A 44,487-nucleotide genomic window follows, 5' to 3' on the forward strand; every position below is an offset into this window, starting at 1 on the left:
GAATGTTAACTTCTCCATATACTTTGTAATTCCATTTGTATATACATTCCATACTGCTATAGATAGTAATACTATACATATATACCACTTAAACCTCCGTATCACTCTCACGCCCTTTTTAGTTCGTTAAATAAGAATAAAACGCGTCAGCATCCGTTCGAATCACCGGTATAAAATTTAGTTCTTTTCCTTTTTCAGGCTGATTCTTTTTTATTTTTTCTGCTAATTCTTGAACGTTCATATTCATTTTGTCCATATTAAGCTCATCCGCCATTTGTAGCACTTTTTGTTCATTAATTTCGCTTAATACTTGATATATATCTTTACCATACAAATCAATATGATAATTTTTTGCTTCTTCCTGCACTTTTTTTTCGTACACTTCTTGCGCTAACGCTTCTATCTCTTTTCCTTTTTGTGAAATACCTAACTTCCCTGCTTCCTCTCTTACTTTCGTTCCGTAGATTTCTTCCGCAATGTCCTCTATTTCTTTTCCATTTGTCGAAATACCTAATTTACCCGCTTCATCATTAATTTTAATCGTATTAATTTGAGTAATTAAATTTACAATCGATGTATTTTCTATAGATATGCCTAACTTTAACGCTTCTTGCTTCACTTTTGTTTCATAGATTTCTTCTGTAAGAGTTCCAACATCTTTTCCTTCAATTGAAATGCCTAACTGTTCTGCTTCCCTTCCTACTTCTGTTTCATGGATTTCTTTTTCTAGCGTAATTTGTTCTTTTCCTTCCGTTTCAATACCTAGATTCTCCGCCTTTTCTTCTGTATGCACCGCATGTATCTTTCCATTATTTAATTGCTCTTTACTGCGTTGCGTGTAATCTGTCTTTCCTTTTGATGTTTCAGAAGGAGAGGCACCCCCTAGTATGCTTAAGCTCATTACTCCAATAGTGAATACCGTCATCATTTTCTTTTTCAAAATTAATTCCTCCCTCTTACACTTTCTTTTTCATCATTCCCTATACATAATTGAAATAACATTTTGATCGATATAATCTGCTCAAATACATTTCTATAATCGCTTCTTTATGCGACGAACTTTCTGTATATAATACATGTTATAAATAGTTTCTTAACTTTCCCTTAAAAAAGACGACCTTGTAAAAAACAAGATCGCCTTCTAACTCATATTCTTTGATTTTTAGGTAGGTTCACTTCAAAACAAGTCCCCTCTCCCCATTTGCTCTCTACTGATATTTTCCCGTAATGCTTTTCTACAATCCAATTCGCGATTGAAAGGCCTAATCCCGCTCCTTCTGACGCACTTCTCGCTTTATCTCCTTGATAAAAACGATTAAATAATTTTGGGATGTCCTCATCTTCCACTCCTATCCCGTCATCTTTCACTCGTATACGAATCGAGCTATTCGTTTGCGTACAATCGATTTGTATATGCCCACCTTCATTCGTATACTTCATCGCATTATCTAACAATATGACCATCATTTGATGGATTCTCTCTCTATCACCCATAAATGATACGTCATGCTCCACTTTCAATATCATCTCTTTTTCTTGATAGGAAGCAATTTCCTTATATGGATCTACTATCTCTTCTAACAATTTATCCATTTCAAATATTTTCTTATCCATCTCAATTTGATTAGAATCAGAACGTGCTAGCAATAATAAATTACTAACGAGTTTCGATAACCGCCTACATTCTTTTGAAATTGTAGAGATATCCATTGCTTTTTCTTCTATCGTAGCGGATGGGGATTGGAATAACACATCCGTTTTTGATTGAATGACTGCAAGTGGCGTTCTTAATTCATGTGATGCATCAGAAACAAACTGTTGCTGTTTTTCCCATGAATTTTGAATGGGTACGAGTGCTCTACCAGCTAAGAAAAAGCCAATTCCTATTGCACATAGACTTCCTATGCTACAGCCAATAACGAGAATTAAAAATAAAGTATTTAGCATCTCTTCTTCAGCTGTTATATCGCGTACGATTTGAACTATTTTTCCATCTTGTTGAAATGCAAACGTTCTAAAATATAGCCCTTGCACTTCTATATCTTGCAAAGAACCTGACTTTTTTGGAGCAAACATTTCTAAGTTTTCTTCAAAAATAAGACGGAATTTTGGATTTCCCGTACCTATCTCCACAGTTTTTCCACTCCAAGTTAACTTCATTATCCTAGGATCCCCAATTGGAGGATATCCCCTAATTTTTTTAGTTATTTTTTTATCATCTGAATTTTCTCTATGCTGAACGGCTTTGTCTATCGATGTATCTACTTCACTATAAATACGATTATACGTGTACGAATAAATAATACTACCTAATACGCCTATCAAAATGATAAATACTAATGAGTTCAATATAGTCAATCGAATACGCGTCTTCTGAAACATGCTTCCCTTTTTCATTGTTCTTTTAATATATATCCAATACCTCGAACAGTTTGAATATCTTTCTGATAACCGAATGGCTCTAATTTTTTACGTAAATGATGTACATACACTTCTACAATTGCTACTGTCGTATCTGAATCAAATCCCCAAACACGATCAAAAATTTGTTCACGCATTAAAATCTTTCCGCTATTTTGAACAAGGTACTCTAGAAGCTCATATTGTTTTAATGTTAACTTCATACTTTGTCCATCTACTTGAACGTCTTTATCTTTTCCGAACAGTTCAATCCCTTTATAACGAATAGTCTGCTTTGTTGTTAAACTACCGCTTCGTCGTAATAAAGCACGAATTCTCGCTTTTAACTCTGGAGCCTGAAATGGCTTAACGATATAGTCATCCCCACCAAAGTCCAAGCCTTTCACGCGATCTTCTAAAGAATCTCTCGCTGTCAAAAATAGGACTGGTGTTTCAATCTTTTCATCACGTATTTTTTGAATTACTTCAAAACCGTCCATTTCTGGCATCATCACATCAAGCAAAATGGCGTCATATATATTTTGTAATGCTAGAAATAATCCATCTTCTCCATTCAATGTTGTATCTACTTCAAATTCATCGCGTAATATTTGGACAATAGACTCTAATAAAGAAGCATTATCTTCTACTACGAGTAAGCGCATATTCTCACCTTCCACCATAATGTTCAATCCTATTTATAATTATATTTTAACGTTTTTCTCAATATAAAATTTGAAAGATTTATTATAAAAATTCTTTCTTAAATTTTTCTTAATAAAAAATTGAAAGAAATAAGACTCCCCTTATCTCTTTCAACTTTTTACTACGTATACCTTTTTACTCGGCAATTCTAAACAATTTAGCTGGCCACCATATACAGCACCGCCATCAATCCCTATAATACGATTACTACCAAAATACACACCGCAATTCTCACTACCATGAAGTGTTTTTGTTTCCGTATGGCCGAATACAACAACCTTTTCGCCACTATATCCATTATGAAACTCATTACGAATCCACATTAACGTATATGGTTCACATTCCGAAACTCTCTTCAATGGCTCAACACCAGCATGTACAAATATATACTCTTCTATTTCAACGTAATGATCTAATTCTTGAATAAACTTTACATGTTCCTTTAAAACATTCGATTGTAAAATTGGTTTTTGGAAGGCTTCTTCATTAACCACAATATCTTTTTCTGCAAATCCATAGCTGTATAAAGTCTTATCTCCACCATTCCTTTTTACCCAATGGTTCCATGGACGTTCCTCATCAGTCGTTAACGCTTTAATCATCATATCTTCATGATTGCCCTTTAGGACGAGGGCTCCCTCTTCTTTTAACTCTTTTACCTTTTCAATTACAGCACGCGCATTGGGACCACGATCTACATAATCACCTAATAAAATTAATTGATCCTTTCTTGCATCGTATTGAGCTTCTTCCAATAACTGTTCGAACTTTTCTATTTCTCCATGAATATCACTAATAACAAGAATCCTTTTCATATTATCCCCTTCTTTCTAAACCACTCTCTTTCTAATTATAGTTCAAAACAACAGAAATTTCTGAATCCATATTCAAAATCACGTTTCTTACAAATAAAACGATTATCCTTACAACAATGTAAGTCTCTTGTCATCCAATTCGATAGTTACAATTGCTATATTTCCTTATACTAAAAGTAAGAAATGAGACAAAAAACAAGGAGAGATGAGAAATGAAAAAAGTGATGGAAGTTGTAGTAGCAGTGGCAGAGGTTTTCGTAAATGGCAAACAAGTTGCAATGGAGTTAAACAAATAATGAAAAGGACAAGATTCATTCTAGACCCTTTACTCATATAAAAGAGATAAGACTTCTTCATTTTTTTGATCCCTTATCTCCTTGTAAAGAAAACCGTATCCTGAAAAAGGATGCGGTTTTCTTATTGCCATATTCATTTACTTATTTATTATTCCTAGTTGATTATAAATAAGTAAAATCTCTGCTTAAATTGCTTTTAACTCAAGTTCTGAAAATCTCATTTTTCTCTTCCTTAGTTACTATGTATCTATCCCTCCCCTCAAATAATTTTTTCAAAACAAAAATCCCATTTAAATACACATTACTGAATCTATCATACTAAATGACTTCTTCATTCTGTCTATCTAAATGGGATTATTTCACACTTGTTATTCCACTGGTTGTGGTTGTGGCTGTGGCTGTACTACTTCATTCGCTCCAGCTACCCTCAACATATTTGCAATATCTTTAAAACCTCTTTTTTCAGCATATTGCAGTGGCGTAATATTTTCCTTATTGGCCATATTTACATCTGCCCCGTGGTCAATAAGCATTTGAATTACTTTCTTATGATTTTCACTACCATTTCCTAATACGATTGCTTCTACTAAAGCTGTTCCACCACGAGCATTTCTATAATTCACATCAATATCTGTATGCTCTAATAATTCTTTTACAACCTCTACATGGCCACGTTCAGATGCAGAAATGAGTGCTGTTCCACCTGATTTAGTAATTTCATTCGTATTAACCCCTGCATTAATTAGTAGCTTTACAATGTCTGTATATCCTTCTCTACTTGCATAAAGAAATGGATTACTTTGTTTCTCATCTTTACTTTCAATATTAGCACCTGCACCAATTAATGCCTTAACTGTCTCTACATGATTTTGATACGTTGCTGCAAGGATAGGCGTTTCTCCGTTGTCACCTTCTACGTTTATATTGGCTCCATCTTGAATCAGCTTCATAGCTGTTTCTGTGTCTCCAAGAGTCGCAGAAAGTAGCAACTGTTTGTCCATTAAATTTATACTTTTTTCTTCTTTAGATTCTTCCTGTTCTTTATGCTTTTCTTTTTTCTTTTCGTTTTTCACATGAACCGGTTTCGATTCTGGCTCCTCTTGCTTATCGCAAGCCACTACCGTCATTAAAAGTCCTAATAACATACATAATAAAATTTTTTGTTTTCTCACAACTACAGCTCCTATGAAAGATAATGTTTTCTTAACCATTCCTCCATCACATACAATAACTCTTCTTGAGTACATTTATCCATAAGTTCTTTATATTCCTTCTTTAATCGGATTATCTAAACTTATACCTATGTTTCTCAACCTATATTAGCGAAGCAATTAGTTTAGCACGATTTTACCGCATTTGTATACATTTCTAAAAAGTGCATAAATGATTGCTTTAGGTTACTATATTCCATTGTAACCGTTCTTCTAAAAATTTTACACCTTTTCTATATTTGCACCTGAGTAATAATAAAAAAAGGACAACTATATAGTTATCCTTTTCTATTATTAATGATGTCCACCGTGATTTCCCTTTTTCGGGTTCCCCATCATTTCTTTATTCATTTCCCATTTATGCTCTGCTAGCTCTTTATATGAAAGAACTTTCCCTTTGTAGTTAGACACAAAGCTCTCTGCATCCTTTTTATTTTCAAATGAAATAACATTATAAGCCATCGGTGTTGTTATTGTTTTATCATATACGTAAGTCGCATCTTCTAATGAGATCCACTCTTTCGAATCATAATCCCGAACAAATTTCTCTTTCGTCTTTTCACCTGGATTAATCTCCATCCATTTATACATACAACCAATATCATCAAATTTTAATGCTTTTCCATTTTCTAAAATGATTTCTGTTGCAAATTGATTATCTATTACCCCAATTTGGCAAATATCACATTTATCATGTTTCTCATCGATTGCCACAGCCTCTGCTTGTTTTTTACCACATCCTACTACTGTAAAGACAAAGAATAAGCATATAGCAAGCATGACATACTTTGTTCTCATTTTATTTCCTCCCTAACCGTATCTTCCACAAGGAGCATATCAAAAAGTTGTGTGAGATTTGTGAAAAAATAATGTGCTTTTTGTAATATAAGGAACAAAAAAGATGTGTAGCCATTTCTACACATCTCTCATCATTCACAACCTGTAATTAATAAATCGTCTTCTAACGTAACTAATAATGTATTTGTATTAATTTGCTGCCCAGCAACTACATTTACTAATCTTATATTTCCACTGATACCGACTGCAACTTTTTCAAGCTCACCATTATTTTTTCGAATCATCATTAATTTTTCCCACTCATATACGTAAGAAGATTCATTAACAAAAATCTCTTCTACTTTTCCCTCATAAGAACTATAAATTTCTTCCATTCTCGTTTTCATATAAAATCTACTCCCTATTTCACACTTCAATATTTTCATCTTATTCTACCATTCTTACGGAGAGCTGCTTACCTTTTTAAAAATTCAAATTAACTACCGTGAACAAAATGACCAAAATAAAAATTATGCTTCTAATGATGTTATTTTTCAAATTATTTACCCTTTGAATAAATGCTTTTATGATAAACAAAAAACATTTTTTCTGAATTTTCATTACATTTTGAAAGCGCAATCATTTTGAGGGGGAGATTACATGTTAGCACTACTTGGATTTGCGATGGTATTTGTCTTTATGTTTTTAATTATGACGAGACGTATGTCTGCACTAGTAGCATTAATATTAATTCCAATTACTTTCGCATTAATTGGTGGTTTTTATGCAAATATGGGACCTATGATGTTAGAAGGCATTCAAAAACTAGCACCTACTGGTATTATGCTTATGTTTGCTATTTTGTATTTTGGAATTATGATTGATAGCGGTTTATTCGATCCTGTCATTAGTAGGATTTTAAAATTTGTAAAAGGAGATCCTTTAAAAATTGTTGTTGGTACAGCAATTCTTACTATTATCGTTTCATTAGATGGTGACGGAACAACAACGTATATGATTACTGTTTCCGCAATGTACCCTCTATATAAACGCCTTGGAATGAATCCACTTATATTAGCTGGGGTTGTTATGTTAGGGGCAGGAGTGACAAATCTTACACCATGGGGCGGACCGACAGCTCGGGTTATGAGTGCTCTTGGACTAGACGCATCAGAGCTCTTTACACCACTTATACCAGGAATGATCGCTGGTGCAATTTGGGTAGTTTTCGTTGCTTACTATCTTGGAAAAAAAGAAAGAAAACGATTAGGAATTATGGATGTACAATATTTAAAACAAATGCAAACGATGGATGAGCAAGCTGCAACAGTGGAAGCTGCCGTTCATAAACGTCCTAAGCTTCTATGGATTAACTTTTTATTAACTGTTACCTTACTTGTCTGTCTCATACTAGAAATTATGCCGTTACCTGTTTTATTTACAATTGCTTTCGCTATTGCTGTTATGCTTAACTATCCGAACTTAGAACAACAGAAAGAACGTATTGCTTCTCACGCTGGAAACGTATTAGCGGTTGTTTCTCTCGTATTTGCCGCTGGAATTTTCACTGGTATTCTATCAGGAACAAAAATGGTAGATGCAATGGCTCAAAGTGTAGTCACTCTTATACCAGACGCGCTTGGGCCACAACTGCCAATTATTACAGCTCTTCTTAGTATGCCGTTCACATTTTTCATGTCCAATGATGCATTTTACTTCGGAGTATTACCTATTTTAACGAAAGCTGCTGCTGCTTACGGAATTAGTGCAGCTGAAATGGGACGTGCTTCCTTACTTGGGCAACCTGTTCACTTATTAAGCCCTCTTGTCGCTTCTACTTATTTATTAGTCGGAATGGCCAAAGTTGATTTTGGTGAACATCAACGCTTTACGTTACTTTGGGCAATTGGAACGACAATGGTGATGTTGATTACTGGAATTGTAATTGGGATTATTCCAATATAAGATAAAAACAGTAGAGGACATAATATCCTCTACTGTTTTTTATTATGAAGAAACAAGAAAATACCTTCTTTCTGGTCTCCCTACACTCCCATATGTAAGCTCCGCATGTACTTTCTTTCCAGATATTAAATACTCTAAATAGCGCCTCGCTGTTGATCGGCTTACCCCAACCATCGAGCTTAACACTTCTGCTGTAATTCCTTCTTCATTCACTGTTAACATATGCTTTTTTATTTTTGCTAAAGTTAAAGGATCTATCCCTTTCGGAGCATATTCCATTTCATTTCCCTTTACGCCTCTTTGAGACCATAAATGTTCTATTTGTTCTATAGATAATTGATTAGTTTTCTTTAACTGCACAATCTTTTTTTGGTAACTTTCCAAACTCGCTTTAAATCGGTCAAACATAAGTGGCTTTACGATATAGTCTGTTACTCCGCCTCGTAGAGCATGCCGCACTACATCTGTTTCCGATGCAGCTGTAATCATAATAATATCTGTATCATGTAAATTATTCCTAATATATGTGACAAGTTCCGTTCCTTGCATATCAGGTAAGTACACGTCTAATAAAACGAGCTGTGGCTTCACAAGATCTAGCCATTCTTTCGCTTGTTCTCCAGTCGTTGCTGTTCCAATTACTTTAAATCCCTCAATCTTTTCAGTAAAACGACGATGAATGTCCGCAATTCGAATATCATCTTCTACAATCAATACTTCAATCTCCTCACCCATTACAATTCGCCTCTCTCTTTTGGTAATGCAATAATAAACAATGCACCACCTAAATCCCCTTTTTCGATTGCAATACTTCCATTTAAATCTTCTACTAACTCTTTTACTTTTGCTAATCCATATCCTCGCTTCCCGCCTTCTTTCGTCGAGAAGCCTTTATAGAATATGCTAGTAATGACTTCATCATGAATCCCTTGTCCTGAATCTTCCACTTCAATTACAATTTCTTCTCCGATATCAGTTACAAACATTCTGACCTTCTTATCATTCTCTTCATTTCTTTCAATCGCTTCAAATGCATTCGTAATTAAATTTCCTAAAATAGAAACGACATAATTGCTCTCAATGTGCGGGCTTAATTTGTCTAAACTACTTTCTCGATCTAGCATAAAATCAATCTTCAACTCTCTTGCTCTATTATAAAATCCAATTAAAATCCCACCTAACCATGGATTTTGAATTCGCTTCATAATAAATTGAACAAAATCTTGATATACCGCTGTTTCCTTATGAATAAGCTCTAAAGCATCTTCATATGATTCTAACTGGATAAGTCCTGAAAGCGTATACAATAAATTGTTATATTCATGCGTTTGCGCTCGCAATGCCTCTGTATATTGCTTCGTCTGAGACAATTCTGCTGTTAACTGATCCATTTCAGATTTCAAACGTAAGCTCGATACAACGCCAGTTACTTTATTCTTTACTTTAATAGGTAGACGGTTCGCAATCACAGCCTGCCCTTTTATATTTAATTGACGATCAAACTGTTCTTCACCAGTTTGAAGTACATCTAGTATCGTTGAATTAGGAATTACATTTAAAATAAATTCTCCAATAATATTTCGTTGTTCATCTAGCGAAAGAATATCATAAGCTGCTTGATTGACTAAGCTAATCATGCCCTTTTGATCAATGACAATAATCCCTTCACGTACAGATTGAATCACTGTACTATGCTCTTCATATAAAGAGGAAATTTCTTCTGGCTCCATCCCAAACATCATTCTTTTTATACTTCCTGCTAAATATATAGAACCAATTACCCCGATTAAAAGACCTATTATCGTAATCCAAAATACACGCTTTCCATACACTTCTACCGCTCCATGAATATCATCCATTGAAAATCCAACAGACACCACGCCAATAATTTCATTTTCCTGATTACGGATTGGAACTTTGCCGCGTAATGAAGGGCCTAATGATCCAGTCGCTTTCGAAATATAAGATTTTCCTTCTAATAGAACTCCTTTGTTATCTCCACCAACCATTGCTTCTCCTATTTTATCTCGCTCAGGATGTGCATAACGAATCCCTTCCTTATTTCCAACTACAATAAAATCAGCATCCGTATCAATTCGAATTTTTTCTGCAATTGGCTGAATAATAGAAGCTGGGTTTTCTCTTTGAAAAGCTTCTTGAATTTCTGGTATCACAGCAACTGTTTTTGCAACATGCAAAGCCCTTTTACCAATTTGCTCTTCTACCGTTTCAGATAATATGTAATAAAATAAATAACTCGTTAACAGAAGTACAACTAGAATAAGTGTACTAATCGTTAATGTAATTCTCGGTTGTAGTTTTAATTTTTTAAATTTCAAAACCATTCCCCTAACATGATTAAAGATGGAATTAAAAGAAAATACAGTCTTTTATAGTTACACTTAATCATAACACGGTTACTCTATATTTCTTTATTTTTATCTTCATAAAAAAAGAAACGAAGTACAATTACTACCTCGTTTCTTAACATTTCTTATTACACTTTAAATTTCCCAATCATCTCCTGCAATTCTTCTGCCATTTGCGATAAATGAACTGCTGCTGCATTGATTTCATCTACTGAAGCTAATTGTTCTTCTGAAGAACCAGCAATATTTTGAACGCTTGCTGCATTTTCTTCAATCGTAGCTGCAATTTCATTGATAGATGCACTAACTTGTTTTGCATCTACTGTCATTTGTTTCGCTACTTCTACCATGCTATCAATTTGTACAACAGTATCATCTGTAGACTTCAATATTTCAGCAAAGCTTTGCTTCGTTTCATTTGCAACTACAAGCCCTGATTGTACTTCTGTCCCAACCTGCTTCATAGAGCTTACTGTTTCTTTTATATCAAATTGTATCTCTTTCACTAGTTTTCCAATTTCCGTAGAAGACTGTCCTGATTGTTCTGCTAACTTTCGCACTTCATCTGCTACAATTGCAAATCCTCTACCTTGCTCTCCAGCTCTCGCAGCCTCAATCGCAGCATTTAAAGCTAATAAATTTGTCTGCTCTGCAATATGTTGAATTACCTCAAGGATTGCTCCAATTTGTTTCGACTTATCATCTAACAAAACAATAACTTTATCTGATTGTGAAACAGACTCATGGATTAATTGCATTTGATTCACAGTTTGTTCAACTAACTTTCCACCATCTTCAGCCTTTTTCTTCGTATACATAGATGCTGTGGATACTAATGAAGAACTATCTGCAACACGCTGAATTCCTTCTGTAACTTCTTCTAATAACGTTGCGCCTTCTTCAACTTCTTTCGTTTGTATTTCAGCCCCGCTCGACACTTGCTCTATTGCTTGTGTAATTTGTTCCGTCGCTTCACTTGTCTGCTTCATGCTAGCTGTTAATTCTTCTGAAGATGCTGCTACATGACTTGCCGAAGTATTTATATTAGAAATGACATTCTGTAATGATGCCGCCATCTCGTTAAAGCTTTCTCCTAGCTGCCCAATTTCATCTTTAGAATGAACTGTAATTGATTCTGTTAAATCACCTTCACTAATTTTTTTAGATGATATAACAAGTTGTTTTAATGGTTTAATAATAGAAGCAATTATGAAGTAAATTAAAATACCACCGATTATTAATGAAATAACAATAACAGTTAGCGTCTTATAAAAAATAGGTTCAGCTGCTTCAATAATTTCTTTTGAAGGCATAATTCCTGCTATTTTCCATCCAGTTTTCTTATTCGTTTTAAAAGTAACATTACGATCTTCACCATCTAATGAATAATGAAAATCACCAGCTTCCTGTTTATAAAATTCCTTACTAAGTTTCTCTTCTAATTTCTCTCCTGGCTTCATTTTCGGATGTGCTACTACATTTTTATCTTGATCAAATATTGCTACATACCCTTTCTTACCGATATTAACCATCTTGGAAGTAGTAACAATATCATTAATTATTAAGTCAATCCCAAGGACGCCACTTTTATCCTCATTTTGTTTCGCTAATGTAATAACAATATTTCCTGTCGTTTGTGACTTATATGGAGCAGTTACAATTACCTCTCCGCTTTTCTTCACTGCCTCTTTATACCACTCTCTTTCTGTAGGATTATATCCGTCTGGCATCTGAATAGCTGGCGATTGAATAAATTGTCCATTACTAGATCCTGTATAGATTGCTTCCATTTCTGGATGTAATTTGTTGTATTCTTCTAGCTTATTTTGGATGTTTTGAATTTGGTCTGCTTGGTAACTTGATTGTGTGAATAATTTCGTAAAATAAGTTGCATCTACTTTTTTACTATCCAATTCCTTATTAATTACATTATCCAAAATTTTTATATTATCTTTCGCTGAGTTTACAATCGTTTCATTAAAATTCGTTTTTGCCTGCTGATAAGACGTCAAACCAATTACAATACTTGGAAGAATTAAAATGATGATAAATGATACAAGTAACTTTGTTTTTAAACTACTACGCCTTAATTTCCCTTGAAACATATTTCTACCCCTCCATACCGTTTTACACTTAATTCCTTTATATAAATCATACGATTCAAATGTATCAATGAGACTCTCTATCTCTTTTTTTCATCTCTTTCTACATTTAAAGGATTGATATATACCTTTTTCATTCTATATAAATTAAATAATTAAAACAATGTATAAAAATGTATATTATTCGAAATATTATAATTCACAGAAGAACCTCTAGTATTTCACCTACTAGAGGTTCTTCCCACTTTACTATTCTTTTTCTACTTCTTTTTTCTCATCTTCTACTACAGATACAACAGGCTTATCATTTGATAATTGTTGTACCGCTCCTTTTCCTGCAAATCCTTCTAATAACTCTTTTAAGTCAATGCCAGAAGAAGCTTTTAATGTTTCTTGCATCGTCGCCATTAAATCAGTCGCATAACCTGCAACTTTTCCAGCGCCGCTATTTTTACCACTGCCGCCTGTATCAACAACTGTAATTTTATCAATGTTGCTAAGTGGGCTTGCAATTTCTTTCGCATAACTTGGAAGCATTTTAAGTACCATATCCATAATTGCCGCTTGGCCATATAGCTCGAATGCCTCTGCAATTTTTTGTTTCGCTTCTGCTTCTGCTAAACCTTTTAACCTGATAACATCGGCTTCTGCTGTACCTTGTGCTTTTTGTACTTCCGCTTTCGCTTGACCTTGCGCTTTCTCAATTTCCGCCTTCGCTAAACCTTCTACACGTACTTCTTCCGCACGAGCTCTCGCTTCAGCTTCAATCTTATATTGATCCGCATCTGCCTTTTTAATTTGTTTTACTTTTTCTGCTTCTGCTGATTGCTCAACAGCGTAGCGATCTGCATCTGCTTTTTTCTTTACTTCTGCATCGTATTGCTTTTCACGACGCGCAATCTCTTTTTCTTCTAATTCAATTTGTTTCTCACGCTCAATGATTTTAACGCGCATTTGCTCTTCTGTAACACCTTGTTGCGCTTTCGCTTGTTGTAATTCGTAAGAAAGATCCGCATCTGCGCGCGCTTGTTCTTGCTCTCTCTTATAAGATTGTACTTTTAATTCTTTATGCTTTTCAGCTTCAGCAATCTGTGCATCACGTTGATACTCAGCTTCTTTCGCTTCTTTCTCTGCACGTGCTTTTTCAATACGTGCTTCTTTTTCACGCTCTGCATTCGCAACTGTTGCATCACGTTTAACCATTGCAATTTGTGGCTGACCAAGTGCATCTAAATAGCCATTCTTATCCATTATTTCTTTAATTGTAAAGGAAACGATGCGAAGACCCATCTTCTTTAAATCTGTAGAAGCCACTTCATGCACCTTTTGAGCAAATTGCTCTCTATTACTATACGCATCTTCTACTGTCATAGAAGATAAAATCGCACGTAAATGACCTTCTAAAACCTCTTTTGCTTCTATTTTTAACTCTTCTGTTTCTTTTCCTAAATATTGTTCAGCTGCTGTAGATACTTCTTCAATTGTTGATCCTACTTTAATAATAGAAACACCGTTTACTGTAATCGGTACACCTTGCTTCGTATACGTATCACGTGTACCAACTTCTAATTTGTAATTTAATAGGCTTAAAAGCTCTGCTCTTTGCATAATCGGAACCACGAAAGTACCGCCACCACGAATAATCTTAATCTTTTTCCCATCATCTGTGGTAACAACATTTTTCCCGCCACCAAGCCAGTTCCCTGTAACAATTAACGCTTCATCCGGACCAACTGTACGATACTTCGTAATGAATACTAAAATGAGTAGAAGTAAAATTGCGAGTAAAACTCCACCGATAATTAATGGAATCGTCATGTAAATTCCCCCTTATAATTTTGGTTTCTTTAAAGAATAAGCGATGTTCTGTACAAGCAAAACACCATCTTGGACTCCCTCAATAATAACTTCAGTTCCTTGTGAAATATCTTTTTTTCCAATTGTTTTAGCTAGGATTGCATTACTTCCAAATTGAGAGGAGATTAATACTTCACCAAATCCTTCTGTAGGAATTGTTGTAATGACTTCTCCCTTGCAACCAATGAATTCATCCATACGTTGCACAGTGTTTTGTTCAGCTTCTGCAATCGGCTTTAAAATTAATATTTTCATTATGAATACACCAATAAAGGATATAGCAAATGCAGCCCCAAAAATAAGAATGCTATTAAAGGAAAATAAATATTCTCCTATATAACTAAGTCCACATAACATGGCGAAAAAACTAAGTAATAACGTAACAACGGATACCGATCCGCCTCCAAAACTAAATATGGATTCAAATATATCTCCAAAAAAGATATAAATAACAGTGAGTATAGTAGCAATAATAAATCCGTATAAATAAATTGTTTCAAGTGGATAACCAAACAAGACCATTTCTTATCCCCCTTTCTTAAACAATCCTTTTTTTGTTATGTGTATGCCTCACCTCTTTCAAAGATTATCATTCTAAATTTTCAGTTATTTAACCTTTAAAGAAAAACCTGTAAGACAGGTACCTAAAAAAGAACAGGAGGAACCTATTGTGACAGGCTCCTCCTAGAAAATAACCGATATATTATATATCTATATAATATACTATTTTCCACAAAAAGTAAAGTTAAACATACATTGGAAAAGCGCTTATTTTACTGATAATTCGTATGTTCCATCGCCATTATCATATTTATATACATACAAGTAATACTTACCTGGTTTTGCATTAAAGTTTGCCTCTATATGATTTCCATTTGCTTGACCGTAAGCAGCATAATTTTGCATATCTGATTCATGGTGAAGTACCCATGTCATCCCGATTCCATACTCATTTAAAACGGAAATATCGATATCTTTGGCTGATGCTACATTAAATGTATAAACATCAGTGTGATCCCTGCCGATAAGGCTACCTTTTATAGTAGAATTTAGCCCAATACGATTTGCTTCCTCTGGACGATTATTTGGTTCTGATTCTGTTAAATTTCCATCTTTAACCGTAACAGTTGTTTCGCTTCTGCTCTCTTTTCCTTTATCATCTTTTACTATTAACGCTACTTTATAAAAACCTTCTCTTTCATATGCATGTACTGGATTAACCTCTGCACTTGTTCTTCCATCTCCAAAGTCCCATAAATATGAAACGATTTTTCCGTCTTCATCTTTTGAACCATCACTTTTAAATTGAATTCCTTCTTCTACAAGCCCATTATAAGGACCGTTTATATTAACTGTCGGAGCTTTATTTTCTCCGTCATCTTTTGCGATACCATGGAAAACTACATCATATTCAAATTGATTGGAACTATTCACACGGTAATTGACGAAATATGCTGTAACTGTTTTGTAGCCACTCCATTCTTTTTGTGCCAATTTTTCTAAAGCTTCATTGACTCTTTTACCCATTGCGTTCCAGTCTTCTGATTCACCTTTTGTTACACTACCTGTAAACGTGCCTTCTAATGTAAATGTATTAAAGAATTGAGACTCATGTTTTGTCATTTTTGCATCTTTCATAAGCAACGTATCACTAATTTCTTTTTTCACTTCTGTTAATGATTTCGGTGCATGTTCAGCTAAATAATCATCTGTTACTTCCGGTACATTATACTTATCTTGATTATCAATTAGCTGCTGCATATACTCTTGATACTCTTTATTTAGTTTAGGATCTTTACTTAAAGTTTCACGATAGGCATCATAATTTTTCACGTCATTCGCACGAATTAAATCTTGAATTTTATCAAACGTTTCAAATTGATGTGTATATAAATAGGACTGCAGCGCAAATGAGTAGTTATAGAAATCCCAAGAACCATATTTAGCAAATAATGTGCGCTCTGCTGTATAACGGCTTGCAGGATCAGATGATAATCCACTAATGATGCTCTTTCTCGGTACTACATTATTCGTACGAGTAGATCCTGCGAAAAATTCTGCATTCCCTTCTTGGAACCAAGTTAACCTTTCATTTTGATACATATCTCCTCTTCCAAATAAACCTGGCACTTCATATCTCCCTTGAAGATAATGAGTAAATTCATGACGGAATAGCTCTTCTAAACTATAAATACTTTGCTCTGGCGTACGCTCATATGTAAAGAATGTTCCTGTTTCTTCAATATAAATTCCACCGTTATTTGTTTCATACCCATACAATTGTCTGTTTAACTGATATTCGTCTGGGGTATTATAGATTACTATCGTTAATACGTCGTCTGCATTGCCTGGCTCTAAAGCTTTGTCATTCCCAATTACACGATGATACTGCGCTTTTACTTCCTTTGCAGCCCAATATAGTTTCTTAATTTTTTCTTCTGATACTTTATCTCCTGCTTTAAACACAATAGATCCATCGTCGAATGTGTACGTTTTTGGTAAGTACTGTTCTTGTCCTTCTTTACGTATTTTCTCTAAATCTATTGTATTCCCGCTATAATCTTTCCCATTATAATTTGTTGTAATTTGTTCTACTGCAACAAAATACGGCTCACTTAAACGCGGGTACATATGCATTGCTTGTGTAACAACCTCTAAACCTTTATTTGGATTACTATGAAACTTCCCTAAACGACTAGCAAAATAAATTCCATTATTAACGAGCCACTTATTTTCTGGTGTTACTTCATTTAGAAGAGCAATACGATTTATTTCATTAATAAACCCATCTACTTTTCCGTACCACATTGTATCTTTTGCTTCTTTACGAGTTTCAAATAAATACGACTGCATATCATAATCAATACCTTGCATCATATCGTATACAGCTTGTCCTTTCATACGATCGTCTACGTATGTATGAAAATTATCATTATATTGTTTTAAAATATTCGATGCATATTGAACCGTTTCCACATCACTTGAAGCATTACTAATTAATTTACCATATGCAGATACGACTGCATCTTGCTCATCTGTACCGAGCTTAAAGTTTGGATTTGCTGCGATTGCCTTTAGAGCAGGTAAACATTTATCCTGGAAGCTTCTCTCATTTAAATCGCTTAATTCACTATTGTAAAATGCAAGATAAAAAGCTGAACGTAACACTTCCGTAAACGTTTGAATTCCTTTTGAATCATCTTTCGTAAATGTACTACCTCGATGAGCTAATTCATCTATAACTGCTTGTATTTTCCCTTTGTCTTTATAAAAAGCCTTTGCATCTTCATTGAACTGGAATAAGTCTGTAATTTGGTTCCACTTAATACTTCCTAACGTTTCAACTAATTCTTGATCATTCATTTTGTTTAAATCAGCCATTGAATAGCTTTCTTTAATTTGCTTAACTTCTGAGCTCTTCATAATAGATGCTGGTCGCTGTGAAAAGTCTCCTACTTTTAAACGTTCTTGAAACGATAATGTTTCCTCGGCTTTAGAAACGTGTCCAATCTCATCTACTGGTTTTTCAATTCCAACCGGTTTCGTTTTCAACACATTATATGGTACTTTTTCTTCTGCTGATACAGAAGCTTGAAGCGCCCCTAACGATAGAGCCATTGTACTAATACTAAGCATAACTTTATTGATCTTTGATTTCTTGTTCATATCCTTGCCCCCTATTTAAATATTCCATTCAAGAATTTAACATAAAATCTGGATACAACAATATAAAATGCAATATTTCATATTATTTCTCCCCATATTTTGTACATATCGTGAACAGCCTTACTTTTATCTAACCTCCAATAATTATGAATCTATAGCGATTAAACTGTCCTTTTACACACAATAAAAATCGAATTTTTTGACAATTAATCTTTTAATTGTTATGGTTAATATAATTGTTAACTTTATTAAACAAGGGTGGGATTCTATGATAAAAAAAGAAAACAGTGTATTTTATATCTCCATCTTGCTAACAACATTATTCATCATATGGGGAATTACCCCGGCAAGTTGGATACAAGGCTATGATTTACAAAGTGTTACATCTTCCTTAAACTCATTTATCCTCAATAAATTTGGATGGTTTTACTCTCTACTTATGACCGCAATGATTATTTTAGCCACTTATTTAGCATTTTCTAAGTACGGTTCTATTCGTCTTGGTAAAGATGGAGAAAAACCACAGTATAGTTATCCATCTTGGCTATCCATGTTGTTTGGAGCAGGAATGGGAATTGGACTCCTCTTTTATGGAATCACTGAACCGATTTCACATTTTACAGATCCATTAACAGGAAAAGCAGGTACAGAAGAAAGCGCCAAGCTCGCTATGCAATATTCATTTTTCCACTGGGGCCTCTTTCCATGGGCACTATACGCAATGGTTGCTTTAACAATTGCATATTTCACATTCCGCAAACAAAAAGGTAGCACAATTGGTGCTACAGTTACTCCATTATTTAATCGATCGAAAAATTCTCCTATCGGAAAAACAGTCGATATTTTAGCTGTTTTAGCCACAGTATTCGGTATTGTGCCATCTGTTGGGATTGGTGCTCAACAAATCGCCGGAGGATTAAGCTATTTATTCCCTTCTATTCATAACACTTTACTTACACAGCTCGTACTTATCGCCATCTTCGCTGTTTTATATTTAACGAGTGCACAAACTGGCTTAGATCGTGGGATTAAATATTTGAGTAACTTGAATTTCTCTCTTGCAGGTATTTTACTCGTCTCCTTTTTACTTTTAGGACCAACTGTATTTATTATGAAATATTTCACATCTACACTCGGTTCTTATATTGGAGCTTTACCTAGTATGGGATTAAATTTAGGAGCATTTAATGAAAAATCTTCTTCTTGGATTGAAAACTGGACTATTTTCTATTGGGGATGGTGGATCTCTTGGTCTCCATTCGTCGGTACATTCATCGCCCGTATTTCTAAAGGGCGTACAATAAAAGAATTTATTTTTGGAGTTGTATTAGTCCCAACTCTTATCTGTACATTTTGGTTTGCAGTATTTGGCGGCACCGCTATCCATATGGAAATGTTCCAATCGCTTGGAATAGCTGATGAAATTGCAAAAAATGGTACAGAGATTGGATTATTTGCTGTTATTTCACACCTACCATTCTCTACATTTTTAACAATTATCGGGTTAATTTTAGTAGCCACATTTTTTGTTACTTCTGCCGACTCGGCAACATTTGTTGTTTCAATGCAAACGAGTAACGGAAGTTTATCACCGAAAAATAGTTTAAAACTTATATGGGGATTAACAATCGCGATAATTGCAGCCATTTTATTACAAGCTGGAGGACTAAATGCACTACAAATAGCAGCTATAATTGCTGCGCTACCATTTTCTATCGTAGTCGTTCTTATGGTCATTTCGCTCTTTAAGGAGCTTCAAAAAGAAGATGTTAATTTACAAGCAAAAGAAGTTCCGCAAAAAATAAAGAAGGTTATGTAACGATTAGCACCTCTCCTAAAGAAGAATTCGGTCCTCAAATTAGTCCTGAATCCGTTATTACGGAAGGCGGCAAAGTAAACTAAATAAAACCCATTCGTATGAAATATACTTTTCATACGAATGGGTTTTTTACTCTATTATATAGTGTTGTAAACATGCTTTCTCCTCAAAACCTACTTTCTTGTACAACTTCATAGCACCATCATTATTCGTATTCAAACATAGTTCTATCTCTCTCATCCCTTGGAAAGAAAAAACATGCTGAATTGCAGCTCGTAATAAACACTCACCAATACCTTTTCCTCTACTCTCTTCAGCTGTTGCAATAAATTCGATATCCGCTTCTTGAAACTCCGGATTTACTTCAACGTATACGTAACCTTCTAGCCTATCATTCTCCACACTTACAAATAATTTATTCGTATTATTTACACGTTCGATAATTTCATTTCCTTCGTAATATGTATTAGGAAAAACGTTATTGTGTAAAGCGATAAACTGCTCAAATACTTGTGGTAAAGCTTCTTCCACATTACATATAGTATGTTGTTTCACACCACTATTACTTAACCTGAAAATACTATGTCGATCTTGTTCTTTAGCATGTAAAACCTTCATCAAATGGGCGCAATTATTATTTTCTACATGATAAAATCCATAAAATTTCTCAATATGAAAGGGCACATTTTCTATAAGCTCCTTCCACATATGTAAAGCAACTTCTCCCCAATTCTCCGTAATAATAAACGGTCCCCATATTTCTGCACATTTCTTTACTTCATCCACATCAAATCCTAATACACCAATTATTTTATTGTCCTCATAAGTAACAACAAAAGATTTCTCCCAACCTATATCAGAAAAATCATGAAGAATTGTATGTAACACCTCCTCTTTCTCATCTCCACAATAACCAACATGATGAGTAGCATCTTTATTCATACTTGCCATAAATGATGCAACCTCTTCAATCTTTAAAGTAGAACTAATATACATACCCTCTCCTCCTTCTCTAATATATTTACACTTTTTCTACCCATATCCTTTCTAATATAAAAAAGACGTTATCATAAGCACATTTCAAAATGAAATTGCTATGATAACGTCTTTTGAATAATCTTATAATAAGATAAAAAGTTGTTTATTTTTTAAATATATTTCTTCTAAATACAAACATACTAAGTGCAGATAAAACTAATGCTAGGCCACCAAATAAAGATATATTATTTTCTTGTCCGCCTGTTGCTACTAAAGATTTTTTACTTTCTTCTTTCTTCTTGCTAACTTGTTTACCTGATACATTTTCTTTCGCTGCTTGATCCACTACTTTCTTTGCTTGTACAGGTACTTGTACCGCTTCATTTTTCTGAACAGTAGCTGTTCCTAGTTCATTTGAGCCTTCTGTTTGTTTCTCAACGTTTGCTCCTGACTCGTTTACATTTTCACCTTTTGTTACAGGTTCACTTGCTTCTACTTCCGCCTCTGGCTTACCTGTCTCTTCTTTCGACTTTTCTATTTCCGCCTCTGGCTTACTCGTCTCTTCTTTTGGCTTTTCTACTTCTGCCTCTGGTTTACTTGTCTCTTCTTTTGGCTTTTCTACTTCTGCCTCTGGTTTACTTCCTTCTTCTTTCGGCTTTTCTACTTCTGTTTCTGGTTTACTTGTTTCTTCCTTCGGCTTTTCTACTTCTGCCTCTGGTTTATTTCCTTCTTCTTTCGGCTTTTCTACTTCTGCCTCTGGTTTACTTTCTTCTTCTTTTGGCTTTTCTACTTCTACCTCTGGTTTACTTGTTTCTTCCTTCGGCTTTTCTACTTCTGTTTCTGGTTTACTTCCTTCTTCTTTTTCCGGCGACTCAATTTTTTCTACAATATTTTGAGTTACTTCACCGCTGAACCGTATGCCAAGCCCATAATAACTCGTTCCATCAAAAGCAAACTCATATTTTTTCTCTCCTGGAGTACTCCACACAATTGTCCCCTCTTCTTCATTGAATGTTCCGCCTTCACTTTTCAGTGTAATATCCTCAAGAGGATTATCTTCCACATCATGAACAGGAATTTTCACTTCTTGATTCACTTGAGCATCTTCTAGCATAATTTTTTGTCTGCTAAGATCAATTGTAACCCACTGAGATAATTGAATAATTGGTTTTATATCACGAATTTCATTTCCAGCCAGTTTTAATTTAAAAAGATCTAACATAGAACTAAAAACTGTTATATCTTTAATTTTATTATCTGATAAGTCTAAAAATCTTAATTCTTTAGCTTTAGTTAATGGCGTTACATCCACTATTTTATTACCTTTAATTTCTAATTCATCCATTTTAGTTATTCCACTAATTTCTTCCAAGCTACTAATGTCATTATTGTTTATTATTAGTATCCCTAAATTTTTGAATTCCTGTATTCCTTGAAGAGATTCATTATTAATTTTATTGGCTGAAACATTTAACTTCTTCAATGAATTTAATGTAAATAATGGTTTTATATTTTGGTTGTTATTGTTGCTTATATTTAATACTGCAAGCTTTTCTAACTTAGCTAACGGCTCTAAATTTTCTATTTTATTATTCGCTAAATTCACTGACTTCAAGTTTTTCAAATTCGAGATAAAATCTATGTTTTTCAACTCAAACTTTTCTAATGTCAGATCTTCTAAATTTGCCATATACTCTAATCCAGATAAATCTGTTATTCCATTATTCTGTCCATCAATTATTTTTAATGTTTTAACCTTTAATAAATCTTCTTTCGTGATAGGAGTACTCAAGTCTGTTCTATCTAAACTATGTTTATTAATATACTCTCTTAGTTTTTTATCTGGAATAACACTTAAATCTGCTTGCTTAGCAACTATTTTTTGAATGACTGTTCCATTGAAATGTACTTTATTCTTTGAAGAACCTGTTTCTAAATTGAACTCGTATGCTTTCTCTCCAAGACTGTTCCATTTTACAAAACCATTATTATGTGTTCCACCCTCACTTATCCATCTAATATTTTGAAGAGATTCGCCACTTAAATCGTATACAGGAATCTTGATATCTTCATTTATTACTCCTTCATTTAAAAAGACTTTTTGTCTATGAACTTGAACTACAAAACGCTTTCCAAGCTCTTGAATAGGTCTTACATCAGAAATTTCATTTGCACTTAAATTAAGTTCATATAAATGAGTTAGTTCACTAAGTGGTGATACATCAGAAATATAATTCTCTTCTAAATCAAGTGATTGTAAGTTTTTCAGTTTAGCTAACGGTGTAATGTCCCTAATTTCTGCATCTCTCACTGCAAGCTGAGTAAGGCTCTCCATTTTACTAATGGATTCAAGATTAGTAATGTTATTATTTCCAATCCATAATTCCTTTACATGATTTAACTGTTCAATTCCTGTTAAATCACTAATATTATTATTAGCTAAATACAACTTACCTAGAGACCCCATTGTAAATAACGGTTTAATATCTTCAATCTTATTACCGACTAAATCTAATGTTCTAACTTTTTTCAAGTTACTTAATGGATTTAAATCAATAATGTTATTATCTCTTAAAGAAAGAGATTGAATTTTATTCAGCCCAGCAATTGGCTCAATATTTCCAATTCGATTAGAGAAAAGATCTAAAGACTTCAAGTTATTCAAATTAGCAATTGGAGATAAATCACTCACTTCAGATTCATGCAATCTAAAGGTTTCTAAATTTACCATATGCTCTAAACCAGCTAAATTATTAATACCCTTCCCAACATATACCTCTAGTTCTTTAATTTGTAGTGCATCGGCTTTCGTTATTGGTGCATTTATATCTTTTCGACCTAAAGCATTTTGATTAATGTATTGTTGTAATTTTTTATCCACTACTATATTTTTTGTCTCTTCTTTTTGTTCTTCTTTATTTTCTTTTTGTTCTTCCTGAACATGATTTTCTATGTTTGTAGTATTTACTTCAAATTGCACTTGATATTTCTCATTATATCCCATTGTCGGAATATAAATATGCATTTGCATATTATATCTTTTTCCTAATTCTCCAACTTCAAATTGAATAACCTTCGTCCCATTTTTCTTTTTATCCTCTGCTATTACTTTTACATCATGAAACACACCAGAAGTATGAATATCTTCTGTTTTCAAGTATTGGAAGAAATCACTATCACTTAACGTTGCTGTTACAATTTTCTTCCCATTCTTGATTGTTAATTTAGGATCTTTTATATAAACAGCTGCCATAGACTCTTCATTGGTTTTATCTTTATATGCTTTAATAACAGCATCATATGTACCATCTTCTAAAGCCTGTCCAGTTTTATTCGCCTTAATTGCTACAGCTGCTAACGCAGGTGTCGAATACACCGCAAACGGTAACGATAGCGTCGCCGCTATAATCATGGCATTTATATGTTTTCTTTTATTTTTTCTCAACCTTACATCTCCTCCAAAATATATAAATCAAAATGTAATCATATCTCGAATAAATGATAATGATTTTCATTTTCAATGTCAACTAGAAAAATAAAAAGTTTACAAAAAAATAACCCCCTTTTAAAGGGGTTATGCCATTTTCTCTCCTGATTCTTCTTTAAAAAAGCTTTTCATTGCATGGAATACATCTGCTTTTTGCTTTAAAATATAATATCTGAAATTCTCATCTTTAATATTTTTATAGGCTGACATGAGGGTACTATGGCGGTTGTACTGGTTCACTTCCCCATACCCAAACATGTTACACTTCTTCATTAACTCTTCAACAAGTTTTACACATCTAGCATTATCTGATGTTAAATTATCACCGTCTGAAAAATGGAATGGATAAATATTATAGCGGTCTGGTGAGTATTTATTATCAATTAGCTCGAGTGCTTTTTTGTATACAGAAGAACATATCGTTCCGCCACTTTCTCCTTTTGAGAAAAACTCTTCCTCTGTAACTACTTTTGCCTCCGTATGATGGGCAATAAACTCAATATCTACTGTTTCATACTTCGTTCGTAGAAATCTCGTCATCCAGAAAAAGAAGCTACGTGCCATATATTTCTCCCATATCCCCATCGATCCACTCGTATCCATCATCGCTAATACAACAGCTTTTGAATCTGGCTTTAACACTTCATTCCAAGTGCGGAACTTTAAGTCTTCTTGGTGAATCGGATGAAAAGATGCTTTACCACGCATCGCATTTCGTTTATATGCGGAAATCATCGTTCGTTTCTTATCAATGTTTCCCCATAATCCGGTTTTTCTAATATCATTAAATTCAATATGTTCAATCCTGTTTTCATCCATCTCTTTTCTCTTTAAATTAGGCAGCTCTAACTCTTTAAAAAACGCTTGCTCTAATTCTAGAATAGAGACTTCAGCTTCATAATAATCTTCTCCAGCCGCATCCCCTGCTCCTTGCCCTTTTCCTGGTCCTTTTTGCTTTTGACCACCTGATCCATCTCTCGCAACGACATCACCAACTTTGCTATCACCATTTCCTTGCCCAACATGTTTATTTTTATCATAATTGTATCTAATCTTATACTCATCTAAAGAACGAATCGGTATTTTTACAACATCCTTGCCATTAGACATAACTATACTTTCCTCTGTTACAAGGTCTGGTAAATTATTTTTAATTGCCTCTTGTACTTTTTCTTGATGGCGTTGTTGGTCGTCATATCCTTTGCGATGGAGGGACCAGTTTTCCTGTGAAATCGTATAATTTGGTTGGTTTTCTTCACCCATTTCTTTCCCTCCTTACTGTAATTGTCTTCCTATATGAACAGCAAGCTAGAAATTTTGTTTTATACTGTGCAAGCTAGAATGAAAGGTAACTGCTCATCGAAAATCATCCCATAAACATATATAACGTTTTCATACAATACTCCGAGCATCCTAAACAAAATTTTGCCACTCACATACTAGAAAAACATTCAGTCGTTGATAAGAAAGAAACACAATGCATAGTTGCACACATTTTCACTTTGCAACATATTGTATTGTGTTGGCTTTTTTCGTATGAATGGTTGGTTACTCTATCATATGCATATTGTAAAAATAATTGACAATAAATTCATGAAATTGCATCTTAATTTATTACATTTGGACAAGGTATGACAGTTTACACATATGAACGGATAATAAAACGCTGTCCCGCAAAATACAAGAGACAGCGTTTTGTTATCAAACTATCGGTTTAACAGACTACCTACATAACGTAATAATTCATTTGCTGAAGAAGAATTATAGCCATGCTCATCAATTAAGCGTGCAACAACATCATTGATTTTCTTAAGCTGATTTTCGTCTGGCGTTTTCGTTGATGTTGTAATTTTCACTATGTCTTTTAAATCAGCAAATAGTTTTTTCTGAATCGCTTCGCGAAGACGCTCATGTGAATTATAATCAAAGCGTTTTCCTTTACGCGCATAAGCAGAAATGCGAATTAAAATTTCTTCACGGAATGCTTTCTTCGCATTTTCTGAAATTCCAATTTGCTCCTCAATTGAGCGCATTAGCTTTTCATCTGGACTCATTTCTTCACCTGTTAATGGATCACGTAATTTCGATTTATTGCAATATGCTTCAACGTTATCTAAGTAATTATCCATAAGTGTCTTCGCTGATTCTTCATATGAATACACGAATGCTTTTTGTACTTCTTTCTTCGCAATTTCATCATATTCTTTTCTCGCTAATGAGATGAAATTCATATAACGCTCTCGATCTTCATTACTAATTGACGGATGCTGATCCAACCCGTCTTTTAGCGATCTAAGTACATCTAATGCGTTAATAGATGGTACCTCTTTTCGAATAATTGTAGAAGAAATTCGGTTAATAACATAACGAGGATCAATACCTTTCATACCTTCATCTTGATATTCACGTTGCAGCTCCTCTACATCAATCGCATTATAACCTTCTACCGTTTCTCCATCATATAAACGCATCTTTTTAATTAAATCAATATCCGGACGCTTCGGATCTTTTAAACGAGTTAAAATCGTAAACATTGCTGCCACTCGAAGCGTGTGCGGTGCAATATGCACATTGGACACATCACTTTCACGAATCATTTTTTCATAAATATGTTCTTCTTCACTCACTCGTAAATTGTAGGGAACTGGCATTACAATGATTCTTGAGTGCAATGCTTCATTTTTCTTGTTTGCTATGAAGGAACGATACTCAGTTTCATTCGTATGCGCTACAATTAATTCATCTGCTGAAATAAGCGCAAATCTGCCCGCTTTGAAATTCCCTTCTTGCGTAAGCGATAATAAGTGCCATAAAAACTTCTCGTCACATTTTAACATCTCTTGGAATTCCATCATCCCACGGTTTGCCTTATTCAATTCTCCATCAAAGCGATACGCTCGTGGATCTGATTCTGAACCATATTCTGCGATTGTTGAAAAATCTAGACTACCTGTTAAATCGGCGATATCTTGTGATTTAGGATCAGACGGGCTAAATGTACCAATCCCTGTACGGCGATCTTCCGAGAAGAAAATACGCTCTACAACTACATCCTCAATTCTTGAACCATATTCTTGCTCTAGACGCATTACGTTTAGTGGCGATAAATTCCCTTCAATTCTAACTCCATACTCATCAAAGAAATCATCCCGTAAATGATGCGGAATTAAATGAAGTGGATCTTCATGCATTGGGCAGCCTTTAATTGCAAAAATTGCTCCTCGATCTGTTCGTGAATATGTTTCTAATCCTCGTTTCAACATCGTAACTAATGTTGATTTCCCTCCACTAACAGGACCCATTAATAATAAAATACGTTTTCTAACATCTAATCGTTTTGCAGATGGATGAAAATATTCCTCTACAAGACGTTCTAAAGCCTCCTCTAATCCAAATAGCTGATTACTAAAGAAGTTATACTTTCTTCTACCATCTACTTCTTCGATTCCAGCATCTTTGATCATATTGTAAATGCGAGAGTGTGCTGTTTGAGCCACCCATGGTCTTTCCTTCACAAGCTCCAAATACTCCGCAAACGTACCTTCCCATTGTAAGCGTTCTTCTGCTTCTCGATGCTGTTCAATTTTTTTTAGAATATCCATTATAGCTCCTCCCCCATCTCCTTGTTCAATCGGATTATTATAAAAGGTATGCTAGGATGTCCTTAAACATTCTTTAAATCAAAATGAAATATACAGTAGTGCTATAAAATTCTCTCCAAAATTCAAAGAAAATTCTGTATAATATAGGTATTAAAGTTTTTACACCGCTATTCATTTTAAATAAATTCTTTTCTTCTGAGAACCTTACATACATTTCGATTCATATTTAAGATTCGTAAACTGAAAAAACAGGAGGGATATTAGTATGAAATTATTATTAATTTTAGGTGTATCACTCACATTTCTTACAGCTATTTTTACATCTGGTTACAACGATAAACCTGGTACACATAAAGTGAAACTTTAATGAGTGGGGGTTTTCTTCCCCCACTCATTATTAGTTGAACCAATCGGGCTTTTACGGGCAGTTAATCTCCCACCTAACCTCCTTGTCCTAGCCGAGTTTTGAGGTGGGAATTTTACTGCCCGTTAATGCGGGAAAAAAGTGATGTGCTTCTTAGCACATCACTTTTTTTATCAATTATTTATAATACACATTTTCCACATCATATTTTGATAAAGGTCGGCTATAATAATAACCTTGTACAAACTTCACATTCTTTTCCTTCAAAAATTGTATTTGTTCCGCTTTTTCTACTCCTTCTGCAATTACATTCAATTCTAAAGTATGAGCTAAATGAATAATTGCAGCCGTAATATTCGTATCACGTTCATCTACATGTATACCTTCCATAAAAGAACGATCGATTTTCAAAGTATCAATTGGATACGTTTTTAAATAACTTAAAGATGAATATCCCGTCCCAAAATCATCTAAATGAATCTTTAAATTTTGTTCTTTTAATTGTAGCAATACTCTTTTCGATATGTCTTTATGTATAAGGGCTCCTTCGGTAACCTCTATCGCTAATAGATGGGCTGGTACATTGTACTTATGTAAAGCACGTGTAATCATTTCTATTAATGTAATAGAGCGAAAGTGCCTGGCTGAAATATTAACTGCAATCGGGACAACCTCATATCCTTTATTTAACCATTCACGTATTTGCTGACACACTTCATTTACTACCCATTCATCAAGCTTAATAATAAATCCTGTTCTTTCTGCTAGCGGAATAAATTGATTTGGAAAGACAAATCCTAATTCTTTATTCTTCCACCTTATTAAGGCTTCCATACTAGCTATTTTTTTCGTTTCAATATTCATTTGTGGCTGATAATATAAGAAGAATTCATTTTTTTCTATAGCACGATGTAATTGGTTTTCTATTATAAACCTTTGTTCACGCTCACAATCTAATCCATTGCAATAAAAATGATAATGTCCTTTTCCTTTTTCTTTTGCTTTTTCCAAAGCAGCATCAACTCTTTGGAATAATATTTTTTCATCTTCTCCATCTGTTGGAGCCATTACAATTCCGATTGACGCACTTAAATACACGTCCTCTTCTTCAATTACAAAATGTTCACTAATCTTTTTTTGTATGCTTTTTGCAACTAACTCTACACGTTCTTTCTTTATATTTTCTATTAACATAACAAATTGATCATCATGTTCTCTAAATAAATGCATATCGTCTATTTGGAGACTGCTTAAACATTCTGTAACTTTTTGTAATACTTTATCTCCTTCTTTATGACCAAACGTATCATTAATAAGGTGAAATTCATCTAAATCTATAAAGATAAACGCAAAATCTATCTTCTCATTTAAAAAATCATTTAACTTATTTGTACATGAAATTCTATTCATTAATCCTGTTAACTGATCATAATAGGCTAAATATTCCGTTCTCATCTCATTTAATACTTGCCTTGTAACATCCCTCGTAACAATATAAACCCCAACAATTTCACCATTCACAATAATTGGAATAGTTCTCAAAGAAATATAGAGCTCGTACCCTTCTTTATGAACATATTTCTTTGAAACAATTTGCTTTGCACTTCCTTGCATGGCTTCTTTAAATAGAATATGAAAATCTTTTTCATATTCTTTATTAATAAATTCAAAAATAAATTTATTATTTAATTCTTCATATCGGTATCCAAATATTTCATACGTTGCTGGATTTGCATATGTAATTTTCCCTATAGAATCTATAGATATAATAGAGTCATTATTATATTCTAGTAATGACTTAAATAACATTTGTTTTTCCTCTATCTCAATCTTCTCCTCAATTTGAGGTGTGATATTCCTCGTAATACAAATAATAAACTGACATACTCCTTCTTCGTCAAATACAGGGTTAAGTGAAGATTCATAATGTATCTCACCTTTTGGTAAACTAACTACATCACAAAAGGTATTTGCTTTCGCTTCGCTCGCTACTTTTGCATATTGCACTTGCAATATTTCCGCCGTATCTTCCGGTAATACTTCTGCAAAAGTTTTTCCATAACATTCTTCGCTTAGCTTCGCATAATCCATACCTATCTTATTTACATAAATATATTTAAAGGTCTCTTCATCCATAACTTTCACAATAAATACTAAATCTTGAATAGCATGTAATAACCCTCTTCTTATTAAATCCATATCTATCATACTTAAAAAGGTATTTTGATTACTATATTGTTCCTTCATATTTATCTCAACCCGTCTAATCTATTTTTATTCATATATCCCATTCTATATGAATATGTACCCTTTTTTAAATGTATGATTACATATTATTTTTATCTTTAGAAAAAAAGTCGCCATATGGCGACTTTTAATAAACAATTTCTAAATCTAGTCCTGGATAATTTTGTTGACGGAACGCTTCATAAATTAAAATAGCTGCTGTATTAGATAAATTTAATGAGCGCACTTTATCAGTCATTGGAATACGTAAACAATGATCGAAGTTTTCTTCGATTACATTAGCTGGTAAGCCGTTTGTTTCTCTTCCGAATACAAAATAGTAATCCTTCTCACGTTTACTATAATCAAACGCTGTATGAGCTTTCTCGCCATACTTTGTTAAATAGAAGAATTCACCATCTTTATTTTTCTCATAAAACTCTTCAATTGAATCATAATACGTAATTTTTACGTGCTGCCAATAATCTAATCCTGCACGCTTTAACATTTTATCATCCGTTGAAAATCCAAGCGGTCTAATCAAATGTAGTTCTGTTCCAGTTGCTGCACAAGTACGAGCAATATTCCCTGTATTTGCTGGAATTTCTGGTTGATATAAAACAACATGTACTCCCACGCGATATTCACCTCTGTTTTTTGTCTACTACGTATTATACCATTTGAGCGAAAAATCTCTACCCATTAATAATATGAAAGAATTTATATTTCATTTGTGGTGTATATTTACTAGAATCTTCATAGTTCCAATAACGCCGACGGCTATTCGCTGAATGTGCATTTACAAGTGGCATACCATCTGCGTCTTTCGCTACTACAATTGTCGTATGATTCCACCTACCATCATCCTCAAAATCATAAGCGATAACATCACCAAGAATAAGGTCCTCTGGTCTTTCTACTGCTTCTGCTCGAAGCCCTGTTGTAGCACCTGACAAATACCAATAAAAAGAGTGTGCGACAGCCCAGCTCCAACTCCACTGATTCTCCCTTTGCCACCATCCTTTACGAATATTAGGATATCCATTCATTGGTACTTCTCCAGTATGAAGACATTGAGAAATAAAATTCGTACAATTATCAGGGAAATTACGATATATAGGGTTTCGATCATCCCACCAACGCTCCGCATATTTAACTGCCTCTAAACGGTTATACTGATAAGAACCATACTTCTCCTTTGTAACTTCCCTTTCTAATGTCTCACTCATTCCAACTGCTTCTGGCACTTCAATAGTATAATCACCTATTATCCGGCTATTATTTAAACAAACTCTTCTTTTTAATTGTTCCTCTTCGATATAAAATAATTCTTTATGCTTAATTAAATATTTAAAATGTATTTGATAATCAATTTCTTGATGATTGCTATTATTTAATTGCCTCATAAAAGAAACGTCCGCAGTTGCTTTCACTATATGTGCACTACGTTTTTGAAACAATTGTTTCTTTCTCTGTGCTATTTGTAATAAATCTTCAGCAATACCATCCACATTTGTTCGTTTCTCTGTTATATACGCTAAAAATTGTTGTACTTGCTTTTCAATATTTACTTTTACAACCATTTCGTCTCCCTCCCATATTACAATATGAAAAAGGGAGATATTATCTACTGTTTTTTCTGCGCTAACAATTCAAGTCCGCGATTCATTTCATGAAGAACCTCTTCGTCTTTCTCACGTTGCATCGCTTTTTCAATGGCTTCGCCCACGCCATCTCCACCAATTTTCCCAAGTGCCCATGCTGCCGTTCCGCGAAGTACCGGTCTTGGATCATCTTTCATAACACCTATTAAATCAGGAATTGCTGATGCTTCTTTAAAATGCGCAAGTGCCAAAATCGCATTTCGTTGCAACGGCTTTTTACCTCTCCATGAACCAGACATAATCCCATATTTCTCTTTAAAATCACGATTACTAATTGTTAAAAGTGGTGTTAATAACGGCTTAACTAACTCAGGATCTGGTTCCATCTCAGGGTGATTATGAAAATCCATTCCTTTATTTTTCGGACAAACAGTCTGACATGTATCACATCCATAAATACGATTTCCTATTTTGTCGCGATATTCTTCCGGTAGGAACCCTTTCGTCTGTGTTAAAAATGCTATACATTTCTTCGAATCTAACTGTCCTCCTTGTATTAAAGCACCTGTAGGACAAATATCAATACATTTTGTACAGCTTCCACATTGATCTTCTATCGGTTGGTCTGGTGGGAATGGAACGTTTGTAATCATTTCTCCTAAATATACATACGAACCAAATTCAGGTGTAATAATAGCGCAATTCTTACCGCTCCATCCAATACCGGCACGCTCCGAAACAGCTCGATCACTTAATTCACCCGTATCAACCATTGACTTAACTTCTATATCGGGAAGTTTCTCGATTAAATATGCTTCTAATTTTTGCAAACGATCTCGTAAAACAAGATGATAATCTTGTCCCCAAGAGGCACGACAAAAAATCCCGCGGCGTTCTCCACGCTTACTTAATGGTGCATTTTTTAATTTTGAAGGATACGCTAATGCAATCGCAATAATTGATTTCGCACCAGGTAATAGAAGCTGTGGGTTCGTTCTCTTTTCTATATCAGGCTCTTCAAATCCAGATTGATAATTTAATTGTTGCTGCTGGATTAAACGCTGCTTTAATTCTTCAAATGGTGAAGCACTAGCAAAGCCTATTTTATCTATACCAATTGTTTTACTATACGCAATGACATCTTGCTTTAATTGTTCAAAATTCATTCCTAATCGCCTCCTCAGATGAATCCATCCCTTATGTAACGACTATATTGGTTAGCAATTCACTTTTGGAATACTATTCTTTACTTCTATTTTCGCATACAATCATGCTTTTCAAACATTAAAAAACGCAATGCCTCGTTTATCTCGGAAACGAAACACTGCGTTGATCACAATTTATAGAAAAACTTTTAATAAAATTTGGAGCGGGTGAAGAGAATCGAACTCTCGACCAGAGCTTGGAAGGCTCTTGTTTTACCACTAAACTACACCCGCAAATATGAAATACATAAAAGATATTAGAATAACTTATGTAAAGTAGTATAGCATGTAAAAAAATCGGAAGCAAGAATTTTATCGAAAAAAGTCGAAAAAGTGATGAGTATCTCATCACTTTTTCAATTCTTTATCAATTGCCTTCTTCATACTATCGAAATCAGGGTTTGCAAGATTTCCATTTACATATACTGAAGGAGCACCTTGAACTTTTAATTTTTGAGCACGATCTGAATCTTTACGTACTTTTTCTTTCATTTCTTTACTGTGTAAATCCTTCTTAAATTGTTCTACATTAACTTTCGGAAGCTTTTCTTTCACAATGTTAAGAAGTAATTCTTCTGTAATCCATTCTTCTGTGTCTTTCTTTTGACTTTGATAAATCTCATCATAGAAAATCCAGAATGAATCTTTATCTTGTTTATAAATTGCTTCACCAGCTGCTGCACCTAAATCAGAGTCTTTTCCGATAAATGGGAAGTTAATAAAATATAACTGCACTTTACCTTTATCGATATACTCTTCTTTTAAGCGTGGTAATACTGTTACATCCCAAGTACGACAAGCAGGACATTTGAAGTCTCCAAATTCAACTACCTTAACTGGAGCATCATCTTTCCCTAAAGATTGTTGTGTGGAATAAGCAAACATCTCATTCCCTTTATCTTTTTTGTCATTTATGATGCTATACGCAATCGTTCCGATTACAATCAATACTGCAATGGAAAAAACTATACCAAGAGCCATGAGTTTGTTCGATGATTTCATATACATTCCTCTTTAAATTCATATTCTGTATACAGCATTGTACACAATACACATAATATCAATACTTACATATACCACGCAATGAACACGCTCACATAAATTACAAAAATACAACAATTGTGACGATATTGTGTCACAATTTGTCACAATTTATTCAAAAAAAAGAAGCTCCTATGTAGGAACTTCCCTTAGCTTACTGCTTTTTCACGCGCATTATTTAACATCGATTGCTCTGTTTTTATATCATGACGAATTACTAATTTCTCACTAACAGCTTGCACATACTCATCATGATTGATATAGCCTTCTTTCTCCATTAATCTCAAAACTACATTCCGTCTCTCAACTGCTTTATCGTAATTTTGTGCTGGTGAGTAATAAGCGGGTGCCTTTACTACAGCAGCCATCATTGCACTTTCAGCCAACGTTAATTGGCTCACCTTTTTACCGAAGTAAAGGTTTGCTGCCTTTTCAATTCCCCATGCTCCTTCTCCGTAATAAATATTACTTACATATAATTTTAAAATTTCATCCTTCGTAAATGTGCGTTCAATTTTTTTCGTGTAAAAAATTTCTTTCCACTTACGAGAAAATGTACGCTCATTCGTTAAAAAAGCATTTTTGGATAATTGCTGTGTAATTGTGCTTCCTCCCTGCACAACACCACCAGCTTTTATATTCTCAACAGACGCCCGGATAATCGCTATATAATCTAAACCGTTATGATGATAAAACCTTTTATCTTCTGTTGCAATGAATGCATGTGTTAATGATTCTGGCACCTCTAACTTAGCCGGTACATGTAATTTACTAATATCACTTTGCTCGATCATTACATTTCCAATGAATAATAACGTAAAACTTAACAATAATAATAAAATAATGGCTTTATAAAAAAATTTAGTCATTGGATTTAATGCAACTTTTTGATGATAGTTCACCCTAGATAATACTCGTTCTTTCATCTTAAACACCTCTTTTCCACACAGCGTATAACTCTTACTTTAAGAATACCTTGTTGTAAAAAAATATCCCATCGATTTCTCTTACACGTACCTTACATCATTGTAAGGTATAAAGTGAAACTTTAATCAGCCCGCACCAATCTGGCTGCCCGGCAAATAGCGGGATAAAAAAGTATTGTATCACAGTCCTTTTTTATCTACTATTCATCTGAAATATTGAATATAGATTATGCTAAACTAATAACAGATTAAACCTTAAGGCTATTATACTTTCTCTATTAAAGCACCCTATTTTCATTATATCATCTACAAATATATATACTTTTAAGTATATATTAATCTAAATGTACATAACATAACATACCATACATTATACAGAACAAACGTTCTTGAAATCAATACTAGCACCATTATTATTTTGACCTTTTTCTTAAACAGTATACAAAAAAGAGTAGTGATTTGATTGTACCTCAAATCGGCTACTCCTTTCTTTACAATCTTCCTATTAAATTATACGGCTGCACTTCCCACGTTTCATACGGAATAAAATGTGTTGCTCTCATCGCATCAAGCGTTCTAGATTTCATATGAGGACGCGTTATATACTCATCTATGTTCTCTTCATTTAAAGCAACAAATTTAGCCTCTTGTATTTCTTCAGGCTGAATTTGTATTTCACCGCTCACGTATGCCACTTTAAAAACAACAGCTAGAATGTGCATGGAAGCATTATAATAAACTCCTGTAATACCGATAGGCTTCACCGTTAATCCTGTTTCCTCTTTTATTTCCCTACAAACAGCTTGATCCAGCGCTTCTCCTTCTTCTACCTGTCCTCCTGGAAACTCCCACGTATCCGATCGCCAATGTACTTTAGCTAATAACACTTCGTCTTTTTCATTTGTTAAATAACCTGCTACAGCAACGATATGCTTTGGTGTTTTATGTTCCATATTACGCCTCCTAGCAGTAATGAATGTTTCATATATCCCTATAAGCATATTCCCTGTCTACAACAAAATACCTTTACTAATTCAGCACCTTAATTACCTTTATAAAAAAGCCCCTATTCGATAAACGAACAGGGGCTTCTATCATATTATTCTCCTAAGTCTACGTTGTGGTAAACTTGTTGCACATCTTCTAAATCTTCTAATGCATCAACCATTTTCTCAAATTGTACTTGAGCATCTTCAGGAAGTGTTACATCACTTTGTGCAAGCATTGTTAATTCAGCAACTGTAAATTCTTCAACACCCGCATCTTTAAGTGCAGATTGTACTGAATGGAATTGATCTGGTTCAGCATATACGATAACAGCATCTTCTTCTTCTAGAATGTCACGTGCATCTACATCTGCTTCCATTAAAATTTCAAGTACTTCATCTGATGTTTTCCCTTCAAGGCCGATAACAGCTGTCGCATCAAACATGTAAGCTACAGAGCCGTTTACACCCATGTTACCACTGTTTTTGCTAAATGCAGCTCGTACATCTGCTGCAGTACGGTTTACGTTATTTGTAAGTGTATCTACAATAACCATAGCTCCATTTGGCCCAAATCCTTCATAACGAAGCTCATCATAATTTTCCTCTGAACCGCCTTTTGCTTTTTCCACTGCACGATCAATAATTGTTCTTGGTACATTATATGTTTTCGCACGCTCTAATACGACTCTTAACGCCTGGTTTGATTCTGGATCTGGCTCGCCTTGTTTTGCTGCCACATAAATTTCACGTCCAAATTTCGCGTATATACGGCTTGTATTTGCATCTTTTGATGCTTTTTTATCTTTAATATTATTCCATTTACGACCCATACTTTCCACTCTCTTTCCCGTTTTAAATCTACATAAAAATATTAATATGAAATATAATGTGTATTCAACACATTTTTAAAAGAAATATAAAAAGTTCATTTTTGATTCATATTACAGACATAATATAAATTACTATCATTTTGTTCTTTCGACAAGTTATATTATACATGAATTCCTACATTTATCACGAATTTTAGAATTACATAACATAATTTAACAAAAGAGACTCTAACATTTCTGTTAGAGTCTTTTTACATCGCCGATACCGATACTGACACTCCCGAAGGAACACGATTTTGAGTCTTTTAGGTGACATTTATATAGAGTGTTACCCTTAAAATCCTTTATTTTAAAGCATTTCAAAAATTTTGAGCTTCTTTCAACATGATAAATTAAAATGGGACGGAGCCAAAATGGAATCACAATAAAATAACTGACACCTTTTACTTTCATTTTTCTCCCTTAATTAAGTTTATCCTATTTCATTTATTACTGTGATGATTTATTTTATTATCTCTCGCTAAACAATAAGGAAAAGTAAAAAATTACCACAACATTCCCCTAATTACTTTCTATCGCTATATAATTAAAATAGGAAATTTTTTGAAATCTAAAAATTTAAAAGAAGGATGGGGGAGAGTTATTATGACACATTCAAATGAGAAAAAAGCATATGGTCTTAAAGGGATAGGAGAAAAACTAAACCCAACTATCTATCAAGTGAGATTCATGAAATTAGATGAACCAATTCAATTTGAGTCGTTTCCTGAATTAAAGGAATTAGGGGACTGGTTGAGTACTTCAACGCAAATGTGATCGTGCCACTCAACTATGTACAAGTACAACAGAGAAGAATTTGAAAAGAAGTTTTTAGAAATTACGAAATTAACAGCTGATCATGTGCTAATATCTACTGGTGGTGTCGGATTTAACTTCATGTCACCAGGATGGGGAGATTCTCTCTAGAGTGCTGGAAACGATTCTTGTATATACAAGAATCTACTGACATTTTATATAGTAATGGAATTATATAAAGGGATAAAAATGAATGTTCGTTTTTATCCCTTTATTGTTTCGCAGTTTGCTCTAATTCCTTAATAGCTTTTAATTGTTGTTTATATAACAGAGCTGTTTCTTCTTCCAAAGTTTTACTCGTTAAAAAGAAATACTCTTCGATCTTTAGTCGTATTAGATAAATAAACTGTTCTTTCAAATGGATTTTTTGTTCTTCTTAATCCCCCTATTACAGAAGGGTTATTTTTAACGCTTCCTCAAGCATTGTATCGAAATCATTATATATTTTCATCACTGTGCCAGATGGTTTATCAAGTTCTAGATAAGTACCGTCTGATAAGTTTTTGCAAAACCACGCAATATTTGAATCCCCAAAGAAAAGATACTCTTTTTGAAATTCATTTTCATACCAAATCTCATTCGTATCTATAAAGCCGCAAATATGTTCATCTTTTTCTGTTTCTAGTAAAGGAGAATCGACTCCGTAAAGGACCAATCCATCAAAGTCTAAACCATTTACAGTTTTAAGAAACTCTTCGTATTCACTCGGTAAGTCAACATTAAATTTCTCTTTTACGTGTTTTCTTAATCTATGAACTTCAGTATCTGTTGCTGGTGTGTTCAAATTAAAGTTAACACTTTTCAGTATATCTCCAATTTCTAAAATCAGATTTTTCCACATATAAAAAACTTCTTTCTAAGAGTATTTATTCTCCTTTAGGATAACTATTATATTTGGGTATAGATCAAGTTATATCTGCACTATCTCCATCTTGTAAGTGTCTAGTTAATGTAAACCATTGTTTGAACTTCTATCAGTTATTTTAGGACTTTCTTTTACATGTTTGCTTCTGAATCCCATATCTCTATAAATTCAAAACCTTTTAAATCACTTTCTAAAATTGCATTTCTTAATTCGTCAGACACTAAAACAGTAGAGAAGTGTAATCTTTGATTTAAATAGGTTTTAAATATTATCTGCCCTTCAACTATATTAGGCAAAAATGCGTATTTTTCGAAACCTATTATTAATCTTGTACTTAGTTTTTCAAAAACTGCTTTATTGTAGTCAATTGCATCAATTGTATTTAAAACGTTTATTAGGTAATAAAATTCACCTGTAACATTATGAGTTAGCGGAAGAAACTCAACATTATTGCAAATTAAAGGCTCTAATACCTCTTTTGCTTTTCTACTAACCATTGGCGTGCCAAGTTCCCCCCAGAACATAGGACAATCACTATGGTTATCTCCTTCTACACATTCAACAAGAATTTCTCCCCATGAATCAGATAACTTTATTGCCAAATCAATTTTTTCATCAAAATATTTTTTACGGTCTTCTTTCAAATTTAATAGTTGAAAAGATTTATAGTTATCAAATAAGCTTTTTAATTGCCAAATTTTCATACCTTTTACTCCTTTATAATTTAATTAGTAAAACAATTAAGATTATTCAGGTTGATTTAATTTTTAACTACCGTCCAATAATCTTTCTCTTATATTCTGCAAAGCTGCAACTGCTCGATTACCCCCAAAGCGTTTAACTTCGCCTAATACTCTGTATACTTCTCTTATATACTCTGGACCATGATCACCTATATGTAATGCTTCAGTAGTCACATATTCATTCACTTTATACGGTAAAAATACCCCATTAGCAGCAGAAGCATGATGTATCTCAATCTCTTTTAATAATTCCTGTACTTCCACTGTCCTGCTATCATTTCAAGCTACAATGTGATGTGCTGCATTAGAATATGGGATTGCTTCAATTCCTGCAGCCTTAAGTTCTTCACGTAATACTTTAGATGCTATATACGAATCGGGATACTCATTTTTTTACATTTACTCTATCAAGAACTTTATCCACATAATCTTTTATTACTTCTTGTACACCCTTAATTCTACTTCTTCCACCAGTTTCGGAAAACATAAATGTATCACGAGCTTCTTGTAAAGCTTCAAAAGCCTTTATATGATTGTTACCAAAGCCACTAGTACCTGCAAATGCAAATCGTTCTTTCAATGGTAATTGATTTGAAACGGACGAGATACCTTCTGATAATTTTGTTAGATTCGCACCTTTTTCGATATTATCATCTGATAAATTTCCATCAACTAAATTACCATTATAACGTTCATCAGCATTACGTTAACCTATAAGAATTAACGTAATAGGCGATACATTAACATTAATTTGAACACATAAAAAAAGCGTCCCCACAAAGTAGGAACGCTTGATATTACTGTATACTCACGATTAATTGAAGATAAAAACAAATAAAAAAAGACGATCACTCGTCTTTTAACCGATACCGATGGTCGGGGTCGAACCGACACTCCCGAAGGAACACGATTTTGAGTCGTGCGCGTCTGCCAATTCCGCCACATCGGCACAAAAGAAAAGGCGGCAACCGGATTTGAACCGGTGATAAAGGTTTTGCAGACCTCTGCCTTACCACTTGGCTATGCCGCCATATTAAATTTCATTGGAGCGGAAGACGGGATTCGAACCCGCGACCCCAACCTTGGCAAGGTTGTATTCTACCACTGAACTACTTCCGCAAAAATGGCTGGGCTAGCTGGATTCGAACCAGCGCATGACGGAGTCAAAGTCCGTTGCCTTACCGCTTGGCTATAGCCCATCGATTTCTTACTTAATTATATGTAAGTATCCATTAGATTATTTGTAATTTTAAAAATAAAAATGGGGCGACTGATGGGAATCGAACCCACGAATGCCGGAGCCACAATCCGGTGCGTTAACCACTTCGCCACAACCGCCATGTTGTGTAAATATATTTGGCAGGGGCAGTAGGAATCGAACCCACACTGGAGGTTTTGGAGACCTCAGTTCTACCTTTAAACTATGCCCCTATGTAAATGGTGGAGGGGGGCAGATTCGAACTGCCGAACCCGAAGGAGCGGATTTACAGTCCGCCGCGTTTAGCCACTTCGCTACCCCTCCGAAACTTACATGGTGCCGGCTAGAGGACTTGAACCCCCAACCTACTGATTACAAGTCAGTTGCTCTACCAATTGAGCTAAGCCGGCGTATTTTATTAAAATAAATGGTGGCTCGGGACGGAATCGAACCGCCGACACGAGGATTTTCAGTCCTCTGCTCTACCGACTGAGCTACCGAGCCTTATTAAAATGGCGGTCCCGACCGGGGTCGAACCGGCGATCTCCTGCGTGACAGGCAGGCATGTTAACCACTACACCACGGGACCATTTGGTTGCGGGGACAGGATTTGAACCTGCGACCTTCGGGTTATGAGCCCGACGAGCTACCGTGCTGCTCCACCCCGCGACAATATTATTCATATAATTTATATGGTGGAGGATGACGGGATCGAACCGCCGACCCCCTGCTTGTAAGGCAGGTGCTCTCCCAGCTGAGCTAATCCTCCAAAAGTGGTGACCCGTACGGGATTCGAACCCGTGTTACCGCCGTGAAAGGGCGGTGTCTTAACCACTTGACCAACGGGCCAAATATTATAAATCCTATGGCGGAGAGCAAGGGATTCGAACCCTTGATACGCTTGTGACGTATACACGATTTCCAATCGTGCTCCTTCGGCCAACTCGGACAGCTCTCCAATGGCTCCGCAGGTAGGAATCGAACCTACGACCGATCGGTTAACAGCCGATAGCTCTACCGCTGAGCTACTGCGGAATAATATTGCCTGGCAACGTCCTACTCTCACAGGGACAAGGTCCCAACTACCATCGGCGCTAGAGAGCTTAACTTCCGTGTTCGGTATGGGAACGGGTGTGACCTCTCTGCCATCATTACCAGACATTATTCTTTTGAGACAATCATTATTATAACTTATTCACTTTAAAAGTCAATAAGTTTTTTATGTTCTCTCAAAACTAGATAACATTTGCTTCATATTATATGGTTAAGTCCTCGATCTATTAGTATTCGTCAGCTCCACATGTCACCATGCTTCCACCTCGAACCTATCAACCTGATCATCTTTCAGGGATCTTACTAGCTTACGCTATGGGAAATCTCATCTTGAGGGGGGCTTCATGCTTAGATGCTTTCAGCACTTATCCCTTCCGCACATAGCTACCCAGCTATGCCCTTGGCAGAACAACTGGTACACCAGCGGTGCGTCCATCCCGGTCCTCTCGTACTAAGGACAGCTCCTCTCAAATTTCCTACGCCCACGACGGATAGGGACCGAACTGTCTCACGACGTTCTGAACCCAGCTCGCGTACCGCTTTAATGGGCGAACAGCCCAACCCTTGGGACCGACTACAGCCCCAGGATGCGATGAGCCGACATCGAGGTGCCAAACCTCCCCGTCGATGTGGACTCTTGGGGGAGATAAGCCTGTTATCCCCGGGGTAGCTTTTATCCGTTGAGCGATGGCCCTTCCATGCGGAACCACCGGATCACTAAGCCCGACTTTCGTCCCTGCTCGACTTGTAGGTCTCGCAGTCAAGCTCCCTTATGCCTTTGCACTCTACGAATGATTTCCAACCATTCTGAGGGAACCTTTGGGCGCCTCCGTTACACTTTAGGAGGCGACCGCCCCAGTCAAACTGCCCACCTGACACTGTCTCCCGGGTCGATAAGACCCGTAGGTTAGAATTTCAATACAGTCAGGGCGGTATCCCACCAGCGCCTCCACCGAAGCTAGCGCTCCGGTTTCAATGGCTCCCGCCTATCCTGTACAAACTGTACCAAAATTCAATATCAGGCTACAGTAAAGCTCCACGGGGTCTTTCCGTCCTGTCGCGGGTAACCTGCATCTTCACAGGTACTATAATTTCACCGAGTCTCTGGTTGAGACAGTGCCCAAATCGTTACACCTTTCGTGCGGGTCGGAACTTACCCGACAAGGAATTTCGCTACCTTAGGACCGTTATAGTTACGGCCGCCGTTTACTGGGGCTTCAGTTCAGAGCTTCGCTTACGCTAACCCCTCTCCTTAACCTTCCAGCACCGGGCAGGTGTCAGCCCCTATACTTCGCCTTACGGCTTCGCAGAGACCTGTGTTTTTGCTAAACAGTCGCTTGGGCCTATTCACTGCGGCTTTCCGTTAAGAAAGCACCCCTTCTCCCGAAGTTACGGGGTCATTTTGCCGAGTTCCTTAACCAGAGTTCTCTCGCACACCTTAGGATTCTCTCCTCGCCTACCTGTGTCGGTTTGCGGTACAGGCACCTTTTATCTCGCTAGAAGCTTTTCTTGGCAGCGGGGAATCAAAGACTTCGCTCCATAAGGAGCTTCCCCATCACAGCTCAGCCTTCACGATAAGCGGATTTGCCTACTTATCAGCCTAACTGCTTGGACGTGCACAACCAATCGCACGCTTCTTCTATCCTTCTGCGTCCCTCCATTGCTCAAACGATAAAGAGGTGGTACAGGAATATCAACCTGTTGTCCATCGCCTACGCCTGTCGGCCTCGGCTTAGGTCCTGACTAACCCTGAGCGGACGAGCCTTCCTCAGGAAACCTTAGGCATTCGGTGGACGGGATTCTCACCCGTCTTTCGCTACTCATACCGGCATTCTCACTTCTAAGCGCTCCACCAGTCCTTCCGGTCTGACTTCACTGCACTTAGAACGCTCCCCTACCACTGATACCATTGGTATCAATTCGCAGCTTCGGTGGTGTATTTAGCCCCGGTACATTTTCGGCGCAGAGTCACTCGACTAGTGAGCTATTACGCACTCTTTAAATGGTGGCTGCTTCTAAGCCAACATCCTAGTTGTCTAAGCAACTCCACATCCTTTTCCACTTAATACACACTTTGGGACCTTAGCTGGCGATCTGGGCTGTTTCCCTCTTGACTACGGATCTTATCACTCGCAGTCTGACTCCTAAGGATAAGTCATTGGCATTCGGAGTTTGACTGAATTCGGTAATCCGATGAGGACCCCTAGTTCAATCAGTGCTCTACCTCCAAGACTCTTACACTTAAGGCTAGCCCTAAAGCTATTTCGGGGAGAACCAGCTATCTCCAGGTTCGATTGGAATTTCTCCGCTACCCACACCTCATCCCCGCACTTTTCAACGTGCGTGGGTTCGGGCCTCCATTCAGTGTTACCTGAACTTCACCCTGGACATGGGTAGATCACCTGGTTTCGGGTCTACGACCACGTACTAAACGCCCTATTCAGACTCGCTTTCGCTGCGGCTCCGTCTCTTCAACTTAACCTTGCACGGGATCGTAACTCGCCGGTTCATTCTACAAAAGGCACGCCATCACCCATTA

The 44,487-nt window shown here is 35.3% G+C and carries 30 protein-coding genes, 16 tRNA genes, 2 rRNA genes and 3 pseudogenes (2 of these 51 only partly in view); 3 read left to right on the forward strand and 48 right to left on the reverse strand.

The window, feature by feature from the left end:
• The 8 genes from ACUN28_RS26605 to ACUN28_RS26640 all read right to left on the reverse strand — a co-directional run.
• Nucleotides 1-105: the beginning of a C39 family peptidase gene (locus ACUN28_RS26605; protein WP_016089375.1), read on the reverse strand. It extends 645 nt beyond the left edge of the window; only the first 105 of its 750 coding nucleotides appear in the window; it begins with the start codon at nucleotides 103-105; its stop codon lies beyond the left edge, outside the window.
• A 13-nt stretch (nucleotides 106-118) separates the two neighbouring features.
• A complete protein-coding gene (locus tag ACUN28_RS26610; RefSeq protein WP_016089376.1) occupies nucleotides 119-940 on the reverse strand; it encodes a hypothetical protein in 822 nt (273 codons plus the stop codon).
• 206 nt (nucleotides 941-1,146) lie between these two features.
• Nucleotides 1,147-2,382, reverse strand: a complete 1,236-nt coding sequence (locus ACUN28_RS26615; RefSeq protein WP_016089377.1) for a sensor histidine kinase — start codon at nucleotides 2,380-2,382, stop codon at nucleotides 1,147-1,149.
• Nucleotides 2,383-2,393: 11 nt separating this feature from the next.
• Complete coding sequence (locus ACUN28_RS26620; protein WP_033660250.1) at nucleotides 2,394-3,065, reverse strand: response regulator transcription factor; 672 nt, start codon at nucleotides 3,063-3,065, stop codon at nucleotides 2,394-2,396.
• A gap of 150 nt (nucleotides 3,066-3,215) precedes the next feature.
• Complete coding sequence (locus tag ACUN28_RS26625) at nucleotides 3,216-3,920, reverse strand: metallophosphoesterase family protein (protein ID WP_016089379.1); 705 nt, start codon at nucleotides 3,918-3,920, stop codon at nucleotides 3,216-3,218.
• A 664-nt stretch (nucleotides 3,921-4,584) separates the two neighbouring features.
• Entirely contained in the window at nucleotides 4,585-5,463 is an 879-nt protein-coding gene (locus ACUN28_RS26630; RefSeq protein ID WP_016089380.1) for an ankyrin repeat domain-containing protein, read from the reverse strand.
• Nucleotides 5,464-5,721: 258 nt separating this feature from the next.
• On the reverse strand, nucleotides 5,722-6,225 hold the full coding sequence (locus tag ACUN28_RS26635) for a nitrous oxide reductase accessory protein NosL (RefSeq protein ID WP_016089381.1): 504 nt from the start codon (nucleotides 6,223-6,225) through the stop codon (nucleotides 5,722-5,724).
• A gap of 131 nt (nucleotides 6,226-6,356) precedes the next feature.
• Nucleotides 6,357-6,611, reverse strand: coding sequence for a hypothetical protein (locus tag ACUN28_RS26640; RefSeq protein ID WP_016089382.1), 255 nt, complete (start codon nucleotides 6,609-6,611; stop codon nucleotides 6,357-6,359).
• A gap of 253 nt (nucleotides 6,612-6,864) precedes the next feature.
• Between ACUN28_RS26640 and ACUN28_RS26645 the strand changes: the two genes are divergently transcribed.
• A complete protein-coding gene (locus ACUN28_RS26645) occupies nucleotides 6,865-8,169 on the forward strand; it encodes a CitMHS family transporter (protein WP_016089383.1) in 1,305 nt (434 codons plus the stop codon).
• Between the two features lie 42 nt (nucleotides 8,170-8,211).
• Here ACUN28_RS26645 and ACUN28_RS26650 read toward each other — a convergent pair whose 3' ends face one another.
• The 7 genes and pseudogenes from ACUN28_RS26650 to colA all read right to left on the reverse strand — a co-directional run bounded on the left by ACUN28_RS26650 (nucleotide 8,212) and on the right by colA (nucleotide 18,163).
• Complete coding sequence (locus tag ACUN28_RS26650; RefSeq protein WP_016089384.1) at nucleotides 8,212-8,904, reverse strand: response regulator; 693 nt, start codon at nucleotides 8,902-8,904, stop codon at nucleotides 8,212-8,214.
• On the reverse strand, nucleotides 8,904-10,514 hold the full coding sequence (locus ACUN28_RS26655; RefSeq protein ID WP_080118102.1) for an ATP-binding protein: 1,611 nt from the start codon (nucleotides 10,512-10,514) through the stop codon (nucleotides 8,904-8,906). The genes ACUN28_RS26650 and ACUN28_RS26655 overlap by 1 nt, the downstream gene beginning before the upstream one ends.
• Nucleotides 10,515-10,666: 152 nt before the next feature.
• A complete protein-coding gene (locus ACUN28_RS26660; protein ID WP_437435397.1) occupies nucleotides 10,667-11,614 on the reverse strand; it encodes a methyl-accepting chemotaxis protein in 948 nt (315 codons plus the stop codon).
• Nucleotides 11,609-12,643 (reverse strand): annotated as a pseudogene (locus tag ACUN28_RS26665) (HAMP domain-containing protein); the annotation flags it as partial. The gene ACUN28_RS26660 and the pseudogene ACUN28_RS26665, both read right to left, overlap by 6 nt.
• Nucleotides 12,644-12,889: 246 nt before the next feature.
• Nucleotides 12,890-14,458: a flotillin family protein gene (locus tag ACUN28_RS26670; protein ID WP_016089387.1), complete on the reverse strand. Its 1,569-nt coding sequence runs from the start codon at nucleotides 14,456-14,458 to the stop codon at nucleotides 12,890-12,892.
• A gap of 12 nt (nucleotides 14,459-14,470) precedes the next feature.
• On the reverse strand, nucleotides 14,471-15,019 hold the full coding sequence (locus tag ACUN28_RS26675; protein WP_016089388.1) for an NfeD family protein: 549 nt from the start codon (nucleotides 15,017-15,019) through the stop codon (nucleotides 14,471-14,473).
• Nucleotides 15,020-15,265: 246 nt separating this feature from the next.
• Nucleotides 15,266-18,163 carry a collagenase ColA gene (gene colA / locus ACUN28_RS26680; protein ID WP_016089389.1) on the reverse strand — a complete coding sequence of 966 codons (2,898 nt, stop codon included), beginning with the start codon at nucleotides 18,161-18,163 and terminating at the stop codon, nucleotides 15,266-15,268.
• Between the two features lie 268 nt (nucleotides 18,164-18,431).
• Here colA and opuD point away from each other — a divergent pair, with 268 nt between their 5' ends.
• Nucleotides 18,432-19,982, forward strand: coding sequence for a glycine betaine transporter OpuD (opuD, locus tag ACUN28_RS26685; protein WP_016089390.1), 1,551 nt, complete (start codon nucleotides 18,432-18,434; stop codon nucleotides 19,980-19,982).
• Nucleotides 19,983-20,111: 129 nt separating this feature from the next.
• On the opposite strand, the gene ACUN28_RS26690 is transcribed toward opuD, so the two are convergent.
• From ACUN28_RS26690 to ACUN28_RS26750, 13 genes are all read right to left on the reverse strand, one after another.
• Nucleotides 20,112-20,978, reverse strand: coding sequence for a GNAT family N-acetyltransferase (locus ACUN28_RS26690; protein WP_016089391.1), 867 nt, complete (start codon nucleotides 20,976-20,978; stop codon nucleotides 20,112-20,114).
• Between the two features lie 145 nt (nucleotides 20,979-21,123).
• Complete coding sequence (locus tag ACUN28_RS26695; RefSeq protein WP_016089392.1) at nucleotides 21,124-24,405, reverse strand: leucine-rich repeat domain-containing protein; 3,282 nt, start codon at nucleotides 24,403-24,405, stop codon at nucleotides 21,124-21,126.
• Nucleotides 24,406-24,534: 129 nt separating this feature from the next.
• Entirely contained in the window at nucleotides 24,535-25,710 is a 1,176-nt protein-coding gene (gene yhbH / locus ACUN28_RS26700; RefSeq protein ID WP_016089393.1) for a sporulation protein YhbH, read from the reverse strand.
• A 443-nt stretch (nucleotides 25,711-26,153) separates the two neighbouring features.
• A complete protein-coding gene (locus ACUN28_RS26705; RefSeq protein ID WP_016089394.1) occupies nucleotides 26,154-28,049 on the reverse strand; it encodes a PrkA family serine protein kinase in 1,896 nt (631 codons plus the stop codon).
• 541 nt (nucleotides 28,050-28,590) lie between these two features.
• Nucleotides 28,591-30,660: a sensor domain-containing protein gene (locus ACUN28_RS26710; RefSeq protein ID WP_016089396.1), complete on the reverse strand. Its 2,070-nt coding sequence runs from the start codon at nucleotides 30,658-30,660 to the stop codon at nucleotides 28,591-28,593.
• A 127-nt stretch (nucleotides 30,661-30,787) separates the two neighbouring features.
• Nucleotides 30,788-31,276, reverse strand: coding sequence for a tRNA (uridine(34)/cytosine(34)/5-carboxymethylaminomethyluridine(34)-2'-O)-methyltransferase TrmL (gene trmL / locus ACUN28_RS26715; protein WP_000538147.1), 489 nt, complete (start codon nucleotides 31,274-31,276; stop codon nucleotides 30,788-30,790).
• A 58-nt stretch (nucleotides 31,277-31,334) separates the two neighbouring features.
• Entirely contained in the window at nucleotides 31,335-32,222 is an 888-nt protein-coding gene (locus tag ACUN28_RS26720; protein ID WP_016089397.1) for an amidase domain-containing protein, read from the reverse strand.
• A gap of 44 nt (nucleotides 32,223-32,266) precedes the next feature.
• Entirely contained in the window at nucleotides 32,267-33,409 is a 1,143-nt protein-coding gene (gene queG, locus ACUN28_RS26725) for a tRNA epoxyqueuosine(34) reductase QueG (protein ID WP_016089398.1), read from the reverse strand.
• A 199-nt stretch (nucleotides 33,410-33,608) separates the two neighbouring features.
• Nucleotides 33,609-33,682: transfer RNA gene (locus ACUN28_RS26730), tRNA-Gly, on the reverse strand.
• A 114-nt stretch (nucleotides 33,683-33,796) separates the two neighbouring features.
• A complete protein-coding gene (locus tag ACUN28_RS26735) occupies nucleotides 33,797-34,450 on the reverse strand; it encodes a DsbA family protein (RefSeq protein ID WP_016089399.1) in 654 nt (217 codons plus the stop codon).
• Nucleotides 34,451-34,638: 188 nt separating this feature from the next.
• Entirely contained in the window at nucleotides 34,639-35,415 is a 777-nt protein-coding gene (locus ACUN28_RS26740; protein WP_016089400.1) for a transglycosylase domain-containing protein, read from the reverse strand.
• 491 nt (nucleotides 35,416-35,906) lie between these two features.
• The gene (locus ACUN28_RS26745) at nucleotides 35,907-36,368 is read right to left on the reverse strand and encodes an NUDIX hydrolase (protein WP_016089401.1); all 462 of its coding nucleotides are present in this window, start codon (nucleotides 36,366-36,368) and stop codon (nucleotides 35,907-35,909) included.
• Between the two features lie 146 nt (nucleotides 36,369-36,514).
• Entirely contained in the window at nucleotides 36,515-37,234 is a 720-nt protein-coding gene (locus ACUN28_RS26750; RefSeq protein ID WP_016089402.1) for a YebC/PmpR family DNA-binding transcriptional regulator, read from the reverse strand.
• 645 nt (nucleotides 37,235-37,879) lie between these two features.
• On the opposite strand from ACUN28_RS26750, the pseudogene ACUN28_RS26755 reads away from it, so the two are divergent.
• Nucleotides 37,880-38,200: pseudogene (locus tag ACUN28_RS26755) on the forward strand (DUF3884 family protein).
• 277 nt (nucleotides 38,201-38,477) lie between these two features.
• Here the strand turns inward: ACUN28_RS26755 and ACUN28_RS26760 are convergent.
• The 20 genes and pseudogenes from ACUN28_RS26760 to ACUN28_RS26855 form a co-directional block, all read right to left on the reverse strand.
• The gene (locus ACUN28_RS26760) at nucleotides 38,478-38,930 is read right to left on the reverse strand and encodes a YrhA family protein (RefSeq protein ID WP_016089404.1); all 453 of its coding nucleotides are present in this window, start codon (nucleotides 38,928-38,930) and stop codon (nucleotides 38,478-38,480) included.
• 155 nt (nucleotides 38,931-39,085) lie between these two features.
• A complete protein-coding gene (locus ACUN28_RS26765) occupies nucleotides 39,086-39,658 on the reverse strand; it encodes an imm11 family protein (RefSeq protein WP_016089405.1) in 573 nt (190 codons plus the stop codon).
• A gap of 63 nt (nucleotides 39,659-39,721) precedes the next feature.
• Nucleotides 39,722-40,337 (reverse strand): annotated as a pseudogene (locus ACUN28_RS26770) (AHH domain-containing protein); the annotation flags it as partial.
• A gap of 227 nt (nucleotides 40,338-40,564) precedes the next feature.
• A tRNA-Leu gene (locus ACUN28_RS26775) sits at nucleotides 40,565-40,646 on the reverse strand.
• A gap of 10 nt (nucleotides 40,647-40,656) precedes the next feature.
• Nucleotides 40,657-40,727, reverse strand: a tRNA-Cys gene (locus tag ACUN28_RS26780).
• A 14-nt stretch (nucleotides 40,728-40,741) separates the two neighbouring features.
• Nucleotides 40,742-40,816: transfer RNA gene (locus ACUN28_RS26785), tRNA-Gly, on the reverse strand.
• 5 nt (nucleotides 40,817-40,821) lie between these two features.
• Nucleotides 40,822-40,896: transfer RNA gene (locus ACUN28_RS26790), tRNA-Gln, on the reverse strand.
• Nucleotides 40,897-40,959: 63 nt separating this feature from the next.
• A tRNA-His gene (locus ACUN28_RS26795) sits at nucleotides 40,960-41,035 on the reverse strand.
• A 19-nt stretch (nucleotides 41,036-41,054) separates the two neighbouring features.
• Nucleotides 41,055-41,128 (reverse strand) — tRNA-Trp (locus ACUN28_RS26800).
• Nucleotides 41,129-41,135: 7 nt separating this feature from the next.
• Nucleotides 41,136-41,219: transfer RNA gene (locus tag ACUN28_RS26805), tRNA-Tyr, on the reverse strand.
• Between the two features lie 10 nt (nucleotides 41,220-41,229).
• Nucleotides 41,230-41,305 (reverse strand) — tRNA-Thr (locus ACUN28_RS26810).
• Nucleotides 41,306-41,323: 18 nt separating this feature from the next.
• Nucleotides 41,324-41,399: transfer RNA gene (locus ACUN28_RS26815), tRNA-Phe, on the reverse strand.
• Nucleotides 41,400-41,408: 9 nt separating this feature from the next.
• Nucleotides 41,409-41,484: transfer RNA gene (locus ACUN28_RS26820), tRNA-Asp, on the reverse strand.
• A gap of 3 nt (nucleotides 41,485-41,487) precedes the next feature.
• Nucleotides 41,488-41,564, reverse strand: a tRNA-Met gene (locus ACUN28_RS26825).
• A gap of 24 nt (nucleotides 41,565-41,588) precedes the next feature.
• A tRNA-Val gene (locus tag ACUN28_RS26830) sits at nucleotides 41,589-41,664 on the reverse strand.
• A gap of 5 nt (nucleotides 41,665-41,669) precedes the next feature.
• Nucleotides 41,670-41,744: transfer RNA gene (locus ACUN28_RS26835), tRNA-Glu, on the reverse strand.
• A 17-nt stretch (nucleotides 41,745-41,761) separates the two neighbouring features.
• Nucleotides 41,762-41,853 (reverse strand) — tRNA-Ser (locus tag ACUN28_RS26840).
• A 2-nt stretch (nucleotides 41,854-41,855) separates the two neighbouring features.
• A tRNA-Asn gene (locus ACUN28_RS26845) sits at nucleotides 41,856-41,930 on the reverse strand.
• Nucleotides 41,931-41,938: 8 nt separating this feature from the next.
• Nucleotides 41,939-42,054: ribosomal RNA gene (gene rrf / locus ACUN28_RS26850) — 5S ribosomal RNA — on the reverse strand.
• A gap of 101 nt (nucleotides 42,055-42,155) precedes the next feature.
• Nucleotides 42,156-44,487 (reverse strand): 23S ribosomal RNA (locus ACUN28_RS26855); it runs 590 nt beyond the window's last position.

The sequence above is a fragment of the Bacillus sp. WC2507 genome, from assembly GCF_052656125.1.

Excerpts from the sequence above, each read along its gene's own strand:
- yhbH (WP_016089393.1), bottom strand. The coding sequence starts at position 25,710 with ATGGGTGAAGAAAACCAACCAAATTATACGATTTCACAGGAAAACTGG.
- ACUN28_RS26765 (WP_016089405.1), bottom strand. The coding sequence starts at position 39,658 with ATGAAAATTTGGCAATTAAAAAGCTTATTTGATAACTATAAATCTTTT.
- ACUN28_RS26735 (WP_016089399.1), bottom strand. The coding sequence starts at position 34,450 with ATGAAATCATCGAACAAACTCATGGCTCTTGGTATAGTTTTTTCCATT.
- queG (WP_016089398.1), bottom strand. The coding sequence starts at position 33,409 with ATGAATTTTGAACAATTAAAGCAAGATGTCATTGCGTATAGTAAAACA.
- ACUN28_RS26675 (WP_016089388.1), bottom strand. The coding sequence starts at position 15,019 with ATGGTCTTGTTTGGTTATCCACTTGAAACAATTTATTTATACGGATTT.
- ACUN28_RS26705 (WP_016089394.1), bottom strand. The coding sequence starts at position 28,049 with ATGGATATTCTAAAAAAAATTGAACAGCATCGAGAAGCAGAAGAACGC.
- ACUN28_RS26655 (WP_080118102.1), bottom strand. The coding sequence starts at position 10,514 with ATGGTTTTGAAATTTAAAAAATTAAAACTACAACCGAGAATTACATTA.
- ACUN28_RS26640 (WP_016089382.1), bottom strand. The coding sequence starts at position 6,611 with ATGAAAACGAGAATGGAAGAAATTTATAGTTCTTATGAGGGAAAAGTA.
- ACUN28_RS26645 (WP_016089383.1), top strand. The coding sequence starts at position 6,865 with ATGTTAGCACTACTTGGATTTGCGATGGTATTTGTCTTTATGTTTTTA.
- opuD (WP_016089390.1), top strand. The coding sequence starts at position 18,432 with ATGATAAAAAAAGAAAACAGTGTATTTTATATCTCCATCTTGCTAACA.
- ACUN28_RS26720 (WP_016089397.1), bottom strand. The coding sequence starts at position 32,222 with ATGGTTGTAAAAGTAAATATTGAAAAGCAAGTACAACAATTTTTAGCG.
- ACUN28_RS26620 (WP_033660250.1), bottom strand. The coding sequence starts at position 3,065 with ATGCGCTTACTCGTAGTAGAAGATAATGCTTCTTTATTAGAGTCTATT.
- ACUN28_RS26670 (WP_016089387.1), bottom strand. The coding sequence starts at position 14,458 with ATGACGATTCCATTAATTATCGGTGGAGTTTTACTCGCAATTTTACTT.
- ACUN28_RS26710 (WP_016089396.1), bottom strand. The coding sequence starts at position 30,660 with ATGAAGGAACAATATAGTAATCAAAATACCTTTTTAAGTATGATAGAT.
- ACUN28_RS26635 (WP_016089381.1), bottom strand. The coding sequence starts at position 6,225 with ATGAGAACAAAGTATGTCATGCTTGCTATATGCTTATTCTTTGTCTTT.
- ACUN28_RS26625 (WP_016089379.1), bottom strand. The coding sequence starts at position 3,920 with ATGAAAAGGATTCTTGTTATTAGTGATATTCATGGAGAAATAGAAAAG.
- ACUN28_RS26760 (WP_016089404.1), bottom strand. The coding sequence starts at position 38,930 with ATGTGGAAAAATCTGATTTTAGAAATTGGAGATATACTGAAAAGTGTT.
- ACUN28_RS26615 (WP_016089377.1), bottom strand. The coding sequence starts at position 2,382 with ATGTTTCAGAAGACGCGTATTCGATTGACTATATTGAACTCATTAGTA.
- ACUN28_RS26750 (WP_016089402.1), bottom strand. The coding sequence starts at position 37,234 with ATGGGTCGTAAATGGAATAATATTAAAGATAAAAAAGCATCAAAAGAT.
- ACUN28_RS26690 (WP_016089391.1), bottom strand. The coding sequence starts at position 20,978 with ATGTATATTAGTTCTACTTTAAAGATTGAAGAGGTTGCATCATTTATG.
- ACUN28_RS26745 (WP_016089401.1), bottom strand. The coding sequence starts at position 36,368 with ATGGAACATAAAACACCAAAGCATATCGTTGCTGTAGCAGGTTATTTA.
- ACUN28_RS26630 (WP_016089380.1), bottom strand. The coding sequence starts at position 5,463 with ATGTACTCAAGAAGAGTTATTGTATGTGATGGAGGAATGGTTAAGAAA.
- ACUN28_RS26650 (WP_016089384.1), bottom strand. The coding sequence starts at position 8,904 with ATGGGTGAGGAGATTGAAGTATTGATTGTAGAAGATGATATTCGAATT.
- ACUN28_RS26740 (WP_016089400.1), bottom strand. The coding sequence starts at position 35,415 with ATGAAAGAACGAGTATTATCTAGGGTGAACTATCATCAAAAAGTTGCA.
- colA (WP_016089389.1), bottom strand. The coding sequence starts at position 18,163 with ATGAACAAGAAATCAAAGATCAATAAAGTTATGCTTAGTATTAGTACA.
- ACUN28_RS26660 (WP_437435397.1), bottom strand. The coding sequence starts at position 11,614 with ATGGCGGCATCATTACAGAATGTCATTTCTAATATAAATACTTCGGCA.